Below are 57,671 nucleotides of genomic sequence, written 5' to 3' on the forward strand. Positions count from 1 at the left end.
TGTTGAGTTCTCAAGGAACGGACGCTTCCTTTGTACTCACCCTCTCGGGCTTTCCTCCGGGCTTTCGCTCTTCGTTCTTGCGTTTCCGACTCTATCAGAGTCAGTTCCGCTCGCTTTCCGGGGTCTTCGCTTTCGCGCTTTCCCTTTCCGGCGGTTCCAACCTTACCAGATCCTTTCCGCCCCGTTTCCGGAGTGGAATTGAATTCGGTGGCCGTTGGAGGGCCTTTCCCTTTCGGGCGGATCAGACTTTATCAGGTTTCCCTGGTCTTGAATCCCACCCGCTCGCGCATGACACGTACGGGCACACGTGTGTGCCCGGGGTGTTGTGCGAGGTGGAGCCGTAAACGTACTGGAGCGGGGCCCCGGATGCAAATCCGGTTGCCCCGCTCCAGTGACGGCGCTACGGCGAGGCTCAGACCTCGACGACGACCGGGAGGATCATCGGGCGGCGGCGGTAGCCGTCCGAGACCCACTTGCCCATGGTCCGGCGGATGAGCTGCTGGATCTGGTGCGGCTCCGCGACGCCGTCGGCGGCGGCGCGGGCGATGGCTTCCTCGATCTTCGGCAGGACCGACGTGAAGGCCGAGTCCTCGATGCCGGAGCCGCGGGCCTGGATGTTCGGGCCGCTGACGACCTTGCCGGTGGTGCTGTCCACCACGACGAAGACCGAGATGATGCCCTCGTCGCCGAGGATCCGGCGGTCCTTGAGCGAGGACTCGGTGACGTCGCCGACCGACAGGCCGTCCACGTACACGTACCCCGCCTGGACCTTGCCGGAGATCCGGGCCTTGCCGTCGATCAGGTCGACGACCACGCCGTCCTCGGCAATGACGATGCGGTCCTTGGGGACACCCGTCATGGCGCCGAGCTCGGCGTTGGCGCGCAGGTGGCGCCATTCGCCGTGGACCGGCATGAGGTTCCGCGGCTTGCAGATGTTGTAGAAGTACAGCAGCTCGCCGGCGGAGGCGTGGCCGGAGACGTGCACCTTGGCGTTGCCCTTGTGCACGACGTTGGCGCCCCAGCGGGTCAGGCCGTTGATCACGCGGTAGACCGCGTTCTCGTTGCCCGGGATCAGCGACGACGCGAGGATCACGGTGTCGCCGGGGACGATCCGGATCTGGTGGTCGCGGTTGGCCATGCGGGACAGGGCCGCCATCGGCTCGCCCTGGGAGCCCGTACAGACCAGCACGACCTCGTCGTCCGGCAGGTCGTCGAGGGTCTTGACGTCGACGACGAGGCCGGCCGGGACGCGCAGGTAGCCCAGGTCACGGGCGATGCCCATGTTGCGGACCATCGAACGGCCGACGAAGGCGACCCGGCGGCCGTACTCGTGGGCGGCGTCGAGGATCTGCTGGATGCGGTGCACGTGGCTCGCGAACGACGCCACGATGATCCGCTTCTGGGCGCTCGCGAAGACTCCGCGGATCGCGTTGGAGATGTCGCGCTCCGGCGGGACGAAGCCCGGGACCTCGGCGTTCGTCGAGTCCGAGAGGAGGAGGTCGATGCCCTCTTCGCTCAGACGCGCGAAAGCGTGCAGGTCGGTGAGGCGGTTGTCCAGCGGCAGCTGGTCCATCTTGAAGTCACCGGTGCACACGACCATGCCGGCGCCGGTGCGGATCGCCACGGCCAGGGCGTCCGGGATGGAGTGGTTGACCGCGATGAACTCGCAGTCGAAGGGGCCCAGGTTCTCGCGCTCGCCTTCCTTCACCTCGAGGGTGTAGGGGCGGATGCGGTGCTCCTGGAGCTTGGCCTCGATGAGGGCCAGCGTCAGCTTGGAGCCGATCAGCGGGATGTCCGGCTTCTCCCGCAGGAGGTACGGGACGGCGCCGATGTGGTCCTCGTGGCCGTGCGTGAGGACGATGCCCTCGACGTCGTCGAGCCGGTCCCGGATGGACGAGAAGTCCGGCAGGATCAGGTCGATGCCCGGCTGCTCCTCTTCGGGGAAGAGAACGCCGCAGTCGACGATCAGCAGGCGGCCGTCGAACTCGAAGACGGTCATGTTGCGGCCGATCTCGCCGAGACCGCCCAGAGGGGTGACCCGGAGGCCGCCCTTGGGGAGCTTCGGCGGCGCGCCGAGTTCAGGGTGCGGATGGCTCAAAAGTATCTCCTCACCACACACGCCACGTACCTCGTCGTAAGGCACGTGGCGCGCATGTCATTCGTGCACTTGCATTCGTCTGGTTTGTTCGTCTTGCTTATTCAGTTGTGAAGTCTGATGTCAGAGCTGTACCCCGCCGGCGGCAAGATCGATCTTGAGCTGGGCCGTCTCTTCGGCCGTCAGGTCGACCAGCGGGAGGCGGAGCGGGCCGGCGGGCAGGCCCTGCAGGTTCAGCGCGCCCTTGGTGGTGATCACGCCCTGCGTGCGGAACATGCCGGTGAAGACGGGCAGCAGCTTCTGGTGGATCTCGGTGGCCTTCTGGACGTCGCCGCCCAGGTGGGCTTCGAGCATCGCGCGGAGCTCGGGGGTGACCACGTGGCCGACGACGGAGACGAAGCCGACGGCGCCGACGGACAGCAGCGGCAGGTTCAGCATGTCGTCGCCGGAGTACCAGGCGAGTCCGCTCTGGGCGATGGCCCAGCTGGCGCGGCCGAGGTCGCCCTTGGCGTCCTTGTTGGCCACGATCCGGGGGTGCTCGGCGAGCCTGACCAGGGTTTCGGTGTTGATCGGGACGCCACTGCGGCCGGGGATGTCGTAGAGCATCACCGGGAGCTCGGTGGCGTCGGCGATCGCCGTGAAGTGCCGGTAGAGGCCCTCCTGCGGCGGCTTGCTGTAGTACGGGGTCACCGCGAGCAGGCCGTGGGCGCCGGTGCGCTCGGCCTGGCGGGCGAGCTCCAGGGTGTGGCGGGTGTCGTTGGTGCCGATGCCGGCGACGACGTGGGCCCGGTCGCCTACCGCTTCGAGGACGGCTCGTACGAGGTCGTTTTTCTCCGCGTCGGTGGTGGTCGGGGACTCGCCGGTGGTCCCGTTGATGATCAGGCCGTCGTTGCCTGCATCCACCAGGTGGACGGCGAGCTGCTGCGCGCCGTCGAGGTCGAGTGCGCCATCCGCCGTGAACGGCGTGATCATGGCGGTGAGGACCCGCCCGAAGGGGGTCTGCGGAGTCGAGATCGGAGCCATGGGTAACACGCTACTCGCTGCCATGCTCGCGTTGTCCCCTCGGGGGACGTCAAGAGGGTGTGGCTCCCGGCACGGGCCGGGAGGGTTGTTGGATCCCGGCACTGCCTGCTCGGGGGTTCAAGCAGTGCCGGGTCCGTTTGATCAGCCTAGATGAACTTTACGAAACGTGGCAATACGGACACTTCGGACTTGACTCCGCACATCTGTACGCCATGGGCTCATCCGTCCCCATCGGGCCGTATCGGCCCTTACGGGGCGACGCGTCCGTTGGCGTTGTACGCGGCGTGCGTGAGCGGCATGAGCGAGGCCCAGTGCCGCTCCATCTTCTCGCCGACCATCTCGATCTCCCGCTGCGGGAAGGACGGGGTGGTCGCGAGCTCGTGCTGCGTGCGCAGGCCGAGGAAGTGCATGAGGGAGCGCGCGTTGCAGGTGGCGTACATCGAGGAGAAAAGTCCGACCGGCAGGACCGAACGGGCAACCTCCCGGGCCACGCCCGCCGCCAGCATCTCCTGGTAGGCCTCGTAGGCCTGACGGTACGAGTCCTCCATGACCCGGCCCGTCAGTTCCTGCTGGGCCGCGGTGCCCTCGACGAAGACGTACTTGCCGGGGCGGCCCTCCTGGACGAGCTTGCGCTCGGCGTCCGGGACGTAGAAGACCGGCTCCAGCTCCCTGTAGCGGCCCGATTCCTCGTTGTACGACCAGCCGACGCGGTGCCGCATGAACTCGCGGAACACGAAGATGGGGGCGCTGATGAAGAAGGTCATCGAGTTGTGCTCGAACGGGCTGCCGTGCCGGTCGCGCATCAGGTAGTTGATGAGGCCCTTGGAGCGCTCCGGGTCCTTCTGGAGCTCCTCGAGCGACTGCTCGCCGGCCGTGGAGACACGGGCGGCCCACAGCACGTCGGAGTCGGCGGCGGAGTGCTTCACCAGCTCCACCGTCACATCACTGCGGAAGCTGGGTTTCAGGTCTGAAGCGGCGGTCTCGCTCACCGGGGGTCCTTCCGAACGACTCTCTTGGGGCGCGCCCACTCTACGGCGCGGCTCACGGCTCGACGCGCAGCTCTCCCGCCGGACCGGGAGGCGGCCCGGTCACCCTTTCAGCTGACGCCCAGCCATAAAATTTGGTTAATGTCCCGAATTCCGGCACCGATTGGGCGGTTCGTACGTCTTTACCAGTAGACGTCATACGTACCCGCCACCGCCGCCCCCGGGCCCCGACCGTGAGGAGAGTCGCTCTATGTTTCGCCGGAGCGAGCCCGTCCCGTTCGCCTTCGTCGCCGAGGCCGACCGCTTCCGCAGCAATGTCACTCCGCCGCCGCGCGAGCGTCTGGGCACGGCCCAGATAGCCGCCCGTAGTCTGGTCGGGCTGACCGTGGTGGCCGGGCTCGTCGGCTCCCTGCTTTTCGGCATGCCGGCACTCCAGCCCCACCAGGCGCCCGCCAAGTCGCAGCAGTCGGAGGCCTCCGAGGGGCGGTAGCCTCACGGTCAAGCCCAACCGAACGTGCATGTGAGTGAGGTACAGCCGTGCCCCTGCCCTTCTTGACGGCCGACCGCGCGTTCGACGCGCACGAAGACAGTGCCGGCGAGGACGTACTGGCCCACGAGGACCCCGACCGCTGGCGCAGGCCGTACCGGCCGGGGCCCTGGCGGGTGGCCGGCGCCGCGCTGCTGCTCCTGCTGGCCGCTTTCATGCTGCTCTCCACGATGATCATCGCGTTCGCGGGCACCTGGGCCGGCGCCCTCGTCTGCCTGGCCGCCGCGCTCTGCGTGATCGGGTCCGCGCTGCGGATTCTCGTGACGGGCGTATGGGTGAGCCCCGCGGGGCTGCGCCGGGTGTCCTTCTTCCGGACCCGCTCGATCGCCTGGGACGAGATCACCGAGGTCCGTACGGTCCAGCAGCCGGTGCGCTGGCTGGGGCTGCCGCGGACCGTCCAGGGCCAGGCCCTGACGGCGGCCGGGCGCGGCGGCGCGGAGCTGCCGGTGCTGCTGACCGACCACAATGCCGATTTCCTGTCGCGGACCGAGGCGTTCGACCGGGCCGCCGACACGGTCGAGGCCTGGGCCGAGGAGTACCGGGCCGTGCCCGCCTGACACCGGCGTGCAGTGCCCTGGAAGCCCGTACGGGATCCGCTCAGGCGGCCTGTACGGGCTTCCGGGGTTTCGGGGCTTCGGGTGGCTTTACGGGGCCTCCGGGCGGCCCGCCCTAGCCGCGCGGTCCGCCGTGCAGGGCGATGGCCCGCTGCATGGCCTTGCGGGCCCGCGGGGTGTCGCGGGCGTCGTGGTAGGCGACGGCGAGGCGGAACCAGCTGCGCCAGTCGCCCGGCGCGTCCTCCGTCTCGGCCTTGCGGCGCGCGAAGACCTCGTCGGCGGAGTCGCGCAGGATCCGGCCGTACTGGTCCCGCTCCAGCTCGTCGACGGGCAGTCCGCCCTCGGCCTCCAGCTCGGTCGCGAGCTGGTTCGCCCTGGTCACGAACTGCGTGTTCTTCCAGAGGAACCAGACGCCGATGACCGGCAGGATCAGCACCGCGGCACCGAAGGCCACGGTCAGTGCGGTGCCCTGCCGGATCAGCATCACCCCCCGGCTGCCGACCAGGACGAAGTAGACGACCAGGACGGCGGCCGTGAGGAAGTAAGTGATCTTCGCGCGCATGGGACTACTGCCTGCTCATCAGCCGAGGTCGAGGAAGTTTTCCAGGCCGAACGTGAGGCCCGGGTGCTGCACGACGCGGCGCGCGCCGAGCAGGATGCCCGGCATGAAGCTGCTGTGGTGCAGGGAGTCGTGACGGATGGTCAGGGTCTCGCCCTCACCGCCGAGGAGCACCTCCTGGTGGGCCAGCAGGCCGCGCAGGCGGATCGCGTGCACCGGGACGCCGTCGACGTTCGCACCGCGTGCGCCGTCGAGGGCGGTGGCCGTGGCGTCGGGCTGCGGGGCGCAGCCGGCCTCGGCGCGGGCGGCCGCGATGAGCTGCGCCGTGCGGGTCGCGGTGCCGGAGGGGGCGTCGACCTTGTTCGGGTGGTGGAGCTCGACGACCTCGACGGACTCGAAGTAGCGGGCGGCCTGGGCGGCGAACTTCATGGTGAGGACGGCGCCGATGGAGAAGTTCGGGGCGATGAGCACACCGGTCTGCGGGGAGCCGGCCAGCCAGGTGTCCAGCTGGGTGAGGCGCTCCTCGTTCCAGCCGGTGGTGCCGACCACCGCGTGGATGCCGTGGCCGATGAGGAAGTCGAGGTTCCCCATGACCGACGCGGGGGTGGTCAGCTCGACCGCGACCTGCGCGCCGGCCTCGGCCACCGTCTCCAGTTTGTCGCCGCGGCCCAGCGCGGCCACCAGCTCCATGTCCTCGGCGGCCTCGACGGCCTTGACCGCTTCGGAGCCGATGCGGCCCTGGGCACCGAGAACCGCTACCCGCAGCTTGCTGCTCATGCTTCTTCGCTTCCTGTCGTACGGGCCGGGCACCGGCCGGCGGCGGCCTGTGCCCGGCCCCGGGGTGTCAGGGTCTCAGGCGACCGCTTCGTCGAGGCGGGCGGCCTGCTTCTCCTTCAGCGGGCCGACCACCGCGAGCGAGGGCCGCTGGGCCAGGACGTCGGCGGCGACCGCGCGGACGTCGTCCGGGGTGACGGACGCGATCCGGGCCAGCATGTCGTCGACGGACATCTGGTCGCCCCAGCAGAGCTCGCTCTTGCCGATGCGGTTCATGATCGCGCCGGTGTCCTCCAGGCCGAGGACGGTGGAGCCGGACAGCTGGCCGATGGCCCGCTTGATCTCCTCGTCGGCGAGCCCTTCGGAGACGACCTTGTCGAGCTCGCCGCGGCAGATCCGCAGCACGTCGTGGACCTGGTTCGGGCGGCAGCCCGCGTACACGCCGAAGAGGCCGGTGTCGGCGAAGCCCGAGGTGTACGAGTACACGCTGTAGGCCAGGCCGCGCTTCTCCCGGACCTCCTGGAAGAGGCGGGAGGACATGCCTCCGCCGAGGGCGGTGTTCAGCACGCCGAGCGCCCAGCGGCGCTCGTCGGTGCGGGCCAGGCCCGGCATGCCGAGGACCACGTGGGCCTGCTCGGTCTTGCGGTTGACCAGCTCGACGCGGCCGGAGGTGCGGATGCGCTTGGTCCCGGTGCGCGGTCCGATCGGCTCGGCGTCGGTGTGCCCGAGGGCGCCGGCCTTCTCGAAGGCCGCGCGGACCTGGCGTACGACCTTGTTGTGGTCGACGTTGCCGGCCGCGGCCACCACCAGGTGGCGGGGGTCGTAGTGCTTCTTGTAGAAGCGGCGGATCCGGTCGGCGCCGAGCGCGTTGATCGTGTCGACGGTGCCGAGGACGGGGCGGCCCAGCGGGGTGTCCCCGTACATGGTGTGCGCGAACAGGTCGTGGACCATGTCGCCCGGGTCGTCCTCGGTCATCGCGATCTCTTCGAGGATGACTCCGCGCTCGGCGTCGACGTCCTCCTCGCGGATCAGCGAGCCGGTGAGCATGTCGCAGACGACGTCGATCGCCAGCGGCAGGTCGGTGTCGAGCACCCGCGCGTAGTAGCAGGTGTACTCCTTCGCCGTGAAGGCGTTCATCTCGCCGCCGACCGCGTCGATCGCGGAGGAGATGTCGAGGGCGCTGCGCTTGCCGGTGCCCTTGAAGAGGAGGTGCTCGAGGTAGTGCGTGGCACCGTTGAGCGTGGGCGTCTCGTCCCGGGAGCCCACGTGCGCCCAGATGCCGAAGGTGGCGGAGCGGACCGAGGGCAGCGTCTCGGTGACGATGCGCAGTCCGCCGGGGAGGACCGTGCGCCGGACGGTGCCGATGCCGTTCTCGCCCTTGAGGAGGGTTTGGGTACGGGCGACGGCCCGCCCCTCCGAAGAGGGGCGGGCCGTCACACGGGAACTACGCGACGTCACTTGTCGGAGTCGTCCTTGTCAGCGTCGTCACCGGCGGCCTCGCCGTCGATCACGGGGATCAGGGAGAGCTTGCCGCGCTGGTCGATCTCGGCGATCTCCACCTGGACCTTGGTGCCGACCGCGAGCACGTCCTCGACGTTCTCCACGCGCTTGCCACCGGCGAGCTTGCGGATCTGCGAGATGTGCAGCAGGCCGTCCTTGCCCGGGAGCAGGGAGACGAAGGCACCGAAGGTGGTGGTCTTGACGACCGTACCCAGGTAGCGCTCGCCGACCTCCGGCATGGTCGGGTTGGCGATGCCGTTGATCGTGGCGCGGGCGGCCTCGGCGGCCGGGCCGTCGGCGGCACCGATGTAGATGGTGCCGTCGTCCTCGATCGTGATCTCGGCGCCGGTGTCCTCCTGGATCTGGTTGATCATCTTGCCCTTGGGGCCGATGACCTCACCGATCTTGTCCACCGGGATCTTGACGGTGATGATCCGCGGGGCGTTCGGGGACATCTCGTCCGGCGTGTCGATCGCTTCCATCATCACGTCGAGGATGTGGAGGCGGGCGTCGCGGGCCTGCTTGAGGGCCGCGGCCAGGACGGAGGCCGGGATGCCGTCCAGCTTGGTGTCCAGCTGGAGGGCGGTCACGAACTCCTTGGTGCCGGCGACCTTGAAGTCCATGTCGCCGAAGGCGTCCTCCGCACCGAGGATGTCGGTGAGGGCGACGTAGTGCGTCTTGCCGTCGATCTCCTGGGAGATCAGGCCCATGGCGATGCCGGCGACGGGGGCCTTGAGGGGCACACCGGCGTTCAGCAGCGACATGGTGGAGGCGCAGACCGAGCCCATGGACGTCGAACCGTTGGAGCCGAGGGCCTCGGACACCTGACGGATCGCGTACGGGAACTCCTCGCGGGTCGGGAGGACCGGCACGATCGCGCGCTCGGCGAGCGCGCCGTGGCCGATCTCGCGGCGCTTCGGCGAACCGACGCGGCCGGTCTCGCCGACCGAGTACGGCGGGAAGTTGTAGTTGTGCATGTAGCGCTTGCGGGTCACCGGGGAGAGGGTGTCCAGCTGCTGCTCCATGCGGAGCATGTTGAGGGTGGTGACGCCCAGGATCTGGGTCTCGCCACGCTCGAACAGCGCCGAGCCGTGCACGCGCGGGATGGCCTCGACCTCGGCGGCGAGGGTACGGATGTCCGTGATCCCGCGGCCGTCGATGCGGACCTTGTCCTTGATGACGCGCTCGCGCACCAGGGCCTTGGTCAGGCTGCGGTAGGCGGCGGAGATCTCCTTCTCGCGGCCCTCGAAGGCCGGGAGGAGCTTCTCGGCGGCGATGTCCTTGACGCGGTCGAGCTCGGCCTCGCGGTCCTGCTTGCCCGCGATGGTCAGCGCCTGGGCGAGGTCGCCCTTGACGGCGGCCGCGAGGGCCTCGTACACGTCGTCCTGGTAGTCCAGGAAGACCGGGAACTCGCCCTCGGGCTTGGCGGCCTTGGCCGCCAGGTCCGCCTGGGCCTTGCAGAGGGCCTTGATGAAGGGCTTCGAGGCGTCGAGGCCGGCGGCCACGATCTCCTCGGTCGGCGCCTCGGCGCCGCCCTTGACCAGGGCGATGGTCTTCTCGGTGGCCTCGGCCTCGACCATCATGATCGCGACGTCGCCGTCCTCCAGGACGCGGCCCGCGACGACCATGTCGAAGACGGCGTCCTCGAGCTCGGTGTGCGTCGGGAAGGCCACCCACTGGCCGCGGATCAGCGCGACGCGGACGCCGCCGATCGGGCCGGAGAAGGGCAGGCCGGCCAGCTGCGTGGACGCGGACGCGGCGTTGATCGCGATGACGTCGTACAGGTGGTCCGGGTTGAGCGCCATGACGGTGGCGACGACCTGGATCTCGTTGCGCAGGCCCTTCTTGAAGGACGGGCGCAGCGGGCGGTCGATCAGGCGGCAGGTGAGGATCGCGTCCTCGGAGGGGCGGCCCTCACGGCGGAAGAAGGAGCCGGGGATCTTGCCGGCCGCGTACTGCCGCTCCTCGACGTCCACCGTCAGGGGGAAGAAGTCGAGCTGGTCCTTGGGCTTCTTCGACGCGGTGGTGGCGGAAAGCACCATCGTGTCGTCGTCCAGGTAGGCAACGGCGGAGCCGGCGGCCTGGCGGGCCAGACGGCCCGTCTCGAAGCGGATGGTGCGGGTGCCGAAGGAACCGTTGTCAATAACGGCCTCGGCGTAGTGGGTCTCGTTCTCCACTAGCGTTTTCTCCATTTTCGTCGTCTCCGTCCGCTGCCCGTGTGGCTGCGGACGGTGTCGGAGAAGCGCTCCTTGCGTGCGGGCCGGTCTTCGATCGAAGTACCCGGTTCGGTGCCCGTGGGGCTTTCCGGGTACCACTACCGAGGACCGGCGGCCTGGGAGGGCGCTCCTCCTCATTCAGTTGTGCACGTGGTTCGCCATGCACGTTGCGTCCAGACTACAAAGCGTCCGGTACGTCCCGCACGTAGAGCGCCAGCACGTACAGCAAAGGGAGCGGCCCCCTCAGTGTGGGAACCGCTCCCTTCACAGCGTCTTTACTTGACGCCGGCCGCACCGCGGCGGATGCCGAGGCGCTCGACCAGCGTACGGAAGCGCTGGATGTCCTTCTTGGCCAGGTACTGCAGCAGGCGGCGACGCTGGCCGACCAGGATCAGCAGACCACGACGGGAGTGGTGGTCGTGCTTGTGGGTCTTGAGGTGCTCGGTCAGGTCCGTGATGCGCTTGGAGAGCATCGCGACCTGGACCTCGGGGGAGCCGGTGTCGCCCTCCTTAGCACCAAACTCGGCGATGATCTGCTTCTTCGTAGCGGCGTCGAGCGACACGCGTACTCCTCGTATAGGTCTTCGTGGCCACCGAGTGCCCCAGGTCGAATTCTCTGGGGATCTTCCGTAACTCGGGAGGCGGGGTCCGCTGAGCGCAGCCTCCAGAAGGTTTCCGGGGGCGCGTACACAAACGGCCGTCACACAGCGTACCAGGCTGCCGCGCGGCCCCTGTCTCAGCTGGTGAGAGCGCGGGCCCGGGCGTACACGTCCAGCACGGCGAGGGCCAGCGGGACAAGACTGAGCAGTACTGCCGCCTCGGTGAGGTCGAGCAGCCGTCCCCAGAAGGGTGACAGGCCCTTGCGCGGGATGACAAGCGCAATTCCCGCGAGGAGGGCCGCGCCGGCGGCGACGGCGGCGGAGAGCCAGATCGTACGGAGGTCCAGGCCGCCGCGGTCGTGGTACTGGACGAGCTCGCGGACCAGGTCGGCCGGCGGGTGCAGGGCCAGGCCCAGGATCAGCAGGGCGATGGCGGCCAGACCGGCGACCAGGGTGCACACGACCTGGGAGGTGTAGCGGAAGAGCCGGGCGCGCAGCAGCATGGCCAGCCCGGTGGCCAGGGCCAGGAGGCGGCCCCAGGTGTTGTCGGAGAAGCCGAGGACGGCGGCGGAGCCGACGGCGACCGCGGCGCAGCCGCCGACCAGGCCGAGCAGCATCTCGTGGCCGCGGCGGGCCTGGGCGGCGATGGCCTCGGCGTCGAGCGGGGTGCCCGGCTCGTGCTGCTCGGGGCCGGAGGGGTCGCCGTACGGCTCGGTCTCGTAGCGGTCCGGGGTCTCGTAATCCTCCACGGCGCTCTGCGGGGCGGCGTAGCCGATGGGCAGCCGGGCGAAGCGGGCGGAGAGGCCGGGCAGGAAGGCGACGAGGCCGATGGCGACGGGGGCGCAGACGGCGGCGGCCCCGGTGGCGGAGGCCTCGGTGACGATGGCGACGAAGGTGGCCAGGGTCCCGGTGGCGGCGAGGAAGGTGGCCGCGACGAAGGGGGCGTCGCCGTGAGGGGTGAGCGCGACCAGGGCGACGGAGGCGACCAGGACGCAGACGCAGCCGAGCAGGAACTGGAGCCGGCCGGGTCCCTCGCCGGCGCCGGCGGCGATGATCCCGGAGCCGGCGATCAGCAGGAGCGGGAGGGCGCCTAGGCCGAGGGCGACGGCGGAGCCGCGGTCGCGGTAGACCCGGGCGCGCACCCCGGCGGCGGCGGTCAGGAGCACGCCCGCGGCGCCGGCGACGATGCCGGGCAGGCCGTGCATGTCGTGGCGGACCGGGTCGGCGTACCAGAGGACGAAGCCGAGCAGGACGAGCAGCAGGGCGGCGCCGATCAGGCCCGCGCCGCGCAGCATGTCGTCGCTCCAGAGGTGGCGGTCGCGGACGACGGCGGAGGCGACGGCGTCGGAGACGTCGTCGAAGACCGCGGGCGGCAGCGAGTCGGCGAACGGGCGCAGGCTCAGCACCTCGCCGTCGAGTACCTGCTGGGCGGCGAGCGTGCGGGCGCCGTCGAGGACGGTGCCGTCGCGGCGGACCAGGTGGAAGCCGGTGGGCGCGCCGACGGGCTGGGTCTGGCCGGTGAGGCGCAGCAGTTCGGGATAGACGTCGGCGACGGCGATGTCCTCGGGGAGAGCGACGTCGATCCGGCTGTCGGGAGCCACGACGGTGACCCTGCAGAAGCCCGTCGTTGCGGCCGTACTCACCTGTGTGACCCCCCTGGTTGGCGAAGCGGGTGCAAGCACCGCTGCCTTGGATTCGCCGTGGATTCGCGGATGCGCATACTGCGCGGGCCACCCTACCGGGCGTATGAGTGACTGTCGGCAAGTAGGATCACCGTCGCGCAGGGGAGACCCCCTTCGCGCCCGGGACTTGGGGGCGCCGGTTGCGACGTCCCGTCCGTTTTCGAGGGATTGATGCTCCGGTGAGTCAGATCGTCGTCAAACGCCCGCCGCGGTCCTTGCCGCCCGAAGTTCCTTCGGACGAGCTGAGGCTGGAGGCTCCGCCGGAGCTTCCCCGCGGGCAGCAGGAGGGCATGCTGATGCAGCTCCTGCCGATGCTCGGCATGGGCTCCTCGGTCGTCTTCTTCTTCATGCCGGGTGCGGCGCCCTTCATGCGCATCATGGGTGTGCTGATGCTGGTGTCCACGGTGGGCATGGTCCTGGCCCAGCTGGTGCGCCACCGGCGCGGTACGCAGGGGCAAATGGCCGATGTGCGCCGGGACTACCTGAAATATCTCGCGCAGACCCGCCGTCAGGTCCGCAGGACCGCGCGGGCGCAGCGCGACGCCCAGTTGTATCTGCACCCGGCCCCCGAGCAGTTGTGGTCGGTGGTGGCCGAGGGTTCGCGGCTGTGGGAGCGGCGCGTGGGCGACGAGGACTTCGGGCAGGCCCGGCTCGGGCTGGGCGCGCAGCGACTCGCGACTCCGCTGGTGGCGCCGGACACGGCGCCGGTGGACGAGCTGGAGCCGCTGACGGCGGGCGCGATGCAGCGCTTCCTGAAGGTGCACTCCTCGCTGGACGGGCTGCCGGTGGCGGTGTCGCTGCGGGCGTTCTACCACGTGACGGTGTCCGGGGAGCCGGAGTCGGCGCGCGGGGCGGCGCGGGCGCTGGTGGCGCAGCTGGCGACGCTGCACTCCCCCGAGGACCTGGTGGTGGCCGTGGTGGCGGCGCCCGGGGCGGTGCCGTCCTGGGACTGGACGAAGTGGCTGCCGCACACGCAGGTGCCGGGGCAGGTCGACGGTGCCGGTACGAAGCGGCTGTTCAGCGATGACCTGACCGAGCTGGAGGGGCTGCTGGCGCCCCGGCTGGAGGGGCGGCCGCGGTTCAGCCGGGACGTGTCCCCGGTGCTGGACCAGCCGCACCTGGTCGTCGTACTGGACGCGAACTCCCGCGGCGGCCTGGTGCCGCCGGACTCGGCGTTCGCGGCGGCCGAGGGGTTGCAGGGCGTGACCATCGTCGAGGTGGTCGCGGGCGAGCTGGACGAGCCGCGCGGCGGGCTGTCGGTCGTGGTGCGGCCGGGCCGGCTGCGGCTGGAGTCGGGCGCGGGGATCGCGTACGAGGGCGTACCGGACACGCTGTCGCTGCCCGCGGCGGAGGCGCTCGCGCGGCAGCTCGCGCCGCTGCGCACGGGTGGCGGGGACGACGACGAACCGCTGCTGGCCAACCTCGACTTCACGGACCTGCTGAACCTGGGCGACGCGGCCTCGATCGACGTGGCCCGGACCTGGCGGCCGCGCTCGGCCGGTGAGCGGCTGCGCGTGCCGATCGGCGTCGGCGAGGACGGCGCGCCGGTCATGCTGGACCTGAAGGAGGCGGCGCAGGAGGGCATGGGCCCGCACGGCCTGTGCGTGGGCGCGACCGGTTCCGGCAAGTCGGAGCTGCTGCGCACGCTGGTGCTGGGCCTGGCGGTCACGCACACCTCGGAGACGCTGAACTTCGTACTGGCCGACTTCAAGGGCGGTGCGACCTTCACGGGCATGGGGCAGATGCCGCACGTGGCCGCGGTCATCACCAACCTGGCCGACGACCTCACGCTCGTGGACCGCATGGGCGACTCGATCCGCGGTGAGCTGCAGCGCCGGCAGGAGCTGCTGCGCTCGGCGGGCAACTACGCGAACATCCACGACTACGAGAAGGCGCGCGCGGCGGGTGCCCCGCTGGAGCCGCTGGCCTCGCTGGTGCTGGTCATCGACGAGTTCAGCGAGCTGCTGACCGCGAAGCCCGACTTCATCGACATGTTCATCCAGATCGGCCGCATCGGCCGGTCGCTGGGCGTGCACCTGCTGCTGGCCTCGCAGCGCCTGGAGGAGGGCAAGCTGCGCGGGCTGGACACGTACCTGTCGTACCGGATCGGTCTGCGGACCTTCTCGGCGGCGGAGTCGCGGACCGCGATCGGCGTGCCGGACGCGTACCACCTGCCCTCGGTGCCGGGTTCGGGCTACCTGAAGTTCGGTACGGACGAGATGACGCGCTTCAAGGCGGCGTACGTCTCGGGCACCTACCGCTCGGGCGGACCGGACCTGTCGGTCGGGCTGTTCCCGGTGGAGCGGCGGCCCGCGCTGTTCACGGCGACCCCGGTGCCGGTCGTGTACGCGGCGCCGGACCCGGCGTACCTGGCGGCGCAGACGCAGCGGGAGGACGACGCGCTCGCGGACACGGTGCTGGACGTGATCGTGGGCCGGCTGGAGGGGCAGGGGGTGCCGGCGCACCAGGTGTGGCTGCCGCCGCTCGACCAGGCCCCGCCGCTGGACCAGCTGCTGCCGGCGCTGGCGCCTTCGGCGGAGCGGGGGCTGCACGCGGAGGGGTACACGCGGCCCGGCGGGCTCGTCGTACCGCTCGGCCTCATCGACAAGCCGTTCGAGCAGCGCCGCGAGGTGCTGTACCGGGACTTCTCGGGTGCGGCGGGCCACATGATGGTGGTCGGCGGCCCGCAGTCGGGCAAGTCGACGCTGATGCGGACGCTGATCTCCTCGTTCGCACTGACGCACACGCCGCGCGAGGTGCAGTTCTACGGGCTGGACTTCGGTGGCGGCAGCATGTCGTCGATCTCCGAGCTGCCGCACGTGGGCGGGATCGCCTCGCGCCTGGACCCGGAGCGGGTGCGGCGCACGGTCGCGGAGGTGGGGGGCATCCTCAACCGCCGCGAGGAGTTCTTCCGCGCGAACAACGTCGACTCGATCGGCACGTACCGGCGCCGGCGCGCGGCGGGCGACCTGCCCGGCGAGGCGTGGGGCGACGTGTTCCTCGTCATCGACGGCTGGGGCGGCTTCCGGACGGAGTACGAGGGCCTGGAGCCGGTGGTCACGGACATCGCCTCGCGCGGTCTGGGCTACGGCATCCACGTGGTGATCACGGCGGCGCGGTACATGGAGGTGCGGGCCGCGCTCAAGGACCAGATGCTGAACCGTCTGGAACTGCGGCTCGGCGACGTCATGGACTCCGAGTTCGACCGCAAGGTCGCGGCGAACGTGCCGACCGGGATGCCGGGCCGCGGCCAGGTCGCGGAGAAGCTGCACTTCCTGGGCGCGCTGCCGCGCATCGACGGCGCGCACGACCCGGAGGAGCTGTCGGAGGCCACGGCCGCCTTCGTGTCGGCGGTGAAGCAGAACTGGGCGGGGGCCGCGGCTCCCGGCGTACGGCTGCTGCCGCGGCTGCTGCACGCCGACCAGCTGCCCCGGGGCGGGGACCAGCCGGGGCGCGGGCTGGCCATCGGCATCGACGAGACGGACCTGGAGCCGGTGTTCGTCGACTTCGAGAGCGACCCGTTCTTCCTGGTGTTCGGCGAGAGCGAGTCCGGCAAGACGAACCTGCTGCGGTTGATCTGCCAGCAGATCGCGGAGCGGTACACCCCGGAGCAGGCCCGCCTCGTCGTCGGCGACTACCGGCGCAGCCTGCTCGGGGCGCTGCCGGAGGAGCACCTGCTGGAGTACGCGCCGATGGCGAGCTCGCTGCAGACGCACATGGAGGCGCTGGGCGGGGTGTTCTCGCGCCGGCAGCCGCCGACCGACGTCACTCCGCAGCAGCTGCGCGACCGCAGCTGGTGGACGGGCCCGGACGTGTTCATCGTCATCGACGACTACGACCTGGTGGCCACGAGCCAGGGCAATCCGCTGGCCCCGCTGGTGGAGTACCTGCCGTTCGCCCGCGACACGGGTGTCCGCTTCATCATCGCGCGCAACTCGGCGGGCGCGTCGCGTTCGCTGTACGAGCCGTTCATGCAGCGCTTCAAGGAGCTCGGCGCGCAGGGCGTGGTCCTGTCGGGCGACCCCTCCGAGGGCGACCTGATCGGCAACGTCCGCCCCCGCCCGATGCCCCCGGGCCGCGCGTACTTCTCCTCCCGCAAGCGCGGCACGTCCCTGGTCCAACTGGGCCGCCTGCCGGGGATGTAGAGGTCCCGGGGCCCGGGCGAGCCGTCGCCCGGGCCCCGAGGATCTTGACGGCATCTTTCCGCGCACTTTCTGGATCGTGCGCAAACCCCCTGTTTACGATCAAGTTCCACCGAACGGGGAGGGCGGATCATGCCGGGGGAACGGAATGCCGCGGCTCGGGCCGTCGTGCTGGCGGGCGTGCTCGTCGTGGGGGCGGTCGGGTGCGGGAGCGATGCCGGGCAGAAGCCCGATCCCGAGGCGGTGGCGCTCGTCAGGGCCGCGAACGCGCAGATGGAGCGGGAGTCGTTCCGCTCGACCGGATCCACCACCGCTTTCCCCGGCGCGAAGCAGGAGACGTGGTCCGATCCGGCGCAGGGTCTCCACATGGAGGTCACGGGCGGTGCGCTGGGTACCGTCTACTGCAAGGACGGGACCAGCTACACGAGCGCCGGCCTCTTCGCCGAGGCGCTGCGCCGGCGCGGCAAGGAGATCACCGTCCCGCCCCGCCTCCAGGGGATGTACGTGACGACGAAGGCCGACGGCGGCTGCGCCGTGTACTACCGGATCGCGGAGACGGCCCACCGGGTGCCGGGCCGGGACGGGTCGGTCGACGGCAAGCGGGTCTCGGCGGTCGAGGTCGCCGAGGGGGGCTCCAAGGACGTCTATTCCATCGAGGACGCGACGAAGCGCCTGCTGAAGCTGGAGTCGCGGCGCGAGGGCGGCGAGGTCAGCACCACCGCGTACGACTCCTTCGGCCAGAGCGTCACGATCACCCTGCCGGTCGCGGAGAAGGTCATGCCGCTGGACGCCTTCCGCTACCAGGTCAGCGGGTGAGTCGGGGAAACCCGCCCCCGCCCCCGCGCGCAGCACCGATAATCGGGAGGGAAGACCGCGGGAGCACCGCACCGCCGAGGGAAAGGCCGCACATGGGCACTCAGCAGGAGAAGGACGAGCTGTACGCGCTCGACATCAGCGGCGTGGAGTGGGAGGGGCCTCCGGGGTCCAGCCCCGACGAGGAGCGGGTCGAGATCGCGCGGCTGCCCGAGGGCGCGGTGGCCATGCGGTCCTCGCTCGACCGGGACACCGTCCTGCGCTACACGGCGGCCGAGTGGGAGGCCTTCGTACTCGGGGCCAGGGACGGGGAGTTCGACCTCGACCGCGGCCCGCGCTGAGTTCCGTACGCCGCAGCGGCACGAAGGGGCGCGCCCGAACCGGGCGCGCCCCTTCTTCGCATGCGGCCTACCGGCTCAGTAGGACTCGGTGAACAGGCGCGAGGCCTTCACGTCGGTGGCGCGGTAGTCGCCCTTGCCGCGCTCGATCAGCGTGGCGACCTGCTCCAGCTGCTTGTGCATGTGGTCGGCCTTGCCCTTGTACTTCCCCTGGAGGGTGACGTACGCCTGGTGCGCCTCACCGTCCCAGGTGTCCGTGACGACCTTCAGGGCCTGGTCCATCTCCTCCAGGTCCGTCATGATCTTCTTGGAGACGATGCGGATGCGGTTCGCCATCTCCTGGACGCTCTCATACCGGACCTTGGTGTGCCCGCCGTCGGGACCGGACATGTTGTACTCCTTCACGCTGAGTTGAGTGGGAACGACGTGACGTCGTAAGACCTGGGCGGCAGGTCAGATGCCGTCGAGGCCCGAGCCGCCCTTGCCGGCGCCGGCCTGCACCGTCTTGAACGCCGCGCGCACGTCGTCGTCCTGCGCGTTGCTGAGGTTCTTGGTCTGCGCGACCGCGTTGTGCAGCACACCGAGCAGGCGACGGATCTCGTCGTGGTCCTCGTTGACGACCGTCTGGGCGGAAACGAAGCCCCCGGCACCCACACCGGTCCAGCCGGCGCTCACCGTGGCGAGGATGTCCGCCAGCTCGCGGGACTGGGAGGTGACGGCTCGGGCCGTCGTCTCGATCTTGTTCTTCGCCTGGACGATCGGATCGTCTGCGAGTCCGAAATTGCTCATCCGAAGCTCCTCACTTCTCAATTCGCCGGCAGAACCGGCGGATTGCGCAGCGGAAGGAAGGTTCCGGGCGCGGATCTGAGCCACGCGCCACCGGAAATCCCCTCCGCCTCACGCGATCCCCCGATCACAGTCGTGAAGCCTGGTGTCACTCTAGCCAGTTCATCTGACAGGCCCAACACCGGTGGCCCGCTACCGTAGATGAACTGTGACGGTTCACTGCAAACGGCCCCGGCGCTTGCGCGCGTCGCGCACCACCGTCGCCGTGCCCGCGATCACCGCGATCAGCACGCCCGCGATGCCGAGAGCGTACGTGCCGAACCGCTCCTCGCGCTCCTGCGCCGTCTCGGTCATCCGCAGCGCCGCCGCCTCGGGCGCGGCCGCCGGGGGCGGGCCCGGGTCCGGGACGGGAGCCTTGGGCGCCTCGTGGTCCTGCGTAACCGCGCGCACCGGGTCCACGACTCCCCATCCGACGTAGTCGTCACGGCCGTTGACCGATCGCTCGGCGGTTCCCTGGATCTGCCAGATGATCTGCTGCGGGGTCCAGTCCTCGTGCTTGGCGCGCAGCAGGGCGGCGAGCCCGGCCACGTACGGCGCCGAGAAGCTGGTGCCGTTGTCGATGCACTGCCCGAAGCCGGGGACGGTGGAGACCATGTCCACGCCGGGCGCGGCGACCCCGATGAAGTCGCCGGGCTGGGAGAACGCCGCCCGCTCGTTGTTGCGGTCCGAGGCGGCCACGGCGAGGACGCCGGGGAAGGCAGCCGGGTAGGTCTTGCGCTTCTCTCCGGTCATGCCGTCGTTGCCCGCCGAGGCCACGACCACGACCTTGGCGTCGACGGCCCGCTGGACCGCCTTGCCGAGCTCGGAGTCGGCGTTCAGCGGGACGTCGGTGTCCTGGGAGATGTTGATGACCTGGGCGCCCTTGGACACGGCGTGGTCGATCGCCTGGCCGAGCGAGAGGGCGTTGCCCTTGCCCTGCCCGTCGTTCTGCCGGATCGGGATGATCGTGGCGTCGGGGGCCAGGCCGACGAAGCCGGTGCCCTCCTGCGGGCGGGCCGCGATCAGTCCGGCCACCTTGGTGCCGTGGCCGACCGTGTCGGTGGTGCCGTCGCCGCCCTTGGGGTCGATGAAGTCCTTGCCCGCACCCACGTCTATGGCCCCGCTGAGCTGCGGGTTCGCCCGGTCCACGCCGGTGTCGATGACCGCGACGCGGACGGGCTTGCCGTTCTTGTCCTTGCCCTTGGTCTGCGCCCAGAGCGCGTCGAGCAGCAGCCGCTGGAGGGCCCAGGGGCGGTCGGCGATCTGCTTCTTCATGGGGAAGGTGCACTCGCCCGCGCCCGCGAGCGCCAGCGGGGCGGCCTGCGCGCGGACGGGCTCCGGGTACGGAGCCGCCGCCGCGGCGGCGCCGGCCGTGGCGGTCGCAGCGGACAGGGCGGCGACGGCGAGCGCGGCGCCGGCGAGCGCACCGCGCGCGTACGGGGACATACGGATCGGCATCGGCATCGGCATCGGTGGCGTCCTCACGAACCCTGTGGCTGGCGGGCGGAGTTGGTGTCCAGGCGCGGCCCCTTCGAGAGGAACTCGGACCAGGCGATGGGCACCAGGGCCGGTGTGACGGTCCCGTAGCCGAGCCGGATCTGCGCCTGGCTGGCCTCGGGCCGGCCGTCGGCGGTGGCCTGGCCGTTCTGCTGGTCGGGGGCCCCGATCTTCGACTTCTCGGCGTCGCTGTCCCCGTTGGCCTGCACCGCGTACCGCAGGCCGGTGTCGGTGACCAGGAAGAGGGAGCCGCCCGCCGTGGTCTGCCGCCCCTGGACCTGCGTGTAGAGCAGCCCCGAGCCCGGCGTGACGTACGCGCTGGTGCCGCTGGCGGTGATGTCGATGGGGAATCCGGTGCCGGCCCAGGTGCTCAGCGTCTGGCTGCCCTGGCCGTCGACCGAGCGCAGCACGTTGCACACCGTGTCGCGGGCGCCGGCGCCCTGGGCACCCGCGGCGTCCGCCGTCATGTTGATCCGGTCGGACTTCTTCTGCGGCAGCTTGGCCTCGCCCTTGAAGGCCGTGGCGTCCGGGTTGAGGGACTGGAGGTCGACCTCGTGGGGCTTGCCGTGCATGTTGAGGCCGTCGGTCGCGGGCGCCGAAATCAGCAGCCACGCCATGAAGTCGGAGACCGGGGCGACCTTCCCGGGCAGGACGACGTAGTGCTGCGCGCCGGAGCCGGTCTGCGCCACCAGCACCATGCCGACCTTGTTGTCGGCGGTGGTCAGGCCCTGGACGTCCGCCTTCGTGCCGGCCGGGACCGGCAGCTGCGGGAAGGCCAGGTCGTCCCCGGAGTTGAGGGTGGCCAGCCACGACTCGGTGACCTGCTGCGGGGTGGCGCCGGTACTGCCGACCAGCGCGTTCGTCATCTTCCCCGCGTCCGCGCCGCCTTCGGGGAACTTGTACTTCGTCCCCGAGGCGTCGACCAGGTAGCGCTCCTTGGCCCCGCCCGTGCTCTGCACGTACAGCATCTGCGTGTCGGTGAGCTTGCGTCCGTCGTCCATCAGCCCCGCCTCGCGGTCGGCGAGGACGAACGTCGCGGTCTGCACGGTCTTGCCGTTGCCGCCCGGCGCCTGGCAGACGGCCCACCGCTTGGCCTTGCCCGCGTCCTGCGGGGCGGGCAGCCGGTCGGGCGCGTACGGGATGCCGATGATGGGCCCGCGCGGCGGCTTGCCCGCGTCCAGGACCTTGTCGTCTATCTGGATGACCTTGAACTTCTGCGGATCCAGCAGGAGTCGGGCGGAGGCGAGGTTGAGCACCGGGTGCAGCCGGGTCTGGTCCTTGCCGTTCACCTTCGTCGTCAGCACCACGTACCGGGTCGTCGACTGCTTGCCGACGATGACCTTCGTACCGGCCTCGTCCCATCCCTTGGGGGCCTGCGGCTTGAACATCCCCCACGCGCCGAACGCGGCGAGTACGAGCGCCCCCGCGACCAGCCCGGGCAGGACCGCGCGCAGCGGGCGCGGCGCCCCTTCCTCGGAGCCCGTGGCGGAAGGCTGGAGGAACGCGGCCACCGTGCGCCGCTTCGCAAAGGTGTACGCGTTGAGTTCATCACGTCGTGATGCCATGACCGCCTGCTTCTCCCCGCATCGGCCCGGTCGGTGAGTACGGTCCCCGGGCCTCGATTGTCGGACCGGGCACCTACTATGCCTCTTGACGGAGGGTGGGTACGGGCCGGGTAGGGTGAGGCCGCCGCTCACTGCCTCCGGACCGCACGGATCAGCACGGGACTACGGCCCTGGGGGCACCTCCCAGCGGCAGCTGGGGCAGAAAGGGGAGGTGGGCGCGTGATGGCCACCGCGACGCAGCCGCAGACGGGTGCGCCCGCGCCCGCGCGCGGCGGGGTGACGCCGAATCCGAAGTCGAGCCCGGGCCGCTTCGGCCCGTTCCGACTGCAACAACTCGTGCTGCTCCAGATCGCCGTGGCCGCCCTGCTGGTGGCCTGGGTCGTGGGGCCGATGCTGCTGGTGCCCGCCGGTGTCCTGGCGCTCGCCCTGGTGGTGCTCGCCGTCGTACGCCGCCACCAGCGCTCCCTGCCCGAGTGGCTCGGCAGCGCCCTCGAACTGCGCTCGCGGCGCCGCCGGGCCGCGTCGTTCACGGTGCCCGCGGGAACCGAGCCGGGGCTGGCCCCGCTCGTCGAGGCCGATCCGGCGCTGCGGACCCTCACGTTCAGCGACCGCGACCGGCGGCCCGTCGGGATGGTCGGCGACGGGACGTTTCTGACCGCCGTGGTCCAGGTGGACATGGACGCCACCGCGCTGCGGCCCGACCGCGCCGCGCGGCCGCTTCCGCTGGGGCTCGTACGGGACATCCTCGAAGTCGACGGCATCCGGCTGGAGTCGGCCCAGCTGGTGCAGCACACGCAGCCCGCGCCGGCCCCGCACCTGCCGGCCCAGTCGATGGCCACCCGCAACTACGCGCCGCTGCAAGCCGCCACGGGCACCCCGGCGGTGCGGCTGACCTGGATCGCGCTCAAGCTCGACCCGGAGCTGTGCCCCGAGGCGGTCACCGCGCGCGGCGGCGGGCTCGCGGGCGCGCAGCGCTGTGTGGTGCGGGCGGCCGACCAGTTGGCGAGCCGGCTGACCGGCGCCGGTTTCCGGGCGACCGTGCTCACCGAGCAGGAGCTGACGGCCGCGCTGGCCACGTCCTCGTGCGCGAACCCGATGGCGATCACGCAGGCGGGCCGCTCGGCGAGCACCGGCCGGCGGACGGAGGAGACGGCGCGGATCTGGCGCTGCGACGACCGGCGGCACACCACGTACTGGATAGCCCGCTGGCCGCAGCTCGGCGGCTCCGGGGCGGCGTCCCTGCCGCAGTTCGTGGCGCTGTTGACCTCGCTGCCGGCGCTGGCGACGAACTTCAGCCTGACGATGGCTCCGGCGGAGCGCCAGGGCGTGACGCTGACCGGCCACGTACGGGTCACGGGGCGCAGTGACGAGGAACTCGTGGCGGCCCGCCGGGAACTGGAACGGACGGCCCGCGGTGTGCGCACCGGGCTGGTCCGGCTCGACCGTGAACAGGTACCGGGGCTGCTGGCTTCGCTGCCGCTGGGAGGGGCGCGATGAGGGGCGGCTTCGGGCTGATCGGCCCGCGCCGGGAACGGCACGCGGTCCCGGCGGTGGACCTGGACGCGCTGGCGCTGCCCGTCGGGGACGACGGGGTCGTCATCGGCGTGGACGCCGAGGGGCGTCCGGCGGTGCTGGGCATCAACCGGCCGACGCCGTACGAGGTCACGCTGATCGGCGGCCTGTGGACGGCTCAGGTGCTCGCGCTGCGGGCGGCGGCCACCGGCGCGCGCGTGGCGGTGGAGACCGGGCGCGGGCAGGTGTGGTCCGGGCTGGCCCAGGCGGCGGGCGGCGGGCAGCAGTGCGTGACGCTGCACGAGGTCGGCCGGGTGCCGCCGCAGGGCGCGTCGGCGGGCAGCCCGGTGCTGGTGATCCGGGACTGCGGCATGCGGCCGCCGCGCGGACGCGTGGTGGCCGGGCCCTGGCAGTCGGTGCTGACCCTGCTGCCGTACCTGAGCCCGACGGCGCCGCGGCTGCTGCAGAACTCCTCGCTGGTGGGCGTCCAGCGGGTCTCCCCGGACGAGGCGGAACAGCTCGGCCGCCTGATGAGCCTGCCGCGGGCGGCCGTGGAGTCGCTGCCGACGCTGGGCGACGGGGTCACCCTGTGGTGCACGCCGCGGGACCGCCAGTTCGTGATGACCCAGGGCACGGAGGCCGAAACCGGCCTGTTGGGCCCGTCGCGCCGCATCGACTGAGCCCCGTCCTGCCCCCGCCGGCACCACCCGCCCCGGGCCCGGTGACGGTTGCTCAGGAGGCGGCCACCCTGTAGGCAGGACGGGAAGGACGGCGCCACCGGCGCGGGCCGCAGGGCCCGATCCCGCGGGCCGTCCAACGGGGGCGGACACCGGCGTCGGCGCGCACGATTAGGCTGAGCGTGGGCGCGGCGTCGAGGTGGGCGCCGGACCAGTGTTCGACAGACCAGGAGGACCAGTGAGCGGCGATCGGAACGAGAGGCGCGGCGGGACTTGGGACGTCCCGACGGACGATCAGTCCGACGCGGAGCCCGAGGTGACGGGCGAGTTCACCATCGACTACACCCCGCCGGCCTGGTACACGCAGGGCGCGGCTCCGGCCACTCCCGTACCGGGGCTCCCCGAGGGCAGCGGCTTCGAACCCCACCGCCCGACGGACGTGGCCTCGCCCCCGACGATGCGGATCGCCCCGCCGGTCCCGCGCACGCCGTCGGACGGCGCGGGCGTACCGTCGCCCTTCCCTGCCCCGGCGCCGGCCCCGGCGCCCGCCGACAACGCCGCCCCGCCCGCGCCGGTCCCGGCGCAGCCGAACGCGGCTCAGCCGGCCCCGGCCCCCTTCGGTACCCCGGCCGACACGCCCTCGGCGTTCCCGGCCCCGTCGGCTCCGGCCGACGCACCCCCGGCCCCGGCCCCGGCCCCGGCCCCGATGTTCCCGGTCCCGCCAGCACCGGCCGACGGCTCCGGCGCTCCCGCGGCCGAGGCACCCGTTCCGCCGGCCCCGGCTCCCCTCGCTCCCCCGGCCCTCCCGGCGCCGGTCGACGCGCCCGCGCTGCCGGCTCCGGTCCAGCTCCCGGCGCCGTTCGCCGCCGAGCCCTCGGACGCGCCGGGACCGTTCGTGAAGGCCTCCTTCGAGGCGCCCGCCCCCGTCCAGCGGCAGGACACCCCGCCCGACGGGACGCCCGTCCCGTTCGCGAGCGCCGAGCCCGCCGCTGCGGAGGACGAGCCCCGGGACGCCGTCCCCGCGCCGGAAGCCCTGACGCCCGTCAGCCCCGCGGACGCGGTTCACCCGCCCGTGGGAGCCCCCTTCGGGGGACCCGGAGGCGAACTCCCGGCCCTGCCGCCCGCGTTCCCCTCCACCCCGGCACCGCAGGACGGGTACGGTTTCCCGCCCGCCCCCGGCCCGGCCCCGACCGCGCCCCAGGACGGCTACGGATTCCCCCCGGCCCCCGGCCCCGCCGCGCACACGCCCATGCCCGCACCGCAGGACGGGTACGGGTTCCCCCCGAACCCCGGCCCCGCCGCGCACACGCCCGCGCCCGCGCCCGCGCCGCAGGACGGGTACGGGTTCCCCCCGGCTCCCGCACCGGCGCAGCCGATGCCGCAGCCCCAGCCGCCCGTCGACGCGGGCGACTACGCGTTCCCGCCCGCGCAGGCCGCGCCCGTACCGCCGCAGCAGCAACAGCAGCCGCACCAGCAGGCGCAGTACGACCCCCGTACCAGCGCCCAGTGGCCCTCCGGGCCCCAGCCCGGCCCGCAGCCGCACGACCCGCGCTACCAGCCCGGCCCGGGCACCGGCGGCGGTGCGCCCCTCGGCTACACCGCCGCCGTCGAGCTGTCCTCGGACCGCCTTCTGCGCGGCAAGCAGAAGCCCCGGCCCCAGCGCTCCGGGTTCCGGTTCGGCGGCAAGGCCGCCGAGGCCGAGCGCCTGCGCAAGCTGGAGCTGATCCGCACCCCGGTCATGTCCTGCTACCGCATCGCCGTCATCAGCCTCAAGGGCGGCGTCGGCAAGACCACGACCACGACGGCCCTCGGCGCCACCCTCGCCACCGAGCGCCAGGACAAGATCCTGGCCATCGACGCGAACCCCGACGCCGGCACCCTCGGCCGCCGGGTCCGCCGCGAGACCGGGGCCACGATCCGGGACCTGGTCCAGGCGATCCCGTACCTGAACTCGTACATGGACATCAGGCGGTTCACCTCCCAGGCCCCCTCCGGCCTGGAGATCATCGCCAACGACGTCGACCCGGCCGTCTCCACGACGTTCAACGACGAGGACTACCGCCGCGTCATCGACACGCTCGGCCGCCAGTACCCGATCATCCTCACCGACTCGGGCACCGGGCTCCTCTACTCCGCCATGCGCGGCGTCCTGGACCTGGCCGATCAGCTGATCATCATCTCGACCCCGTCGGTGGACGGCGCCAGCAGCGCGAGCACCACGCTCGACTGGCTCTCCGCGCACGGGTACGCCGATCTCGTCTCCCGCTCGATCACCGTCATCTCGGGGGTCCGCGAGACCGCCAAGATGATCAAGGTCGAGGACATCGTGCAGCACTTCGAGACCCGCTGCCGGGGCGTCGTCGTGGTGCCGTTCGACGAGCACCTCGCGGCCGGCGCCGAGGTCGACCTCGACATGCTGCGGCCCAAGACCCGGGAGGCGTACTTCAACCTCTCCGCGCTCGTGGCCGAGGACTTCCTCCGCGCGGCGCAGCAGGCCCCCCAGGGTCACTGGGGAGCGCCTCAGCAGCCGCAGCCCCAGCCCCAGCCGCACCAGCAGGCTCCGCAGCAGCAACCGCAGCCGCAGCCGCAGCCGCAGGGCCAGCCGTACGGCCAGCCCCAGGGCCCGTCCCCGTACCAGCAGCCTCCGCAGCCGTACGGCCAGCCCTATCCGCAGCCCGGCCAGCCCTGGCAGCCCCAGCAGCAGCCGCCCCAGCACCCGCAGCAGCCCCCGCGCGACCCGCGCCTCGGCTGACGACGGCGGCAAGGGAACGAGAAGGGCCCGTACCTCCCCCGGGGGAGGTACGGGCCCTTGCGTGTTCGGGGCGGCGGGCGCAGCCGCCCGCGACCGGCTCAGCGCTCCGCGTCGTACGCCTCGGTCAGCGTCCGCGCCCGCTTCACGTCGTCCGCGATCGCTTCGAGGAGGCCGTCCAGCGAGTCGAACTTCGCCATGCCGCGCACGTACGCGAGGAAGTCCACGGTGACGTGCAGGCCGTACAGGTCCAGGCCGACCCGGTCGATCGCGTACGCCTCCACCGTCCGCTCGGTGGCGTCGAACTGCAGGTTCGTGCCGACCGAGATCGCGGCCGGCATCCGCTCGCCGTTGGCCGTGAGCCAGCCCGCGTACACGCCGTCCGCCGGGATCGCGGTGTGCGGGGGCGTCTCGACGTTGGCGGTCGGGTAGCCGAGCTCGCGCCCGCGCTGGGCGCCCCGTACGACGACGCCCTCGACCCGGTGCGGACGGCCAAGGATCTCGGACGCGCCGTCCATGTCGCCCTCGGCGACCAGCCTGCGCGCCAGGGTGGAGGAGAAGGGCACGCCGCCGCCCGCCTCGCCGCGCTCGACCAGGTCCACGACCTCGACCTCGTAGTCGTAGGTGGCGCCCAGCTCGCGCAGGAAGTCGACGTTCCCGGCGGCCCGGTGGCCGAAGCGGAAGTTCGGACCCTCGATGACGGCGCGCGCGTGCAGCTTGTCGACGAGCACCTTCACGATGAAGTCGGCCGGGGAGAGCTGCGAGAACTCCGCCGTGAACGGCAGGATCAGCAGCGCGTCCACGCCCAGCCCGGCCATCAGTTCGGCACGGCGGTCGTAGGGGGCCAGGATCGGCGGGTGGCTGCCGGGGCGCACGACCTCGCTCGGGTGCGGGCTGAAGGTGACGACGACGGACGGGACGCCGAGCGCGCGGGCCTTGGCCACGGCCCGCCCGATGATCAGCTGGTGGCCCCGGTGCACACCGTCGTACGAGCCGATGGTGACGACGCTGCGTCCCCAGTCCTGGGGGATGTCCTCCAAGCCACGCCAGCGCTGCACTGTGACCGCTCCTCGCCCGAACCGTGTAGGCCCTTGTACTGGTTGCCGATTGCTGGTCTAAGACTGCCATGCCCGTGCCCGGGGCCCAGCATCGGCATCTGGCTGGGGCCCGTCTCCGTCATCTCGGGAAGGCGGCGCCCCGGCGGGGAGGGGCACGGGGTGCGAAAGCGCCCCCTTACGCTCCCTCCAGTCACTCCGAGCGCCTGCCCGGACGGGTGAATACGAGGGCCCTGGTGGATAGAGACCTACCCGAGGGGGGTCGTGGAGCGGTGAGCGGCAGGCGATGCGCGCTCACCGCTCCACGTCAAAGCGGATCAGCCGGTCCGCAGAGACCGGCGGACCGGCGGATCAGGCGAAGACCGCCAGCGACTTCGCCTTGCCGCCCTTGCTCTCCACGAGCCCGAGCAGTACCCCGTCCGGCCCGTAGACCGCGACCGTCTGCCCCGCGGGGTACGCGTCCGGCATGTCGATCCGCACGCCGTTGGCGAGCAGCGAGGCCCGCCGGGCGTCGAGGTCCCAGCGCGGGAAGGCCGCGGCCGCCGCCTCGCCGATCGGCATGACGGTCAGCTCCTCCTGGAGCTGGTCCAGGGTCCGCGCCCGGTCGATCTTGTACGGGCCCACCCGGGTGCGCCGCAGCGCGGTCAGGTGGCCGCCGACGCCGAGGTCGGCGCCGAGGTCACGGGCGAGCGCACGGATGTACGTACCGCTGGAGCAGACGACGGAGACGACGAGGTCGACGACCTTGGTGCCGTCCTCGGCCTCCCCGTCCCGCATGTCGTACACCTGGAACGACGAGATGGTCACCGGCCGGGCCGGGATCTCGAAGTCCTCGCCGTCCCGGGCGCGCTTGTAGGAGCGCACGCCCTTGATCTTGATGGCGCTGACCTTCGACGGGACCTGCATGATCTCGCCGGACAGCTTGGCGATGCCCTTGTCCACGGCCTCGCGCGTCACCGCGGAGGCGTCCGCCGAGGAGGTGATCTCACCCTCCGCGTCGTCCGTCAGGGTGTTCTGGCCGAGGCGGATCGTCCCGAGGTACTCCTTCTCGGTGAGCGCGAGGTGGCCGAGGAGCTTGGTGGCCTTCTCGACGCCCAGGACGAGGACGCCCGTCGCCATCGGGTCGAGCGTGCCTGCGTGGCCGACGCGGCGGGTCTTGGCGATCCCGCGCATCTTGGCGACCACGTCGTGCGAAGTGAAGCCGGACGGCTTGTCGACGATGACAAGGCCGTCCGGCGTCTTCCCTGCGTTGGTGCTCATTCCGCGGCTGCGTCCTCGTCGTCCTCGTCGCCCGGCTTCTTGTACGGGTCGGCGTCGCCGGCGTACTGGGCGCCGGAGGACACCTCGCGCACCTGGGCGTCGGAGGTCCGTGCCTTCTCGAGGAGGTCCTCGATGGTCTTGGCGTTCTCCGGGAGGGCGTCCGCGACGAAGGTCAGGGTGGGCGTGAACTTGGTGCCCGCCGCCCGGCCGACCGCGGAGCGCAGTACGCCCTTGGCGCTTTCGAGGCCCGCCGCCGCGCTGGCGCGGTCCTCGTCGTCACCGTAGACCGTGTAGAAGACCGTGGCCTCCCGCAGGTCGCCGGTGACCCGGGTGTCCGTGATGGTCACGTGCGTACCGAGGCGGGGGTCCTTGACACCACGCTGCAGCTTCTCGGCCACCACCTCCCGGATGAGGTCCGCCAGCTTCTTCGCCCGCGCATTGTCGGCCACTGGTCCGTCTCCTTCTTATGTCTTGCAGTCAGTCTTCATCACCGTGCAGCCGCCGTCTCACCGACAGCAGCTCCACTTCCGGACGTGCCGCGACCAGCCGCTCGCAGCGGTCCAGTACATCCGAGAGGAACCCCGTGTCCCCACTGACCAGAGCGACCCCGATACGGGCCCTGCGGTGCAGATCCTGGTCGCCCACTTCGGCCGCGCTCACGGAGAACTTGCGTTGGAGCTCGGCGACGATGGGCCGGACGACAGAGCGTTTCTCCTTCAGCGAGTGGACGTCGCCGAGGAGCAGATCGAAGGACAGAGTCCCCACGTACATTCAGTTCCGGATATCCCGCCGGTGCGGGTTCGGTGGCCTGCCGGCCGTCGCGCGGCAGGGTCACCAGAACCGTACACGCAACGGCCGGGGCCGATCGACGGATATTCCGCCGACCGGCCCCGGGCTTACGACACGGTGCGAACCGCCTCGCGCTTACGCGCGGGGCTTCTCGCGCATCTCGTACGTCGCGATGACGTCGTCGATCTTGATGTCGTTGAAGGAACCGAGGTTGATACCACCCTCGAAGCCCTCGCGGATCTCGGTGACGTCGTCCTTGAAGCGGCGCAGACCGGAGATGGTGAGGTTCTCGGCGATGACCTTGCCATCGCGCAGGAGCCGCGCCTTGGTGTTGCGCTTGACCTCGCCGGAGCGGATGAGAACACCCGCGATGTTGCCCAGCTTGGACGAGCGGAAGATCTCGCGGACCTCCGCCGTACCGAGCTCGACCTCTTCGTACTCCGGCTTGAGCAGACCCTTGAGGGCCGCCTCGATCTCCTCGATGGCCTGGTAGATCACCGAGTAGTAGCGGACGTCGACACCCTCGCGGTCCGCCATCTGCGCGGCACGGCCGGCCGCACGGACGTTGTAACCGATGACGATGGCGTCGGAGCCCATCGCCAGGGCGATGTCGGACTCGGTGACCGCACCCACACCGCGGTGCAGGACGCGGATGTCGACCTCTTCGCCGACGTCGAGCTGGAGCAGCGAGGACTCGAGGGCCTCGACCGCACCGGACGCGTCGCCCTTGATGATGAGGTTGAGTTCCTGGACCAGACCGGCCTTGAGGACCGAGTCGAGGTCTTCCAGGGACACCCGGCGGACGCGCTTGGCGAAGTTGGCGTTGCGCTCACGCGCAGCACGCTTCTCGGCGATCTGACGGGCGGTGCGGTCCTCGTCGACGACGAGGAAGTTGTCGCCGGCGCCGGGGACATTGGTGAGACCCAGGACCAGGACGGGGGTCGACGGACCCGCTTCCTCGACGTTGTTGCCCTTGTCGTCGAGCATGGCGCGCACGCGGCCGTAGGCGTCGCCCACGACCATCGTGTCGCCGACGCGGAGGGTACCGCGCTGGACGAGGACGGTGGCAACGGCACCGCGGCCGCGGTCGAGGTGGGACTCGATCGCAATACCCTGAGCGTCCTGCTCCGGGTTGGCGCGCAGGTCGAGCGAGGCGTCGGCGGTGAGGACGACGGCCTCCAGCAGGGAGTCGATGTGCAGACCCTGCTTGGCGGAGATGTCGACGAACATCGTGTCGCCGCCGTACTCCTCGGCGACCAGACCGAACTCGGTGAGCTGACCGCGCACCTTGACCGGGTCGGCACCCTCGACGTCGATCTTGTTGACCGCGACGACGATCGGGACGCCGGCGGCCTTGGCGTGGTTCAGCGCCTCGATCGTCTGCGGCATGACGCCGTCGTTGGCCGCGACCACGAGGATCGCGATGTCGGTCGACTTGGCACCACGGGCACGCATGGCGGTGAACGCCTCGTGACCCGGGGTGTCGATGAAGGTGATCTTGCGGTCTTCACCGTTGACGTTGGTACCCACCTGGTAGGCACCGATGTGCTGGGTGATGCCGCCGGCCTCGCCCGCGACGACGTTCGTCTTGCGGATGGCGTCGAGCAGTCGGGTCTTACCGTGGTCGACGTGACCCATGACGGTGACGACCGGGGGACGCGGCATGAGGTATTCCTCGCCGCCCTCGTCCTCGCCGAACTCGATGTCGAAGGTCTCGAGGAGCTCGCGGTCCTCCTCCTCCGGGCTGACGATCTGAACTTCGTAGTTCATCTCGCCCGCGAGGAGCTGGAGGGTCTCGTCGGAGACGGACTGCGTGGCAGTGACCATCTCGCCGAGGTTCATCATGACCGCGACCAGCGACGCCGGGTTGGCGTTGATCTTCTCCGCGAAGTCGGTGAGCGAAGCACCGCGCGACAGGCGAACGGTCTCGCCGTTGCCGCGGGGCAGCATCACGCCGCCGACCGACGGGGCCTGCATGGCCTCGTACTCCTGGCGCCTCTGACGCTTCGACTTGCGACCGCGACGGGCGGGCCCGCCGGGACGGCCGAAGGCACCCTGCGTGCCACCACGGGCACCGGGACCGCCGGGACGGCCACCGAAGCCGGGACGACCGCCGCCACCGGCGCCGGCCGGGCCGCCGCCGAAGCCGCCGCCACCCGGACGCGGGCCGCCGAAGCCGCCGCCGCCCGCGGGACGCGAGCCGGGACCGGCCGGACGGCCGGCGAAGCCGCCGCCACCGGGACGACCGGCGCCACCACCGGGACGCGGGCCACCGGCACCGGGACCACGGCCACCGGGGCCGCCGCCGGGACGGGGACCGGGACCACCGGCAGCGGGACGCTGCGGCATCATGCCCGGGTTCGGACGGTTACCGCCGGGAGCACCGCCCGGACGCGGGGCGCCGCCCTGCGGACGGGGCATGCCGCCCGGGGTCGGACGACCGGCACCGGGACCCTGGGGACGCGGAGCGCCACCGGGACCGCCCTGCGGGCGGGGAGCACCCTGGCCGCCGCCGGCGCCGGGGGCACCGGGACGGGGAGCGCCGGCCGGACGGGGCGCCTGCGGGCGCGCCATGCCGGTGGAGCCACCAGAGGTGAACGGGTTGTTGCCCGGACGGGGACCGGCCGGACGGGCGCCCTGCGGACGCGGGGCCTGGGAACCGGGACCGGAGGGACGCTGTCCCTGACCGGGGGCGGTGCCTGCCGGGCGCGGGGCGCCGGGACGGGCGCCGGCCTGGCCGCCCTGGGCCGCGGGACGCTGCTGCGCCGGACGCGGGCCGGGGGTCGCGCCGGGACCGGCGGGACGCTCGGTGCGCGCCGGGGCGGCCGGGGCCGCCGGAGGCGCGGAGAACTCGGTCGCCACGGGAGCCGCCGGAGCGGGCTTCGGGGCGGCCGGAGCCTTGGGACCGGGACGCGGGCCGGAAGCGGCCGGAGTCACCGGGGCGGACGCGCTGGGAGCCGGAGCCTCGGCGGCGGCCGGCTTGGGGGCCGGGGCGCCGGGCTTGGGGGCAGCGGGACGTGCAACGGCACCCGGGGTGGGAGCCCCGGGCTTGGCGGGCGCGGCCTTGCGGGGCGCGCCCGGCTTCGCAGCGGACTTGCCGGCGTTGCCGCCGGGCCCCTGCAGTGCGTCAGTCAACTTGCGTACAACCGGCGCCTCGATCGTCGAGGACGCCGAACGGACGAACTCACCGAGTTCCTGGAGCTTGGCCATGACGACCTTGCTCTCAACTCCGAACTCCTTGGCGAGTTCGTATACCCGGACCTTAGCCACTTCGCTCCTTTTAGGTCCGGGTTACGCCGGACCGTCGCTACTTCATGGGCGTACTCATCGCGTACTCATCGAGTGCTCATCGCAATCTCGACCTACTTCCAACTCGCGAGGTACCTGACCGCACGGGGTATCCGTGCCGTACTACTTCTTACGGTGTCGCCTCGGCCACGACGGCCACGGCTTTGCTCAGTCCGGTCGTGTCGAGTGCTCCCGGGGACCGAAGGGCCCGGGGGAACGCTCTGCGACGGACCGCCTTGTCCAGACAGACCACGGCAGGGTGCACATAGGCGCCCCGGCCGGGCAGCGTACCGCTTGGATCAGGGACGCATTCGTCCCCGATCGCCACGATGCGCAGCAGATCGCTCTTGGCCGCTCGCTCCCGACACCCCACACAGGTGCGTTCGGGGCATGCGCGGGCTTGCGTCCGGCCAGACACGCCTAAGTCTACCTCCCCGCACCGACCTCACCCCTTCGGGCGAAAAATCGAACGGATGTTGTCGAGATCTGCTGTCTTGATCCTGTCTACCGGCCGGACAGCTCCGACCGGTACCGGATTTATTCCCCGCCCCGGGCCCGGTCGGCGTCCGGGGACACCTCGGTGTCGGGGCGGATGTCGATGCGCCAGCCGGTGAGCCGCGCGGCGAGGCGGGCGTTCTGGCCCTCCTTGCCGATGGCCAGCGACAGCTGGTAGTCGGGCACGGTCACCCGGGCGGAGCGCGAGTCCCAGTCCACGACCTCGACCTTGCTCACCCGGGCGGGTGACAGCGCGTTCGCGACCATCTCCGCCGGGTCGTCCGACCAGTCGACGATGTCGATCTTCTCGCCGTGCAGCTCGGCCATGACGTTGCGCACGCGGGCACCCATCGGGCCGATGCAGGCGCCCTTGGGGTTGAGGCCCGAGCGGGTGGACCGGACGGCGATCTTGGTGCGGTGGCCGGCCTCGCGGGCGATCGCCGAGATCTCGACGCTGCCGTCCGCGATCTCCGGGACCTCCAGCGCGAAGAGCTTCTTCACCAGGTTGGGGTGGGTGCGCGACAGGGTCACGGACGGACCGCGGACACCCTTCGCCACCCGTACGACGTACGCCTTGATACGGAGGCCGTGCGTGTACTCCTCGCCGGGGACCTGCTCCTGCACCGGCAGGATGGCCTCCAGCTTGCCGATGTCGACGAGGACGTTCTTGGGGTCCTTGCCCTGCTGGACGACGCCGGTGATGACGTCGCCCTCACGGCCGGCGAACTCGCCGAAGGTCAGGTCGTCCTCGGCGTCGCGCAGACGCTGGAGGATCACCTGCTTGGCGGTCGTCGCGGCGATCCGGCCGAAGTCCGACGGGGTGTCGTCGAACTCCTTGGCCTCCTGCCCCTCCTCCAGGTCCCGCGGGTCCTCCGTCGCCCACACGACGACGTGGCCGTTGGTGCGGTCCAGCACAACGCGGGCGCGCCGGAAGCTGCCCTCGGTGCGGTGGTACGCGATGAGGAGGGCCGACTCGATCGCCTCGACGAGCAGGTCGAAGGAGATCTCCTTCTCCCGGACCAGACCCCGCAGGGCACTCATGTCGATGTCCACGGCTACGCCTCCTCTTCCTTCTTGTCCTTGCGGTTGAACTCGATCTCGACCCGCGCCTTGGCGATGTCGGTGAAAGCAATGCGGCGGGCGGTGGCCTTGCGGCCCTTCACGCCCGGAACCTCGAGGTCCATTCCCTCGTCGTCCACGTCGAGGATGCGGGCGATCAGTTCCCCGCCCTCGGCCAGCTGGAACTTCACGAGGCGGTCGATCGCCCGTACGTAGTGACGGTGCTCGGTCAGCGGGCGGTCGGCGCCCGGCGAGCTCACTTCGAGGACGTACTCGTCCTCGCCCATCACGTCGGATTCGTCGAGCTTGTCGGAGACCTCGCGGCTCAGCTCGGCACACGCGTCCAGTTCCACGCCCTCGTCGGAGTCCACGATGATGCGCAGCATCCGGCGCTTGCCGGCCTTGGACATCTCGATGTCTTCGAGGTCCAGGCCCTTGGCGGCGACGAGCGGCTCCAGCAATCCGCGCAGCCTGTCGCTCTGGGTGGTGCTCATCCGGGTGACTCCTCGGCCGCGTGTGCTGTTGTGGTTTACGTCGCGTGTCAGGTCAAAGGGTATCCGGTCGCGGAGGGTGTTGCCGTCCGCGGTGGGGGCGGGGCCCCGGGTACGGTGATCACACCCTGCCCCGCCACCACCTCCGAGGACGTCTCCGTGCCCTGGACCCTGCCTTCGCGGCCCTCTCGCAGGAGCCTGCTCGCCGGCGCCGCCGGTGCGGCCGGCGCCGCGCTGCTCACCGGGTGCTCCGACGGGGGCGGCTCGCCGGACACCGACACCGGCGTTCCACTCGAACGGCGGATGCGCGAGACGGCTGTTCGGGACAGCACACGGCTGCTGGAACGTTACGACGCCACCGCCGCCGCCCATCCGGCCCTGGCCGCGCGCCTCGCGCCGCTGCGCTCGGCGGTCGCCGCGCACGCGGGGGCGTTCGCCTCCGCGGACGCCCCGGCCGGGAAGACCCCGGGCTCCGCCCCGCCGTCCCCGTCGCCCTCGTCCGCCGCGGCCGGCGCCCCCGTGGCGAGCGCCGAGCCCGTGCCGCCGAAGCCCGAGGAGGCCCTGACCGCCCTCGCGGACGCCGAGCGGAGCCTCGCCGAGGCCCGGACCGTCACCCTCGCCGGGGCGCCCGGGGAGCTGGCCCGGCTGCTGGCCTCGGTGGCCGCCTGCGGCGCCGTACACGCGTATCTGCTGACCTCGCCCCAGGGAGACAAGCCGTGACCCCCGAACCCTCCTCCGCGAGCCGCGCCCTGGAGGCGGCGCAGGCCGCGCTCGCCGCCGAGCACGCGGCCGCCTACGGCTACGGGGTCATCGGCGCCCGGGCCGCCGCCGCGCGGTCGGCCGAGGCCCGCGAGGCGTACGGCGGCCACCTCTCCCGCCGGGACGCGCTCGCCCGGACGGTGCGCGAGATGGGCGGCTCGCCCCGGCCCGCGGAGGCGGCGTACGCCCTGCCCTTCGAGGTGCGCGCCCCGGCCGACGCCGAGCGGCTGGCCGCCGAGATCGAGGACCGGGTGGCGGGCGCGTACTCCGATCTGGTGCGGGCGGCGGACGGCCGGCTGCGCCGTGAGGCGGCCGACGCGCTGAGTGCCGCGGCCGTGCGCGCGGCACGCTGGCGCGGGGTCGGCGTAGCCTTCCCTGGGCTCACGGAACGTGGCGAACGAGCTCGGACCAGCTGAAAGGGATCACGCACGCATGGCTTTCGAACCGCCGCAGCGGCTTGTACGGGCGCTCGGCGAGACGCCGGATTCGGCGCAGAACGCGGACTGGCTGGGGCAGTTGCCCCGGCTCGCCGAGGAGGCGCTGGCACGGCGTGGGGTGCGGGCCCAGCGGGTGCAGGCCCCCGGCGGCCGGAGCAGTCTGGTCCTCCTCGTCCACTACGCCGACGGGACGCCGGCCGCGCTGAAGCTGGCTCCCCCGCAGGCCCGGCCCGACCGGGAGCTGGCCGCGCTGGCGCACTGGGGCGGTTTCGGCGCCGTACGGGTCCTCGACACCCGCCACCACGAGGAGGACGGGGCGCTGCTGCTGGAGCGGCTCCACCCGGAGGTGTCGCTGCGCTCGCTGCCGGAGGCGAAGGCCCTGCTGGAGGCGTGCGGGACGCTGCGCCGGCTGTGGGTGGCCCCGCCTGCCGGGCACCCCTTCGAGACGGTGGCGGAGCGCACCGCGCAGCAGGCGGAGGCCTTGCGCAAGGCCGCGCCGGAGGCCGGGGCGCTGGCCTCCGCCGCGCTCGCGGTCCGCGAGGAGCTGACGGCGCTGCCCGGGGAGGAGCTCCTGCTGCACGGGAACTTCCGGCAGGGCAAGGTACTGGCGGGCGAGCGGGCGCCGTGGCTGGCGGTGGGTCCCGATCCGCTGGTCGGGGACCGTGCGTACGACCTGGCGCGGCTGGTCCGGGACCGGCTGGAGGACCAGGTCGCCTCCTCGGCGGGGGCGGCGGGCGCCCGGCGCCGGGTGAACAAGCTGGCCGACTCCCTGGAGCTGGACCGGGACCGGCTGCGGGGCTGGACGCTGTTTCGCGCAGTGGAGTCCGGCAACCGGGCGCTGGCCGCGGGCCGGCGCCGAGAGGCGGAGCTGCTGCTGGAATTCGCGGCCTGGTTGTAGGGGTCTTTCGGACGAGGCCGGCCCGGAGTCCGAAAGACACCCCCTGGGCATACCGTAGATACGGGGTGCCTCGTGGATTGCGGTCGGCGCCTCGCAGGAGGCCGGTCATGCTCCAGGAACTGCTGACAGCGGGACTCGCGGCGGCCGCGGGAATCGCGGTGTACTCGGGTGTGGCCGCACGCGTGGTGCGGCAGTACGAGCGGGGCTTGGTCTTCCGCTTCGGCCGCCTGCGGCAAGGGGTCCGGGGGCCCGGCTTCACCATGATCCTCCCGTTCGTCGACCGCATGCGGAAGGTGAACATGCAGATCGTGACGCTGCCGGTGCCCGCGCAGGAGGGCATCACGCGGGACAACGTCACGGTGCGGGTGGACGCGGTCGTGTACTTCAAGGTCGTGGACCCGGCCAACGCGATCATCGAGGTCGAGGACTACCGCTTCGCGGTCTCGCAGATGGCGCAGACCTCGCTGCGCTCGATCATCGGCAAGTCGGACCTGGACGATCTGCTGTCCAACCGGGAGCAGCTGAACCAGGGGCTGGAGCTGATGATCGACAGCCCGGCGGTGGGCTGGGGCGTGCAGATCGACCGGGTCGAGATCAAGGACGTCTCGCTGCCGGAGACGATGAAGCGGTCGATGGCGCGGCAGGCGGAGGCGGACCGCGAGCGGCGGGCGCGCGTCATCAACGCGGATGCGGAGCTCCAGGCTTCGAAGAAGCTGGCCGAGGCGGCGGCGGTGATGTCGGAGCAGCCGGCGGCGCTGCAGTTGCGGCTGTTGCAGACGGTGGTGGCGGTGGCCGCCGAGAAGAACTCCACGCTGGTGCTCCCCTTCCCGGTGGAGCTCCTGCGCTTCCTGGAGCGCGCGGCCCCGGCGCCGGCGCCGGGCGGGGCGGAGCCGGCTCCGCAGGCCCCGCCCGCGGTCACCGCGCCGGAGCCCCCGCCCCCGGTCACCGCCCCGCCGCCCCCGCCCTCGATCGCCGGGCCGGACCCCGCCTCCGACGAACCGGAGGCGGGCTGACCGCCGCCGCGCGGGGTCCGGCACTCGGGAGCCGGGTCAGGTCGGGCCGTCAGGCCGTCAGGCCGTCAGGCCGTCAGGCGGGCGAGGGCTTCCGCCAGGGGGAGTTCCTCGCGGGTGCCCGTGGCGCGGTGCTGGAGTTCGACCACCCCGTCCGCCGAACGGCGGCCCGCCACCAGGATCCACGGGACGCCGATCAGCTCCGCGTCCGTGAGCTTCACGCCCGGGGACAGGCCCGGGCGGTCGTCGAGCAGGACCCGCAGCCCGGACCCCGCCAGGGCCTCGGCCGCCTGCTCCGCCAGCGCGAGCGGTACGGCCTTGCCCGCCGCCACCACGTGGACGTCCGCCGGGGCCACCGCCGCCGGCCAGGCCAGGCCCCGCTCGTCGGCGGTCTGTTCGGCCAGCGCGGCCACCGCCCGCGAGACGCCGATCCCGTACGAGCCCATCGTGACCCGCACCGGCTTGCCCTCCCGGCCGAGCACGTCCAGCCCGAAGGCGTCCGCGTACTTGCGGCCCAGCTGGAAGATGTGCCCGATCTCGATCGCCCGGTCCAGCCGGAGCCCGGCGCCGCAGCGCGGGCAGGGGTCGCCCGGCTCGACGACGACCACGTCGAGGTACTGGTCCACCTCGAAGTCGCGCCCGCAGACCACGTTCCGGGCGTGCGTGTCCACGCGGTTGGCCCCCGTCACCCACGAAGTGCCGGGCGCGACACGGGGGTCGGCGAGGTAGCGGACCTTGCCGAGGCCCTGCGGGCCGACGTAGCCGCGTACCAGGTCGGGGCGGTCGACGAAGTCCTCGGCGGTCACCAACTCCACGACCGCCGGGGCCAGGTGCTCCCCCAGCTTGCCGAGGTCCACCTCGCGGTCGCCGGGTACGCCCACGGCCGTGATCTCGCCGTCGACCTTCACCAGGAGGTTCTTCAGCGTCGCCGACGCGGGCACGCCGAGGTGCGCCGCGAGGGTCTCGATCGTCGGGGTGTCGGGGGTGTCGACCTCCTCGATCGCGGGGTGCTCGGCGTCCACCGGTGTCAGCGCGAAGGTCACGGCCTCGGTGTTCGCCGCGTAGTCGCAGGACGGGCAGTCCACGAAGGTGTCCTCGCCCGCCGCCGCGGGTGCCAGGAACTCCTCGGACGCCGAGCCGCCCATCGCGCCCGACACGGCGGACACGATGCGGTGGTCCAGGCCGAGGCGCTCGAAGATCCGCTGGTACGCGGCCCGGTGGAGGGCGTACGACTCGGCGAGACCCTCGTCGCTCACGTCGAAGGAGTACGAGTCCTTCATCTGGAACTCACGGCCCCGCAGCACGCCGGACCGCGGCCGGGCCTCGTCGCGGTACTTGGTCTGGATCTGGTAGAGCATGACCGGCAAGTCCTTGTAGGACGTGCACTGGTCCTTCACCACGAGGGTGAAGATCTCCTCGTGGGTGGGGCCGAGCAGGTAGTCCGCGCCCTTGCGGTCCTTGAGCCGGAAGAGCAGGTCCCCGTACTCCGACCAGCGCCCGCTGACCTCGTACGGCTCCTTCGGCAGCAGCGCCGGGAGCAGCACCTCCTGGGCCCCGATCCCGTCCATCTCCTCGCGGACGATGCGCGAGACGTTGTCGAGGACCTTCTTGCCGAGCGGCAGCCAGGTCCACACTCCGGCGGAGCTGCGGCGGACGTAGCCGGCGCGGACGAGGAGCCGGTGGCTGAGGGTCTCCGCGTCGGCCGGGTCCTCGCGGAGGGTCTTGGCCATGAGGCGGGACATGCGCTGCACGTGTTGCGATGACATGTCGGGAGGCTACCGGGGGCACCGGGCCCCCCGGAAACCGTTTCAGGGCCTGCGCAGCGGCAGCGGGGCCCCCATCACGGCGTACGGGAGGCTCGCGCTCGGGAAGTGCACCTGGCGGGCCAGGTCCGTGTAGCCGAGGGCCCGGTAGAGCCCGCGGGCCGGGCTCTCGGTGTCGATGGCGGAGAGGATGGAGCGGGGCTCCTCGGCGGCGTCGGTGAGCCGGGTGATGAGGGTGCGGCCGACGCCGCGGCCCTGGAAGCCCGGGTGGACGTGCAGCTCGGTGATCACGAAGGAGCCGTCGAGCCAGCCGTCGACCCCCTCGGCCCGCAGATACGGTTCGACGACGGAGGACCACCAGTACGCCCGGTCGTTCGGCATCCCGTACACGAACCCGGCGAGGACCCCGTCCTCGGTGAAGGCGCCGAGGGCGCGGGCTCCGCGGCAGGTCATGTGGCGCTGCACGATGTAGCGCCGGATGCCGACCTCCTCCTCGCTGAGCCCGAAGGCCACGGCCTGCACGCGCAGGGCCTCGTCCACGCGGTCGGCGAGGTCGAGGGGACCGATGCGGAGTCCGGCGGGCCGGTCGGGGCCGTCGCCCTCGGGGGTAGGCAGCATGCCGCGACCTTACTGGGCGCTCCCCGCCGGCGTCCCTACGGCCCCCGCCCCGCTTGCGGGGTGGCCGGGCCGTGCGAGCGGCGGCTTCAGAACAGCACGCTCATGAAGGCGCCCACCTCGCGGAAGCCGACGCGGCGGTACGCGGCGCGGGCCGCGGTGTTGAAGTCGTTCACGTAGAGGCTGACCACGGGAGCGATGTCGCGCAGCGCGAAGTCGACGACGGCGGCCATCCCGGTCTCGGAGTGCCCGCGGCCGCGGAACTCGGGGTCCACCCACACGCCCTGGATCTGGCAGGCGCGGGCGGTCGCCGCGCCGATCTCCGCCTTGAAGACGACCTTGCCGTCCTCGACGCGGGCGAAGGAGCGGCCGGTGCCGACCAGCTCGGCGACCCGGGCCTGGTAGAGCAGCCCGCCGTCGCCGGCCATCGGCGAGACGCCGACCTCCTCGGTGAACATGGCCACGCAGGCGGGCATGATCAGGTCCATCTCGTCCTTGCGGATCCGGCGCACGAGCGGATCGGGGCGCACGTCGGCGGACGACTGCTCGGTGACCATGAGCGGCTGGTGGGAGCGGACGTCGCGGGCGGGGCCCCAGCTGGGCTCCAGGAGCCGCCACAGCAGCCGGGTGGCCTCGGAGGGCCCGACGATGGAGGAGCAGCGGCGGCCGGTGCGGCGGGCCCGGTCGGCGAAGGCGCGGACGGCGTCGGGGTCGGCGCAGACGGGGACCAGGTTGGCGCCCGCGTAGCAGAGGGAGCGCAGCCGGCCGTCGGCGTAGTAGCCCCACATCTCGCCGCCCAGGCGCCACGGGTCGAGTCCGGCGACCTGGACCCGGGAGGTGACGAAGGCGTTCTCGACCGGCTCGCGCCCGAGGACTTCGAGGGCGGCGTCGAGATCACTGGGCTCAAGGACCCGGGTGGTGGTCTGCGTCAACACTGGGGCCTCACCATACAAGTCTGCTGATCTCCGCACTGTACCCGGCGTCACCGGAGGATGCCTGGTCCCACGGGTCACGAAAAAGCCCCGGCCCCGCCCGCGAGCTGCGGGAACGGGGCCGGGGCCGATGCGTGCGGGGTGCCGGGCGCGGGGCCGGGCGACCGGTGTGCTCAGACGCCGATGGCGACGGTGGGCTCGCCGGAGGTGATGCCGTCCTTCTCCATCTGCTCGGCGATCTTCATCGCCTCTTCGATGAGGGTCTCCACGATCTTCGACTCGGGGACGGTCTTGATGACCTCGCCCTTCACGAAGATCTGGCCCTTGCCGTTGCCGGAGGCGACGCCGAGGTCGGCCTCGCGGGCCTCGCCCGGGCCGTTCACGACGCAGCCCATGACCGCGACGCGCAGCGGGACCTCCATGCCCGTGAGGCCCGCCGTGACCTCCTCGGCCAGCTTGTAGACGTCCACCTGGGCGCGGCCGCAGGAGGGGCAGGAGACGATCTCCAGGCGGCGCGGCTTGAGGTTCAGGGACTCCAGGATCTGGATGCCGACCTTGATCTCCTCCACCGGCGGGGCCGAGAGGGAGACGCGGATGGTGTCGCCGATGCCCTCGGAGAGCAGCGCGCCGAAGGCGACGGCGGACTTGATGGTGCCCTGGAAGGCCGGGCCGGCCTCGGTGACGCCGAGGTGCAGCGGGTACTCGCACTGGGCGGCGAGCTGGCGGTAGGCGTTGACCATGACGACCGGGTCGTTGTGCTTGACCGAGATCTTGATGTCGCTGAAGCCGTGCTCCTCGAAGAGGGAGGCCTCCCACAGCGCGGACTCGACGAGCGCCTCGGGGGTGGCCTTGCCGTACTTCTTCAGCAGGCGTGCGTCGAGGGAGCCGGCGTTGACGCCGATCCGGATCGGGGTGCCCGCGTCCTTGGCGGCCCGCGCGATCTCCTTGACCTTGTCGTCGAACTGCTTGATGTTGCCCGGGTTCACGCGGACGGCGGCGCAGCCGGCGTCGATCGCGGCGAACACGTACTTGGGCTGGAAGTGGATGTCGGCGATGACCGGGATCTGCGACTTCTTCGCGATGACGGCGAGGGCGTCGGCGTCGTCCTGCGTCGGGCAGGCCACGCGCACGATGTCGCAGCCGGAGGCGGTCAGCTCTGCGATCTGCTGGAGCGTGGCGCCGATGTCGGAGGTCCTGGTGGTCGTCATCGACTGCACCGAGATCTGTGAGTCGCCGCCGACGGCCACCGAGCCGACCTGGATCTTGCGGCTGACCCTGCGGTCGGCAAGCTTCGTCGGCACGGCCGGCATTCCGAGAGAGATGGCAGTCATCTGCTGTGCAACCCCAAGGTGTGGATCAAGGTCCCGAGATCGGCGGGCTCCAGGCTTCGAGATTACGCCAATCAAAGGGCCGCCCACGCATCCGAGGGGCTGGAACACCCGAACGTAGGGAGCCGGGCACGATGCGTGCCCGGCTCCCCCACGGCTTCCGTGCGCCTCACGCACGTGCGGACGTACTAGGTGATCTTGATCGGGTTCACCACGTCGGCGACGAGCACGAGCAGCGTGAAGCAGACGAACACGCCTGCCACCACGTACGCCGCGGGCATCAGCTTCGCCACGTCGAACGGGCCGGGGTCGGGGCGCCGGAACACGCGCGCCACGGTGCGCCGGACCGACTCCCACAGGGCGCCGGCGATGTGCCCGCCGTCCAGCGGGAGCAGCGGGAGCATGTTGAACAGGAACAGCGAGAGGTTGAAGAACCCGACGAGCTGGAGGAAGAACACCAGCCGCTGCTCGGCCGGGATGTCGAGGGTGGCGATCTCGCCGCTGATCCGGGCCGCGCCGACGATGCCCATCGGGGAGTCGGGCTCGCGCTCGGCCCCGCTGAAGGCCGCGTTCCACAGCGCCGGGACCTTGGCGGGCAGCTTGAGCAGCCCCTGGACGCTGTTGTCGACGACCTCGCCCATGTGGTCCACGGACTGGCCGAAGGACAGCGGGGCGATCTCGCTCTTCGGGCTGAAGCCGAGCCAGCCGGCCGTCACGTACTCGCCCTTGACGTACCCGCCGTGGCCGTCCGTCTTGGCGACCTTGTTCTCGATCAGCTTGACGGGGAGGGTCTGCTGCTGCCCGTCGCGCACGACCGTGACGGTGGCGGGTCCGACGGTGTCGCGGATCTGCTTCTGCAGGACGGCCCAGTCGGCCACCTTGCGGCCGTTGAACGCCACGATCCGGTCGCCCGCCTGCAACCCGGCGGCCTTGGCCGGGGCGACCGGGTCGCCGGCCTTGCAGATCTCGCGCTTCTCGCTCTGCTGGATGACGCACGGGGAGACGGTCGCGACCTGCGTGGTCGTCTGGTTGATGCCGAAGCTCATCCAGACGCCGAAGAAGATCGCCAGCGCCAGCACCAGGTTCATGAACGGGCCGGCGAACATCACGATCACGCGCTTCCACGGCCTGCGCGTGTAGAACAACCGCGTCTCGTCGCCGGGCTGGAGCTCCTCGTACGCCGCCGAGCGCGCGTCCTCGATCATCGAGCGGAACGGCGAGGTCGACCGGGCGGTCACCTTGCCGTCCTCGCCGGGCGGGAACATCCCGATCATGCGGATGTAGCCGCCCATCGGGATGGCCTTGATCCCGTACTCGGTCTCGCCCTTGTTCCGCGACCAGATGGTCGGGCCGAAACCGACCATGTACTGGGGCACGCGGATGCCGAAGAGCTTGGCCGTGGACAGGTGGCCGAGCTCGTGCCACGCGATGGAGACGAGCAGCCCGAATACGAAGATGAGTATTCCGAGCACCGTCATGAGTGCTGTCATGCGCGCGCCTCCACGGCGGCCCGCGCCGCCATCTCCTGTGCCCGGGCCCTGGCCCAGGTCTCCGCTTCGAGGACGTCCGCGACGGTCAGGGAAGTTCCCGCGTCCGGCGTCCCGTGCTCATCGACCACGGCAGAGACCGTATCCATGATTGCTGTGAACGGCAGCCGACCGGCCAGGAACGCCTCCACGCACTCCTCGTTCGCCGCATTGAACACGGCGGGGGCGGTGGAGCCGACCGTGCCCACGTGCCGGGCCAGGCCGACCGAGGGGAAGGCCTCGGTGTCGAGGGGGAAGAACTCCCAGGTCGACGCCTTGGTCCAGTCGAAAGCGGGGGCCGCGTCCGGGACGCGCTCGGGCCAGCCGAGTCCGATCGCGATGGGCCCGCGCATGTCCGGCGGGGTGGCCTGGGCGAGCGTGGAGCCGTCGGAGAACTCCACCATCGAGTGGACGTAGGACTGCGGATGGACCACGACCTCGATGCGGTCGAAGGGGATGTCGTAGAGCAGGTGCGCCTCGATGACCTCCAGCCCCTTGTTGACCAGGGTCGCCGAGTTGATGGTGATCACCGGGCCCATGGCCCAGGTGGGGTGCGCGAGGGCGTCCTCGACGGTGACCGAGGCCAGCTCGGCGCGGGTACGGCCGCGGAAGGGCCCGCCGGAGGCGGTGACCACCAGCTTGCGCACATCGGCCCGGGTGCCGGCGGCGAGGGCCTGGAACAGGGCCGCGTGCTCGGAGTCGACCGGGATGATCTGGCCGGGCTTCGCGAGGGCCTTGACCAGAGGGCCGCCGACGATCAGCGACTCCTTGTTGGCCAGGGCCAGGGTCCGGCCGGCCCGCAGCGCGGCGAGCGTGGGCGCGAGGCCGATGGAGCCGGTGATCCCGTTGAGGACGGTGTGGCACTCGGAAGCGGCGAGCTCGGTCGCCGCGTCGGGCCCGGCCAGGATCTCGGGCAGCGGCTCCGAAGCGCCGTACTGGGCGTTCAGGGCCTCCTTCAGGGCCGGTACGACGTCTTCGCGGGCGACGGCCACGGTGTTCACGCGCAGCCGGCGGGCCTGCTCGGCCAGCAGCCCGACGCGCCCGCCGGCGGCGGACAGCGCGGTCACCCGGAACCGGTCCGGGTTGCGCAGGGCGAGGTCGATGGCCTGGGTCCCGATGGACCCGGTGGATCCGAGGATGACGATGTCCCGCCGGCCGGCCGCGGGGTCGAAGAGGAGGTGCGGATCGGCGAGGGGGGCTGGGCGGTCGCTCATGCCCCCATTGTTGCCGCAACTCAGGGGCGCGTGGACACGGAGTCCCCGTCGGTGACCCGCAGCAGCAGGTGCGGGAGCGTTCCGGCGAAGTCGGGGAGGGTACGGGCCACCCGCCACCAGGCGTCCGGGTCCTCGCCGAGGGCCAGGGCGAACAGCCGGTCCGCCTCGGCGCGGGCGGCGAGCACCGCCTCGGGGCGGTCGTGCCGGTCGGGGTGGTCCACGTCACCGAGCCAGTGGTCCTCGTCCAGGGCCCAGCAGGCGGGGAGTTTGTGGCGGACCACGTCGGCGCCGGTGAGCAGGGACCGGTCCAGGCAGTCCCGTACCCAGCGGATGTCCTCCTGGACGGTCTCCATGGGGACGGCGAGGCTGGCCAGGGCCAGTTCCCGCTCCACTCCCCCGGTCACCGGCTCGGCGGCCGTCGGGGCCAGGTGGCGTACGGCCCGCGCGAGGGCCCCGTCGTGCTCCGGGCGGGCGGCCGGGGCAGTCGGGGCGGCCGGGTCGGCCGGGCCCTGCGGCCCGGGCAGGCTTCCCGCGACCACGGCGGCCACCAGGTCCGGCAGCGGCCCGGCGAAGCCGGGGGCGTGCCGCAGCAGTTCGGACCAGAGCCGGGGGTCGTCCCCCAGCCGGTTCAGCGCCCGGGTGACGGCCGTGCGCATCCCGGCCTGCTCGGGCAGGGTCCAGCGCAGGCCCGGGCCGGGCGGGAGATGGCCGAGGAGCAGCGTGTGGCGGGCGGGGGCCACGCAGGCGACGAGCTCCTCGTGGGTGAGCCGGCCCATCCGCACGGCGCGGACGGCGGGCCGGTGCCAGGAGCGCCCGTCCCGGACGGCGGCGGGGGTGGCGAGCAGCGCGCGGACGGTGTCGTCGGGCAGTTCCGCGACGAGCAGCAGCGCCTCGACGGCGCCGGCCGGCAGCGGCTGCCGCTCGTGCTCGGCGGCCGCCTCGCGCGGGTCGAGTACGTACGGCAGCCGCAGGACGTCGAGGGCGACGCGGGGCCTGCGTATGCCGTGCCGGCGCAGCAGGCCGATCAGCTCCCCGGTGGTGAGGGCGCCGTCGGCGGGGTCCCGGCCGAGCTCGGCCCGCAGTACGGGCAGCAGCTCGGGCGGGGTGCGGCGGCGGGCGTACCGGGCGGGGCCGGGCAGCCCCGGCAGGGGCCGCCCGACGACGCGGGGGTTGCGGGCGATGAAGTGGCGGTCCGCCTCGCTGCCGTGGCGCAGGAGCAGGGTGACGGCCGAGGCGGGGAGCCACTCGTCGCGGCACAGGTACTTGCGGGTCGGCCAGTCGAGCCGGCCGAGGAGGTCGAGGGCGATGTGGTCCGGTGCGTGGCGCAGGACGTGCGCCACGCACCATGCCAGCCGCCGGCTGTTGCGGTCTTCCACGGCCGTCGACATCGCTGCCCGCCTTGCCCTCGTACCGGTAGGCGTACGCGTACGCCTGCCCGTACCCGTACATCAGTGCGCCTGAGGTCGATCCTCTCAGGTCAGCGGAGGGGACGGTGCACGTTTTTGTGAGTCGAGGGGCCGGGAGTGGCGTCCGCGATCCAGGGGCCGTCTCCGGAGGGGTCGAGCACGCCCTCCTCCAGCCAGGTGTAGGTGCCGGACAGGACGCCCGCGACGACCTTGCGGTCCAGGTCGTCGGTGTTGGACCAGAGCCGGCCGAAGAGCTCCTCGACGCGGATCCGGGACTGCTGGCAGAAGGCGTCGGCCAGCTGGTAGGCCTCGCGTCCGTGCTCCCCGGAGGCGCGCAGGTGCTCGGCGCGCACGCAGGCCGCGCTCATGGCGAAGAGCTCGGCGCCGATGTCGACGATCCGACCGAGGAAGCCCTGCTTGGTCTCCATGCGGCCCTGCCAGCGGGACATGGCGTAGAAGGTGGAGCGGGCGAGTTTGCGGGCGCTGCGCTCGACATAGCGCAGGTGGGCGGAGAGGTCGGGGTGGCCGTTCGGGTTGAAGGCCCGGTACGCGCCGGGGACCTGGCCCGGGCCGGTGGCGAGCTTGGGCAGCCAGCGGGCGTAGAACCCGGCGGCCCGGGCTCCGGCCTTGGCCTTGTCGCCGAGCGCCTTCTCGGGGTCGATGAGGTCGCCGGCGACCGACAGGTGGGCGTCGACGGCCTCGCGGGCGATCAGCAGGTGCATGATCTCGGTGGAGCCCTCGAAGATCCGGTTGATGCGCAGGTCGCGCAGCATCTGCTCGGCGGGGACGGCGCGCTCGCCGCGGGCCGCCAGCGATTCGGCGGTCTCGAACCCGCGCCCGCCGCGGATCTGGACGAGCTCGTCGGCCATCAGCCAGGCCATCTCGCTGCCGTAGAGCTTGGCGAGGGCGGCCTCGATGCGGATGTCGTTGCGGTCCTCGTCGGCCATCTGGGAGGCCAGGTCGACGACGGCTTCGAGGGCGAAGGTGGTGGCGGCGATGAAGGAGATCTTGGCGCCGACCGCCTCGTGCCTGGCGACCGGTCGGCCCCACTGCTCGCGGACGGCGGACCATTCGCGGGCGATCTTCAGACACCATTTCCCGGCGCCGACGCACATCGCGGGCAGGGACAGCCGGCCGGTGTTCAGCGTGGTCAGCGCGATCTTCAGACCGGCGCCCTCGGCGCCGATGCGCTGCGCGGCGGGCACCCGGACCCGGTGGAAGCGGGTGAGGCCGTTCTCCAGACCGCGCAGGCCCATGAAGGCGTTGCGGTGCTCGACGGTGATCCCGGGGGAATCGGCCTCGACGACGAAGGCGGTGATCCCGCCGCGGTGGTTCTCCGACTTCGGGACGCGGGCCATCACCACCAGCAGGTCCGCGACGACCCCGTTGGTGGTCCAGAGCTTCACGCCGTCGAGGACGTACGCGTCGTCGCCGTCGGGCACGGCGGTGGTGGCCAGGCGCGCCGGGTCGGAGCCGACGTCCGGCTCGGTGAGCAGGAAGGCGCTGATGGCGGTGGTCGCGCAGCGCGGCAGGAAGGTTTCCTTCTGCTCCTGCGTGCCGAACATCTTCAGCGGCTGCGGGACGCCGATCGACTGGTGCGCGGAGAGCAGGGCCCCGATGGCGGGGCTGACGGAGCCGACGAGGGCCAGCGCCTTGTTGTAGTACACCTGGGTGAGGCCCAGGCCCCCGTACTTGGGGTCGATCTTCATGCCGAGGGCGCCGAGCTCCTTGAGCCCGCGCACGGTCTCGTCGGGGATCCGCGCCTCGCGCTCGATGCGCGCGCCGTCGATCTCGGTCTCGCAGAACGCCCGCAGCCGGGCCAGGAAGGCCTCGCCGCGCCGGACGTCTTCGTCCGCGGGCATCGGGTGCGGGTGGATCAGGTCGAGCCGGAAGTGCCCCAGGAAGAGTTCCTTGGCGAAGCTGGGCTTGCGCCAGTCCTGTTCCCGGGCCGCTTCCGCGACCTGCCGTGCCTCGCGCTCGGTCACCTTGGGCTGTGCGGGCTGTGTTGCGGACATGAGGGGGCTCACCTCGCCGCCGGAGTCGGTGGTACCGGCCTACTGGCCGGTGCTACCTGTGAGTCGTACCCAATCCGGGCCCGCGGGAAAAGGGGGACGGCCGGAGCCCCCGCACAGTGGGCTCCGGCCGTCGGCTTTTTGGCCGTACGAGAATCAGATGTCGAGGCCGGTCAGGACCAGGACTCGCTCGTACGTGTAGTCGTCCATCGCGTAGCGGACACCCTCACGGCCGACACCCGACTGCTTGACGCCGCCGTACGGCATCTGGTCGGCGCGGTAGGACGGCGCGTCGCCGACGATCACGCCGCCGACCTCGAGCTCGCGGTGGGCGCGGAACGCGGTCTGGATGTTCCGGGTGAAGACGCCGGTCTGCAGGCCGAACTTCGAGTCGTTGACGGCGGCGAAGGCCTCGTCGGTGTTCTCGACCCTCGTCAGCGTCAGCACCGGCCCGAAGACCTCCTCGACGGCGAGGGTGGTGTCGGCGGGCAGGTCGGCGACGACGGTCGGCTCGTACGAGGCACCCTCGCGCTTGCCGCCGGTGAGCAGCTTGGCGCCGGCGGAGACGGCCTCGTCGACCCAGGACTCGACGCGCTTGGCGGCGTCCTCGGAGACGAGGGGGCCGACGTCGGTGGCGGAGTCGGACGGGTCGCCGGTGACCTGGGCCTGGACCTTCGCGACGACCTTCTCGACGAGGCGGTCGTAGACGGAGGCGTCGGCGATCACGCGCTGCACGGAGATGCAGGACTGGCCGGCCTGGTAGTTCGAGAAGGTCGCGATACGGGTCGCGGCCCAGTCGAGGTCGGCCTCGGAGGACCAGTCGTCCAGGACCACGGCGGCGGCGTTGCCGCCGAGCTCCAGGGTGCAGTGCTTGTGGGGCACCGACTGCTGGATGGCGTAGCCGACCTTGTCGGAGCCGGTGAAGGAGATGACGGGCAGGCGCTCGTCCTTCACCAGGGCCGGCATCTTGTCGTTGGCGACCGGCAGGACGGACCAGGAACCGGCCGGGAGGTCGGTCTCGGCGAGCAGCTCGCCCAGGATCAGGCCGGAGAGCGGGGTGGCCGGGGCCGGCTTCAGGATGATCGGCGCGCCGACGGCGATGGCGGGGGCCACCTTGTGGGCGCACAGGTTCAGCGGGAAGTTGAACGGCGCGATGCCGAGGACCGGGCCCTTGACGAAGCGGCGGGTCAGGGCGAGACGGCCGACGCCGCCGGCGTCGGTGTCGAGGCGCTGGGCCTCTCCGCCGTTGAAGCGGCGGGCCTCTTCGGCGGCGAAACGGAACACGGACACCGCACGGCCGACCTCACCGCGGGCCCACTTGATGGGCTTGCCGTTCTCGGCGGAGATCAGCTGGGCGATCTCCTCGGTGCGCTCGGTGAGCCGCTTGGACACGTGGTCCAGGGCGGCGGCACGGACGTGGGCGGGAGTCGCGGAGAACTCGGCCGTCACGGCGTACGCCGCGGCCACGGCCTCTTCGACCTGGGCGTCGGTGGGCACGCTGACGGTGCCGACGAGCCGGTTGTCCCACGGGGAGTGGACGTCGAAGCTGTCCTCGCCGGTGGCCTGGCGGCCGGCGAGCCAGAAGGCGTGGGTGGAAGTCATGCGAATCCCGGCCCTTCGAGTGTGTGCGGGGTCCTTGTCCCCTCCACCGTAGGACTCCGTCCGGGTTTCGGCGTTTAGCCGGGGTGGAGCATGACGGGGCCCGGCCGCGCCGCTTTGTCAGTGTCGCCCGCGCGATGCCGCTGCGCGGGGCCGGTTTTCAGCCGTCCGGCGTGGGACGGCCGTGCGCAGCGGCCGACCCGGCTGCTGCGCGGCGGGCGAGGAGGTGGCTACGCGGCGGGCGAGGAGGTGGCCTTGAGGGCGAGCCACAGCTCCATGCGCACGTCCGGGTCGTCCAGCGAGCGGCCGAGGATCTCCTCGACCCGCCGCATCCGGTAGCGCAGCGTATGCCGGTGCACGCCCAGATCGGCCGCGGCCGCATCCCACTGCCCGTGCCGCGAGAGCCACGCCTGCAGGGACGCCACCAGATCCCCGCGCCCCTTCTCGTCGTGCTCGCGCAGCGCCCGCAGCGTGCCGTCCGCGAAGGCCCGTACCGCCTCGTCCGCCAGCAGCGGCAGCACCGACCCCGCCGCCAGGTCCTCGTGCTCCACCATCGGCCGCCCCCGCCGCCGGGCCACGGCCAGCGCCTGGTCGGCCTGCTTGAACGCCGCCGCCACCCCCGAGGGCACCGCGGCGGCGGACAGCCCGACCACCAGCTCGTCCGGCTCCGGACCGGTCGCATCCCGCCCGCGCCGCGACTCCAGCGCCTCCGCGTGCTCCGCACAGGCCTGCACCGCCGCACCCCCGTCGGCCGCCAGCACCACCAGCCGGCCCGGCTCCGGAACCACCAGCAGCGCCTCCCCCGCCCGCGCGGCCGCCGACTCCACCGCGTCGGCCAGCAGCGCCAGCCCCTGCGGCTGCGCGGTCCCCGGCAGCGCCGGCTCCGCCACGATCAGCCGGAACGGTGCCTCCAGCAGCGGCCCGTACAGGTCCCCGGCCACCGCCCGGGCGTGCTCGGCCTCCCCGTCCAGCAGCATCCGCAGCACCGCCGCCCCCAGCCGGGACTCGGCGTCGTGCAGGGACCTCGACCGCTCGGTGGTCAGGGTCAGCAGGGCCACCGCCGAGTGCACGGCGTACCGCTCGGCGGTGCCCAGCGGGGCCCCCGTGCCGACGGCCAGCGCGCCGCGGGCCCGCCGGCCCGTCCCGAGCGACTGGAGTTCGACGCGGTCCTCCGACCCGCCGACCACGGCGCTCGCGGGCGCCGGCCGCTCCCGCAGCCGCTCCACGTCGGGGGTCAGCCGGGCGGCCCGGCGCGCGGCCCACTCCGGAGCGACCGCGACCACCGCGCCCGAGGTGTCGTACAGGGCGGCCCAGCCGTGCACGTGCGCCGCCAGCCTCGCCAGCAGCTCGGCGGGCCCGTCGGCGGAGAGCGCGGCCCGGGTCAGCTCCCGCTGCGCCTCGAAGCCGGCGGTCACCGCGCGGTACTGGTCCGCCGCCAGCGCCGCCGAGACGGCTTTGCTGATCGCGAGGAACGGAGTCCTGCGCGGTACCTCCAGCAGCGGCAGGTCCTCGGCCCGCGCGGCTTCGACCAGCGCCTCGGGGATCGCCTCGTAGTTCACGCCGACGGCGAAGCCGATGCCGACGACCCCCGCCGCGGCGAGGCGGCGTACGTACCGGCGCATCTCCTGCGGATCCTCCGCGTCCAGCTTCATCGCGGTGATCAGGAGCAGCTCGCCGCCCTCCATATAGGGGACGGGATCGGCGAGCTCGCTGACGTGGGCCCAGCGCACGGGGGTGTCGAGGCGGTCCTCCCCCGCCCGGACGCTGAGCTTGAGCGCCGAGTGCTGGACGAGTGAGGCGAGCGTGAGCGGCATCGGGTACCAGGGGCCTTAGAGGAGGGAGGGGTACGGCGGCGGGGAAGGGGGCGCGGCGGGAATTTCGCGATTTCGCCTTGTCGTATGAACGACCCCCCTCGATTCTGCCACCTCGTACGGGTCGGCTCAGCCCGTGGCGGCCAGCCGCACCAGCAGCGGAGCCGCCCGTTCCCCCTTGACCGAGGTCAGCGAGAGCACGGCGTGCCCGGGCGGAACCGTGTTGGCGAGGGCCGAGGCCGACCAGCGCTCGCGCTCCACCCGCCGCACCGTGACCGCGTCCGTCGTCACCGCTTTCCCGGTGATCAGCTTGCGCACGGCATGCAGGGCCCGGGTGAAGGGCTGATCGGCGTAGACCGTCCGGCTCGTGACGTCCCGTGTCTCGACCAGCTCGGTGCCCCAGGCATCGGCGAACCGCTTGCCGTCCCAGGTGGTGACCCCGGAGAAGGCCACCCGGCAGCCGACGGCCCCGAGCAGCGGAGTCCTGAGCGTTTCCGGTACGTCGTCCAGGGTGCGAAGCGCGAGCAGGACTCCGGCGTTCGCCGTGCGGAGCCCCTGTACTGCGCGCACGACATCGGGGGTCAGCGTGTGCGAAGCGTCGTCGACGGCGAGGAAGGCGAAGAGGGAGCGGTCGGCACGGGCCATCGCGGAGGCGTTGAACTGTACGAGCAGCAGCCTGGCCAGCAGCCGCGACGCGTCGGGGTGACCGCGCTCCGGGAGGTCGATGCGGACCCGGATGGGGTGTTCGAGGGCACGCATGGAAAAGGGGCGACCGGTGCCGGTGCTGTCGAAGAAGCCGTGGAAGGCGGGCCGGTCGAGCAGCGCCACTCGGTCGGCGAGGGCCGCTCCGGGATCGCCGTGCGCGGTGTGCTGGCGGACACGGGCGTCGAGCTCGCGCAGCATGGTCTCGTGCCCGGCGCTCTCCAGTTCCCGCCGCAGTTCCGCGAGGGCGGCCGGCAGCTGGTCGAGCAGCGCCCGCAGCTCGGGAACGGCGGGGAATCGGCCGTACGCGGCCCGGAAGGGGCCCAGGAGCTGGGCGAGGGCCGTGGCGGCCCGGCGGACGTCGAGCCCCGGCGCGTCACCGACGAGCGCGTCGGCGAGGAGGGAGGCGGCCTCGTCGGGGTCCGTGGTGCCGCCGTAGAGGTCGAGGTCGTGGACGGACGCGGGGTCGCCGGGGCGGACCACGATGTCGTAGGCGTCGTCGGGCCCCAGCCGGCTTCCGGCGCCACCGACGGCGATCACCGCCGCCTGCCCGGCGAGAGCCTGGAGCGCCAACGACTCGACGACCGGCCTGACCAGCAGGCTCGTCTTTCCGGCGCCCGAGGGGCCGACGGCCAGAACCGAGGTGCCGAGCACCTCCGGGTCCACCGCGAACCCGGTCCCGCGCCGCTCGTACGGGTTGGGCTCGGCGTCGGTGACCCGGCCGAGCCGGACCTGTGCAACCGCCAGGTCGTGGGAGGCGCTGCGCAGCGGCAGGTCGCGCGCGCCCGAGGGGTGGCCGCAGGCAGCCGCGCCCTTGGCCTGCACGGCCTGGGCGAAGGCGGCGGCGCGCGAGGGGTCCGCCATGACGGACTCCCAGGCGCGGCGGATCCGCGCGAGGTCGACGTCGTTCATCCGGCCCGCTTCGGCCTCGGCGGCCAACCGGTCGGCGGACTCCCCCAGTCCGGCGGCACGCAATTGCGGCCAGCCGGCCGGATCCTCCGGATCCCCCGGGCGCCCCGGATCCCCCGGGGCGGCCACAGGAGGGGCGGCCGGGGTGAGGAGACCGGCCAGCAGGGAGGCCCAGCCGCCAAGGCGGCCGAAGACGAGGACGAGGGGGAGATAGATCAGGACGTAGAGGGCGTATGTGATCACCGAGGCGGCCGTGCTGCCGAGTTCCGCGTACGGCAGGTGCGCGAACGCCAGGGGATAGACCGACAGGGTCTTGTTCTCGATCAGCAGCACCACGACGAGGGCGGCGGCCGCCGAGCCCAGCGCCCTGTACCAGGGCCCCCGGGCGGCTACCAGCCGGTCGAAGGCGGCTCGCCATCCGCCCACCTTGGCGAAGCCGAGGAACATGCCCACCGTGCCCAGCAGTTCGTAGAGCTCCAAGGCCGCCATGCCACGGTGGTCGACCGGCGCGCGCGTCAGGCCGTCGGTCCACCATCCGGCTGGGGTGAAGAAATAGAGGGGAGCCCCCAGGAAGGGGAGCTCTCCTGCGACGAAGAGCCGCCAGCAGACGAAGTAGACGAGGAAGGCGATCACCACGCGGGTCAGCACGGACCGGTCGGAGCCGGTGGGCTTCGGTTCGGCCGGGGTGTAGGCGTAACGCCAGATGCCCGGCTCCGCCGCCGGGCGGGGAGCGCGCAGCCAGGCGGTGAAGGGGGACTGGGCCGACGCCGAGCCCTCGGCCGCCGGGCGGGGTGCGTGGGCGGGCGGCGGCGGGGCCTTGGCCGGCCGTGGCGGGAGCACGGGCGGCGGTCCGGCCGGGCGGGGCACGTGGCCTCCGGCGGTCACCCCGTCAGGCGGACCACCGGGCCCGCCATGGCTGTGGCCGTACGTGCCGTCGGTGTCCATGAAACCCCTGCCCCCTGCCCGTGCCTGCGCTGCGTCGCTCAATGTAGTTGCCCGGAGGCGGCCGTGGGCCCCGTACGAGCCCCTGTGTCCGCAGCGTCCACAAGACAGGCGGCGGGTCCTTCCTATGGCCGTCACGGACAAGGACACGCGGGCACCACTCCCGAACGGAGCATGCCGTACCCCCTCCCCCGGGCCTAGCCTGCGGACAAAGACACAAGTGCGTCCGAAAACACCCCCCAGGAGCCCTCTATGACCGCTGTCCCGCAGGAGCGCCGCATCGTCACCGCGATCCCCGGCCCCAAGTCGCAGGAGCTGCAGGCCCGCCGCCTCGAGACGGTGGCCGGCGGCGTGGGCTCCGTGCTCCCCGTCTTCACGGCCCGCGCGGGCGGCGGCATCATCGAGGACGTCGACGGCAACCGCCTGATCGACTTCGGTTCCGGCATCGCCGTGACCTCCGTCGGCGCCTCCGCCGAGGCCGTCGTGCGCCGCGCCTCCGCGCAGCTCGCCGACTTCACCCACACCTGTTTCATGGTCACGCCGTACGAGGGCTACGTCGAGGTCTGCGAGGCGCTGGCCGAGCTGACCCCGGGCAACCACGCGAAGAAGTCGGCGCTGTTCAACTCCGGTGCCGAGGCCGTCGAGAACGCCGTCAAGATCGCCCGTGCGTACACCAAGCGCCAGGCAGTCGTCGTCTTCGACCACGGCTACCACGGCCGTACGAACCTCACGATGGCGCTGACCGCGAAGAACATGCCGTACAAGAACGGCTTCGGTCCGTTCGCCCCCGAGGTCTACCGCGTCCCGGTCGCCTACGGCTACCGCTGGCCCACCGGCGCCGAGAACTGCGGCCCCGAGGCCGCCGCCCAGGCGATCGACCAGATCACCAAGCAGATCGGCGCCGACAACGTCGCCGCGATCATCATCGAGCCGGTCCTCGGCGAGGGCGGCTTCATCGAGCCGGCCAAGGGCTTCCTGCCGGCGATCGTGCAGTTCGCCAACGACAACGGCATCGTCTTCGTCGCCGACGAGATCCAGTCCGGCTTCTGCCGTACCGGCCAGTGGTTCGCGTGCGAGGACGAGGGCATCGTCCCGGACCTGATCACCACCGCCAAGGGCATCGCGGGCGGTCTGCCGCTCGCCGCCGTGACGGGCCGCGCCGAGATCATGGACGCCGCGCACGCGGGCGGCCTGGGCGGCACCTACGGCGGCAACCCGGTGGCCTGCGCCGGTGCGCTGGGCTCCATCGAGACCATGAAGGAGCTCGACCTCAACGCCGCGGCGAAGAAGATCGAGTCCGTCATGAAGACCCGCCTGACGGCCATGCAGGAGAAGTACGACATCATCGGCGACATCCGCGGCCGCGGCGCCATGATCGCGATCGAGCTCGTCAAGGACCCGGTCTCCAAGACCCCGTTCCCGGAGGCGGCCGGCGCGCTCGCCAAGGCCTGCCACGCCGAGGGCCTGCTCGTCCTCACCTGCGGCACCTACGGCAACGTGCTCCGCTTCCTCCCGCCGATCGTCATCGGCGAGGACCTGCTGAACGAGGGCCTGGACCTCATCGAGGCGGCGTTCGCGGCCATCGGCACGGACGTCTGAGCGACCCTCCGAACACCCGAGCCCGCCGGTACCCCCGGTAACGGGCAGGCACTGTGAAGAAGATGTGGGGGGCCGATGGCAGGAGCGCGTTCCTGCTGTCGGTCCCCTTTCCGCTGCCGTACGGTTTCTGCAGATGAGTGAGACACCCCGCTCCCGGGAGACCGGGGGCGACACCAGTACCGGGCTTCCCCAGCGCCGCACTGGGCCTGCGTTCGCGCACACTCCTCACCGATCGGACGGCCGTTCGCCCCAAACCCCCCGGGGCGCTCGGCAACCCGATCCGGGCGGCCGTCCCGGAACCATCCCCCCTGTTCCGGGACGGCCGGCCATCCTCCTCCTTCTCCTCTCCCTGCTGGGGCTCGCCCTGACGACCTGGCAGGTCCTGGTCTCGGGCCCGCTGCTCGCGCCGGACGAGCGCCTCAGCCGCGCCCTGGTCCGCACGGTCCCCGACGCCGTCACCGAGCGCCTCTCCGACCTCGGCAACGCCCCGGTCGCCGTGCCGGTCCTGCTCCTGGCGATGGCGTACTCCGTCCGGCGCTCCCGCGCCTGGGCCCCGGCCCTGACGGCGGGGCTGGCGATGGCCCTGGTCCCGGCGGTGATCGTGCCGCTGAAGGAGTGGACCGCCCGCCCCGGCCCCCTCGAGCCGTGGGCCGCCGGCTACTTCCCCTCGGGCCACACGGCCACTTCGGCCGTCGCGTACATCGGGGCGGCCCTGCTGATCAGCCCGTACGCGCGCCGCCCCTGGCCGATGACCATCGCCCTCTCCCTCACGGCCGCCACGGCGACCGGTCTGATCCTGCGCGGCTGGCACTGGCCCCTGGACGTCCTGGCCAGCTGCTTCCTGTGCACGGCCCTGCTGGCGGCCGTCGCCCACTCCGTGCGCCGCGCCGCCGTACGCCGCACCGCCGGCCGCTCCGCCTAGCCGCCGAAGTAGGCGTCGAAGTTCTTCGAGAACTCCCAGGCGCCGAAGCGGTCCCAGTTGATCGACCAGGTCATCAGCCCGCGCAGGGCGGGCCAGGTGCCGTGCGTCTGGTAGGTGCCGCAGCCGGTCTTCTTCGTCAGGCAGTCCAGCGCCTTGTCCACCTCGGCGGGCGGGGTGTGGCCGTTGCCCGCGTTGGT

At 72.1% G+C, this 57,671-nt stretch carries 47 protein-coding genes (1 of these 47 running past the window's edge); 14 read left to right on the forward strand and 33 right to left on the reverse strand.

The window, feature by feature from the left end:
* Positions 1-412 precede the first annotated feature (412 nt).
* The 3 genes from IF02_RS0127145 to thyX all read right to left on the reverse strand — a co-directional run bounded on the left by IF02_RS0127145 (position 413) and on the right by thyX (position 4,107).
* Positions 413-2,098, reverse strand: a complete 1,686-nt coding sequence (locus IF02_RS0127145; protein WP_030161418.1) for a ribonuclease J — start codon at positions 2,096-2,098, stop codon at positions 413-415.
* Positions 2,099-2,218: 120 nt separating this feature from the next.
* Positions 2,219-3,118 carry a 4-hydroxy-tetrahydrodipicolinate synthase gene (dapA, locus tag IF02_RS0127150; protein ID WP_030161419.1) on the reverse strand — a complete coding sequence of 300 codons (900 nt, stop codon included), beginning with the start codon at positions 3,116-3,118 and terminating at the stop codon, positions 2,219-2,221.
* Between the two features lie 248 nt (positions 3,119-3,366).
* Positions 3,367-4,107, reverse strand: a complete 741-nt coding sequence (thyX, locus tag IF02_RS0127155; RefSeq protein WP_030161420.1) for an FAD-dependent thymidylate synthase — start codon at positions 4,105-4,107, stop codon at positions 3,367-3,369.
* A gap of 247 nt (positions 4,108-4,354) precedes the next feature.
* On the opposite strand from thyX, the gene IF02_RS0127160 reads away from it, so the two are divergent.
* Positions 4,355-4,594 (forward strand): hypothetical protein, encoded by a 240-nt coding sequence (locus tag IF02_RS0127160; protein ID WP_030161422.1) that lies wholly within the window; start codon positions 4,355-4,357, stop codon positions 4,592-4,594.
* A gap of 47 nt (positions 4,595-4,641) precedes the next feature.
* Positions 4,642-5,208 (forward strand): PH domain-containing protein, encoded by a 567-nt coding sequence (locus IF02_RS0127165; protein WP_030161424.1) that lies wholly within the window; start codon positions 4,642-4,644, stop codon positions 5,206-5,208.
* Positions 5,209-5,320: 112 nt separating this feature from the next.
* On the opposite strand, the gene IF02_RS0127170 is transcribed toward IF02_RS0127165, so the two are convergent.
* The 6 genes from IF02_RS0127170 to eccD form a co-directional block, all read right to left on the reverse strand.
* Positions 5,321-5,767 carry a hypothetical protein gene (locus IF02_RS0127170; RefSeq protein WP_030161425.1) on the reverse strand — a complete coding sequence of 149 codons (447 nt, stop codon included), beginning with the start codon at positions 5,765-5,767 and terminating at the stop codon, positions 5,321-5,323.
* Between the two features lie 18 nt (positions 5,768-5,785).
* Entirely contained in the window at positions 5,786-6,541 is a 756-nt protein-coding gene (gene dapB / locus IF02_RS0127175; RefSeq protein WP_030161428.1) for a 4-hydroxy-tetrahydrodipicolinate reductase, read from the reverse strand.
* 75 nt (positions 6,542-6,616) lie between these two features.
* Positions 6,617-7,996: a M16 family metallopeptidase gene (locus IF02_RS0127180; protein WP_030161430.1), complete on the reverse strand. Its 1,380-nt coding sequence runs from the start codon at positions 7,994-7,996 to the stop codon at positions 6,617-6,619.
* Complete coding sequence (locus IF02_RS0127185) at positions 7,993-10,215, reverse strand: polyribonucleotide nucleotidyltransferase (protein ID WP_030161432.1); 2,223 nt, start codon at positions 10,213-10,215, stop codon at positions 7,993-7,995. Before IF02_RS0127185 ends, IF02_RS0127180 begins: the two co-directional genes overlap by 4 nt.
* 314 nt (positions 10,216-10,529) lie before the next feature.
* Positions 10,530-10,817, reverse strand: coding sequence for a 30S ribosomal protein S15 (rpsO, locus tag IF02_RS0127190; protein ID WP_030161433.1), 288 nt, complete (start codon positions 10,815-10,817; stop codon positions 10,530-10,532).
* Between the two features lie 173 nt (positions 10,818-10,990).
* Positions 10,991-12,496: a type VII secretion integral membrane protein EccD gene (gene eccD, locus IF02_RS0127195; protein WP_030161435.1), complete on the reverse strand. Its 1,506-nt coding sequence runs from the start codon at positions 12,494-12,496 to the stop codon at positions 10,991-10,993.
* 218 nt (positions 12,497-12,714) lie between these two features.
* Between eccD and IF02_RS0127200 the strand changes: the two genes are divergently transcribed.
* The 3 genes from IF02_RS0127200 (at position 12,715) to IF02_RS0127210 (ending at position 17,831) form a co-directional block, all read left to right on the forward strand.
* Positions 12,715-16,680, forward strand: coding sequence for a type VII secretion protein EccC (locus IF02_RS0127200; protein WP_030161437.1), 3,966 nt, complete (start codon positions 12,715-12,717; stop codon positions 16,678-16,680).
* Positions 16,681-16,809: 129 nt separating this feature from the next.
* Positions 16,810-17,493: a hypothetical protein gene (locus IF02_RS0127205; RefSeq protein WP_158708576.1), complete on the forward strand. Its 684-nt coding sequence runs from the start codon at positions 16,810-16,812 to the stop codon at positions 17,491-17,493.
* A gap of 92 nt (positions 17,494-17,585) precedes the next feature.
* Positions 17,586-17,831: a DUF397 domain-containing protein gene (locus IF02_RS0127210; RefSeq protein ID WP_030161442.1), complete on the forward strand. Its 246-nt coding sequence runs from the start codon at positions 17,586-17,588 to the stop codon at positions 17,829-17,831.
* Positions 17,832-17,906: 75 nt separating this feature from the next.
* On the opposite strand, the gene IF02_RS0127215 is transcribed toward IF02_RS0127210, so the two are convergent.
* The 4 genes from IF02_RS0127215 to eccB all read right to left on the reverse strand — a co-directional run bounded on the left by IF02_RS0127215 (position 17,907) and on the right by eccB (position 21,715).
* Positions 17,907-18,218 carry a WXG100 family type VII secretion target gene (locus IF02_RS0127215; RefSeq protein WP_030161444.1) on the reverse strand — a complete coding sequence of 104 codons (312 nt, stop codon included), beginning with the start codon at positions 18,216-18,218 and terminating at the stop codon, positions 17,907-17,909.
* 63 nt (positions 18,219-18,281) lie between these two features.
* Positions 18,282-18,617 (reverse strand): hypothetical protein, encoded by a 336-nt coding sequence (locus IF02_RS0127220; protein WP_030161445.1) that lies wholly within the window; start codon positions 18,615-18,617, stop codon positions 18,282-18,284.
* 213 nt (positions 18,618-18,830) lie between these two features.
* On the reverse strand, positions 18,831-20,123 hold the full coding sequence (mycP, locus tag IF02_RS0127225) for a type VII secretion-associated serine protease mycosin (protein WP_234318344.1): 1,293 nt from the start codon (positions 20,121-20,123) through the stop codon (positions 18,831-18,833).
* An 11-nt stretch (positions 20,124-20,134) separates the two neighbouring features.
* Positions 20,135-21,715, reverse strand: a complete 1,581-nt coding sequence (gene eccB / locus IF02_RS0127230) for a type VII secretion protein EccB (RefSeq protein WP_030161451.1) — start codon at positions 21,713-21,715, stop codon at positions 20,135-20,137.
* A 222-nt stretch (positions 21,716-21,937) separates the two neighbouring features.
* Here eccB and eccE point away from each other — a divergent pair, with 222 nt between their 5' ends.
* The 3 genes from eccE to IF02_RS35735 all read left to right on the forward strand — a co-directional run bounded on the left by eccE (position 21,938) and on the right by IF02_RS35735 (position 26,656).
* Positions 21,938-23,212 (forward strand): type VII secretion protein EccE, encoded by a 1,275-nt coding sequence (gene eccE, locus IF02_RS0127235; protein WP_030161453.1) that lies wholly within the window; start codon positions 21,938-21,940, stop codon positions 23,210-23,212.
* Positions 23,209-23,907 carry a hypothetical protein gene (locus IF02_RS0127240; RefSeq protein WP_030161456.1) on the forward strand — a complete coding sequence of 233 codons (699 nt, stop codon included), beginning with the start codon at positions 23,209-23,211 and terminating at the stop codon, positions 23,905-23,907. Before eccE ends, IF02_RS0127240 begins: the two co-directional genes overlap by 4 nt.
* Positions 23,908-24,142: 235 nt before the next feature.
* A complete protein-coding gene (locus tag IF02_RS35735) occupies positions 24,143-26,656 on the forward strand; it encodes an SCO5717 family growth-regulating ATPase (protein ID WP_037837223.1) in 2,514 nt (837 codons plus the stop codon).
* Positions 26,657-26,754: 98 nt separating this feature from the next.
* On the opposite strand, the gene IF02_RS0127250 is transcribed toward IF02_RS35735, so the two are convergent.
* From IF02_RS0127250 to rimP, 8 genes are all read right to left on the reverse strand, one after another.
* Positions 26,755-27,711, reverse strand: a complete 957-nt coding sequence (locus IF02_RS0127250) for a bifunctional riboflavin kinase/FAD synthetase (RefSeq protein WP_030161461.1) — start codon at positions 27,709-27,711, stop codon at positions 26,755-26,757.
* Between the two features lie 348 nt (positions 27,712-28,059).
* Positions 28,060-28,968 (reverse strand): tRNA pseudouridine(55) synthase TruB, encoded by a 909-nt coding sequence (truB, locus tag IF02_RS0127255; RefSeq protein ID WP_030161463.1) that lies wholly within the window; start codon positions 28,966-28,968, stop codon positions 28,060-28,062.
* Positions 28,965-29,417, reverse strand: a complete 453-nt coding sequence (gene rbfA / locus IF02_RS0127260; RefSeq protein WP_030161465.1) for a 30S ribosome-binding factor RbfA — start codon at positions 29,415-29,417, stop codon at positions 28,965-28,967. Before rbfA ends, truB begins: the two co-directional genes overlap by 4 nt.
* Positions 29,418-29,445: 28 nt before the next feature.
* Entirely contained in the window at positions 29,446-29,739 is a 294-nt protein-coding gene (locus IF02_RS0127265; RefSeq protein ID WP_030161467.1) for a DUF503 domain-containing protein, read from the reverse strand.
* 153 nt (positions 29,740-29,892) lie between these two features.
* A complete protein-coding gene (infB, locus tag IF02_RS34085) occupies positions 29,893-33,027 on the reverse strand; it encodes a translation initiation factor IF-2 (RefSeq protein WP_078622364.1) in 3,135 nt (1,044 codons plus the stop codon).
* Positions 33,028-33,175: 148 nt separating this feature from the next.
* A complete protein-coding gene (locus IF02_RS34090; RefSeq protein ID WP_078622365.1) occupies positions 33,176-33,463 on the reverse strand; it encodes a YlxR family protein in 288 nt (95 codons plus the stop codon).
* 119 nt (positions 33,464-33,582) lie between these two features.
* Positions 33,583-34,593, reverse strand: coding sequence for a transcription termination factor NusA (gene nusA, locus IF02_RS0127280; RefSeq protein WP_030161474.1), 1,011 nt, complete (start codon positions 34,591-34,593; stop codon positions 33,583-33,585).
* Positions 34,594-34,595: 2 nt separating this feature from the next.
* Positions 34,596-35,093, reverse strand: coding sequence for a ribosome maturation factor RimP (rimP, locus tag IF02_RS0127285; RefSeq protein WP_030161476.1), 498 nt, complete (start codon positions 35,091-35,093; stop codon positions 34,596-34,598).
* Between the two features lie 156 nt (positions 35,094-35,249).
* Here rimP and IF02_RS0127290 point away from each other — a divergent pair, with 156 nt between their 5' ends.
* The 4 genes from IF02_RS0127290 (at position 35,250) to IF02_RS0127305 (ending at position 38,197) form a co-directional block, all read left to right on the forward strand.
* Positions 35,250-35,810 carry a hypothetical protein gene (locus IF02_RS0127290; RefSeq protein WP_030161478.1) on the forward strand — a complete coding sequence of 187 codons (561 nt, stop codon included), beginning with the start codon at positions 35,250-35,252 and terminating at the stop codon, positions 35,808-35,810.
* Positions 35,807-36,265: a ferritin-like domain-containing protein gene (locus IF02_RS0127295; RefSeq protein WP_030161480.1), complete on the forward strand. Its 459-nt coding sequence runs from the start codon at positions 35,807-35,809 to the stop codon at positions 36,263-36,265. The genes IF02_RS0127290 and IF02_RS0127295 overlap by 4 nt, the downstream gene beginning before the upstream one ends.
* A gap of 16 nt (positions 36,266-36,281) precedes the next feature.
* Positions 36,282-37,184 carry an aminoglycoside phosphotransferase family protein gene (locus IF02_RS0127300; protein WP_030161482.1) on the forward strand — a complete coding sequence of 301 codons (903 nt, stop codon included), beginning with the start codon at positions 36,282-36,284 and terminating at the stop codon, positions 37,182-37,184.
* A 107-nt stretch (positions 37,185-37,291) separates the two neighbouring features.
* Entirely contained in the window at positions 37,292-38,197 is a 906-nt protein-coding gene (locus IF02_RS0127305; protein WP_030161484.1) for a slipin family protein, read from the forward strand.
* A gap of 65 nt (positions 38,198-38,262) precedes the next feature.
* Here IF02_RS0127305 and IF02_RS0127310 read toward each other — a convergent pair whose 3' ends face one another.
* From IF02_RS0127310 to IF02_RS0127360, 11 genes are all read right to left on the reverse strand, one after another.
* Positions 38,263-39,960 carry a proline--tRNA ligase gene (locus IF02_RS0127310; protein ID WP_030161487.1) on the reverse strand — a complete coding sequence of 566 codons (1,698 nt, stop codon included), beginning with the start codon at positions 39,958-39,960 and terminating at the stop codon, positions 38,263-38,265.
* A gap of 42 nt (positions 39,961-40,002) precedes the next feature.
* Positions 40,003-40,575, reverse strand: a complete 573-nt coding sequence (locus IF02_RS0127315; protein WP_030161489.1) for a GNAT family N-acetyltransferase — start codon at positions 40,573-40,575, stop codon at positions 40,003-40,005.
* A gap of 86 nt (positions 40,576-40,661) precedes the next feature.
* A complete protein-coding gene (locus tag IF02_RS0127320; protein ID WP_030161491.1) occupies positions 40,662-41,507 on the reverse strand; it encodes a GNAT family N-acetyltransferase in 846 nt (281 codons plus the stop codon).
* Between the two features lie 170 nt (positions 41,508-41,677).
* Positions 41,678-42,835: a flavodoxin-dependent (E)-4-hydroxy-3-methylbut-2-enyl-diphosphate synthase gene (gene ispG / locus IF02_RS0127325; RefSeq protein WP_037837231.1), complete on the reverse strand. Its 1,158-nt coding sequence runs from the start codon at positions 42,833-42,835 to the stop codon at positions 41,678-41,680.
* 185 nt (positions 42,836-43,020) lie between these two features.
* Positions 43,021-44,322: a M50 family metallopeptidase gene (locus tag IF02_RS0127330; protein ID WP_030161493.1), complete on the reverse strand. Its 1,302-nt coding sequence runs from the start codon at positions 44,320-44,322 to the stop codon at positions 43,021-43,023.
* The gene (dxr, locus tag IF02_RS0127335; protein ID WP_030161494.1) at positions 44,319-45,572 is read right to left on the reverse strand and encodes a 1-deoxy-D-xylulose-5-phosphate reductoisomerase; all 1,254 of its coding nucleotides are present in this window, start codon (positions 45,570-45,572) and stop codon (positions 44,319-44,321) included. The genes IF02_RS0127330 and dxr overlap by 4 nt, the downstream gene beginning before the upstream one ends.
* Positions 45,573-45,592: 20 nt before the next feature.
* Positions 45,593-46,960: a hypothetical protein gene (locus tag IF02_RS36005; protein WP_030161495.1), complete on the reverse strand. Its 1,368-nt coding sequence runs from the start codon at positions 46,958-46,960 to the stop codon at positions 45,593-45,595.
* Between the two features lie 89 nt (positions 46,961-47,049).
* Positions 47,050-48,993: an acyl-CoA dehydrogenase family protein gene (locus IF02_RS0127345; protein WP_030161497.1), complete on the reverse strand. Its 1,944-nt coding sequence runs from the start codon at positions 48,991-48,993 to the stop codon at positions 47,050-47,052.
* Positions 48,994-49,146: 153 nt separating this feature from the next.
* Positions 49,147-50,592 (reverse strand): aldehyde dehydrogenase family protein, encoded by a 1,446-nt coding sequence (locus IF02_RS0127350; protein WP_030161499.1) that lies wholly within the window; start codon positions 50,590-50,592, stop codon positions 49,147-49,149.
* Positions 50,593-50,819: 227 nt separating this feature from the next.
* The gene (locus tag IF02_RS0127355; protein ID WP_030161501.1) at positions 50,820-52,403 is read right to left on the reverse strand and encodes a PucR family transcriptional regulator; all 1,584 of its coding nucleotides are present in this window, start codon (positions 52,401-52,403) and stop codon (positions 50,820-50,822) included.
* Positions 52,404-52,529: 126 nt separating this feature from the next.
* On the reverse strand, positions 52,530-54,956 hold the full coding sequence (locus IF02_RS0127360; RefSeq protein ID WP_030161503.1) for an ATP/GTP-binding protein: 2,427 nt from the start codon (positions 54,954-54,956) through the stop codon (positions 52,530-52,532).
* A gap of 249 nt (positions 54,957-55,205) precedes the next feature.
* Here IF02_RS0127360 and gabT point away from each other — a divergent pair, with 249 nt between their 5' ends.
* Positions 55,206-56,552, forward strand: coding sequence for a 4-aminobutyrate--2-oxoglutarate transaminase (gene gabT / locus IF02_RS0127365; RefSeq protein ID WP_030161505.1), 1,347 nt, complete (start codon positions 55,206-55,208; stop codon positions 56,550-56,552).
* A 133-nt stretch (positions 56,553-56,685) separates the two neighbouring features.
* The gene (locus IF02_RS0127370; protein WP_037837234.1) at positions 56,686-57,474 is read left to right on the forward strand and encodes a phosphatase PAP2 family protein; all 789 of its coding nucleotides are present in this window, start codon (positions 56,686-56,688) and stop codon (positions 57,472-57,474) included.
* Here IF02_RS0127370 and IF02_RS0127375 read toward each other — a convergent pair.
* On the reverse strand, positions 57,471-57,671 hold the 3' end of the coding sequence (locus tag IF02_RS0127375; protein WP_051696597.1) for a chitinase. 1,602 nt of this gene lie beyond the right edge of the window; 201 of the gene's 1,803 nt are visible here — the last part of the coding sequence; its start codon lies off the right edge, out of view; its stop codon occupies positions 57,471-57,473. The two genes, IF02_RS0127370 and IF02_RS0127375, sit on opposite strands and share 4 nt — an antisense overlap.

Source organism: Streptomyces sp. NRRL S-244, assembly GCF_000717915.1.
GTDB lineage: Bacteria > Actinomycetota > Actinomycetes > Streptomycetales > Streptomycetaceae > Streptomyces.

Excerpts from the sequence above, each read along its gene's own strand:
- dapA (WP_030161419.1), bottom strand. The coding sequence starts at position 3,118 with ATGGCTCCGATCTCGACTCCGCAGACCCCCTTCGGGCGGGTCCTCACC.
- IF02_RS0127160 (WP_030161422.1), top strand. The coding sequence starts at position 4,355 with ATGTTTCGCCGGAGCGAGCCCGTCCCGTTCGCCTTCGTCGCCGAGGCC.
- IF02_RS0127170 (WP_030161425.1), bottom strand. The coding sequence starts at position 5,767 with ATGCGCGCGAAGATCACTTACTTCCTCACGGCCGCCGTCCTGGTCGTC.
- dapB (WP_030161428.1), bottom strand. The coding sequence starts at position 6,541 with ATGAGCAGCAAGCTGCGGGTAGCGGTTCTCGGTGCCCAGGGCCGCATC.
- IF02_RS0127205 (WP_158708576.1), top strand. The coding sequence starts at position 16,810 with ATGCCGGGGGAACGGAATGCCGCGGCTCGGGCCGTCGTGCTGGCGGGC.
- IF02_RS0127210 (WP_030161442.1), top strand. The coding sequence starts at position 17,586 with ATGGGCACTCAGCAGGAGAAGGACGAGCTGTACGCGCTCGACATCAGC.
- IF02_RS0127215 (WP_030161444.1), bottom strand. The coding sequence starts at position 18,218 with ATGTCCGGTCCCGACGGCGGGCACACCAAGGTCCGGTATGAGAGCGTC.
- IF02_RS0127220 (WP_030161445.1), bottom strand. The coding sequence starts at position 18,617 with ATGAGCAATTTCGGACTCGCAGACGATCCGATCGTCCAGGCGAAGAAC.
- mycP (WP_234318344.1), bottom strand. The coding sequence starts at position 20,123 with ATGCCGATGCCGATGCCGATCCGTATGTCCCCGTACGCGCGCGGTGCG.
- eccB (WP_030161451.1), bottom strand. The coding sequence starts at position 21,715 with ATGGCATCACGACGTGATGAACTCAACGCGTACACCTTTGCGAAGCGG.
- eccE (WP_030161453.1), top strand. The coding sequence starts at position 21,938 with ATGGCCACCGCGACGCAGCCGCAGACGGGTGCGCCCGCGCCCGCGCGC.
- IF02_RS0127240 (WP_030161456.1), top strand. The coding sequence starts at position 23,209 with ATGAGGGGCGGCTTCGGGCTGATCGGCCCGCGCCGGGAACGGCACGCG.
- truB (WP_030161463.1), bottom strand. The coding sequence starts at position 28,968 with ATGAGCACCAACGCAGGGAAGACGCCGGACGGCCTTGTCATCGTCGAC.
- IF02_RS0127265 (WP_030161467.1), bottom strand. The coding sequence starts at position 29,739 with ATGTACGTGGGGACTCTGTCCTTCGATCTGCTCCTCGGCGACGTCCAC.
- rimP (WP_030161476.1), bottom strand. The coding sequence starts at position 35,093 with ATGAGCACCACCCAGAGCGACAGGCTGCGCGGATTGCTGGAGCCGCTC.
- IF02_RS0127300 (WP_030161482.1), top strand. The coding sequence starts at position 36,282 with ATGGCTTTCGAACCGCCGCAGCGGCTTGTACGGGCGCTCGGCGAGACG.
- IF02_RS0127305 (WP_030161484.1), top strand. The coding sequence starts at position 37,292 with ATGCTCCAGGAACTGCTGACAGCGGGACTCGCGGCGGCCGCGGGAATC.
- IF02_RS0127310 (WP_030161487.1), bottom strand. The coding sequence starts at position 39,960 with ATGTCATCGCAACACGTGCAGCGCATGTCCCGCCTCATGGCCAAGACC.
- IF02_RS0127315 (WP_030161489.1), bottom strand. The coding sequence starts at position 40,575 with ATGCTGCCTACCCCCGAGGGCGACGGCCCCGACCGGCCCGCCGGACTC.
- ispG (WP_037837231.1), bottom strand. The coding sequence starts at position 42,835 with ATGACTGCCATCTCTCTCGGAATGCCGGCCGTGCCGACGAAGCTTGCC.
- IF02_RS0127330 (WP_030161493.1), bottom strand. The coding sequence starts at position 44,322 with ATGACAGCACTCATGACGGTGCTCGGAATACTCATCTTCGTATTCGGG.
- dxr (WP_030161494.1), bottom strand. The coding sequence starts at position 45,572 with ATGAGCGACCGCCCAGCCCCCCTCGCCGATCCGCACCTCCTCTTCGAC.
- IF02_RS36005 (WP_030161495.1), bottom strand. The coding sequence starts at position 46,960 with ATGTCGACGGCCGTGGAAGACCGCAACAGCCGGCGGCTGGCATGGTGC.
- IF02_RS0127345 (WP_030161497.1), bottom strand. The coding sequence starts at position 48,993 with ATGTCCGCAACACAGCCCGCACAGCCCAAGGTGACCGAGCGCGAGGCA.
- IF02_RS0127350 (WP_030161499.1), bottom strand. The coding sequence starts at position 50,592 with ATGACTTCCACCCACGCCTTCTGGCTCGCCGGCCGCCAGGCCACCGGC.
- IF02_RS0127355 (WP_030161501.1), bottom strand. The coding sequence starts at position 52,403 with ATGCCGCTCACGCTCGCCTCACTCGTCCAGCACTCGGCGCTCAAGCTC.
- IF02_RS0127360 (WP_030161503.1), bottom strand. The coding sequence starts at position 54,956 with ATGGACACCGACGGCACGTACGGCCACAGCCATGGCGGGCCCGGTGGT.
- gabT (WP_030161505.1), top strand. The coding sequence starts at position 55,206 with ATGACCGCTGTCCCGCAGGAGCGCCGCATCGTCACCGCGATCCCCGGC.
- IF02_RS0127370 (WP_037837234.1), top strand. The coding sequence starts at position 56,686 with ATGAGTGAGACACCCCGCTCCCGGGAGACCGGGGGCGACACCAGTACC.